This is a genomic window from Nitrospirota bacterium, assembly GCA_016178585.1.
GTDB lineage: Bacteria > Nitrospirota > Nitrospiria > JACQBW01 > JACQBW01 > JACOTA01.
Genome location: JACOTA010000027.1, coordinates 1 through 43,350, shown reverse-complemented (window position 1 = coordinate 43,350; position 43,350 = coordinate 1). Strand labels below are relative to the sequence as shown.

At 46.9% G+C, this 43,350-nt stretch carries 37 protein-coding genes and 1 riboswitch; all 37 genes read right to left on the bottom strand.

Features of this window, described 5'->3' with window-relative positions; translation table 11 throughout:
• The coding region (gene rplI / locus HYR79_04895; GenBank protein ID MBI1821029.1) for a 50S ribosomal protein L9 at nt 1–318 on the bottom strand (318 nt) is incomplete at its 3' end.
• A 106-nt stretch (nt 319–424) separates the two neighbouring features.
• Nucleotides 425–1,807 carry an NAD(P)(+) transhydrogenase (Re/Si-specific) subunit beta gene (locus HYR79_04890; GenBank protein MBI1821028.1) on the bottom strand — a complete coding sequence of 461 codons (1,383 nt, stop codon included), beginning with the start codon at nt 1,805–1,807 and terminating at the stop codon, nt 425–427.
• A 5-nt stretch (nt 1,808–1,812) separates the two neighbouring features.
• Entirely contained in the window at nt 1,813–2,100 is a 288-nt protein-coding gene (locus tag HYR79_04885; protein MBI1821027.1) for an NAD(P) transhydrogenase subunit alpha, read from the bottom strand.
• Nucleotides 2,101–2,144: 44 nt separating this feature from the next.
• Nucleotides 2,145–3,296 carry a Re/Si-specific NAD(P)(+) transhydrogenase subunit alpha gene (locus tag HYR79_04880; protein ID MBI1821026.1) on the bottom strand — a complete coding sequence of 384 codons (1,152 nt, stop codon included), beginning with the start codon at nt 3,294–3,296 and terminating at the stop codon, nt 2,145–2,147.
• 276 nt (nt 3,297–3,572) lie between these two features.
• Complete coding sequence (locus HYR79_04875; GenBank protein ID MBI1821025.1) at nt 3,573–4,331, bottom strand: hypothetical protein; 759 nt, start codon at nt 4,329–4,331, stop codon at nt 3,573–3,575.
• Nucleotides 4,328–5,833 carry a cobyrinate a,c-diamide synthase gene (locus tag HYR79_04870; GenBank protein MBI1821024.1) on the bottom strand — a complete coding sequence of 502 codons (1,506 nt, stop codon included), beginning with the start codon at nt 5,831–5,833 and terminating at the stop codon, nt 4,328–4,330. Before HYR79_04870 ends, HYR79_04875 begins: the two co-directional genes overlap by 4 nt.
• Before the next feature lies 1 nt (nt 5,834).
• A complete protein-coding gene (locus tag HYR79_04865) occupies nt 5,835–6,416 on the bottom strand; it encodes a histidine phosphatase family protein (GenBank protein MBI1821023.1) in 582 nt (193 codons plus the stop codon).
• A 212-nt stretch (nt 6,417–6,628) separates the two neighbouring features.
• Complete coding sequence (cobM, locus tag HYR79_04860; protein ID MBI1821022.1) at nt 6,629–7,405, bottom strand: precorrin-4 C(11)-methyltransferase; 777 nt, start codon at nt 7,403–7,405, stop codon at nt 6,629–6,631.
• A 166-nt stretch (nt 7,406–7,571) separates the two neighbouring features.
• Complete coding sequence (gene cobJ / locus HYR79_04855; GenBank protein MBI1821021.1) at nt 7,572–8,429, bottom strand: precorrin-3B C(17)-methyltransferase; 858 nt, start codon at nt 8,427–8,429, stop codon at nt 7,572–7,574.
• A gap of 677 nt (nt 8,430–9,106) precedes the next feature.
• Nucleotides 9,107–9,301 carry a hypothetical protein gene (locus HYR79_04850; GenBank protein MBI1821020.1) on the bottom strand — a complete coding sequence of 65 codons (195 nt, stop codon included), beginning with the start codon at nt 9,299–9,301 and terminating at the stop codon, nt 9,107–9,109.
• Nucleotides 9,302–9,741: 440 nt separating this feature from the next.
• Entirely contained in the window at nt 9,742–10,575 is an 834-nt protein-coding gene (locus tag HYR79_04845) for a hypothetical protein (GenBank protein ID MBI1821019.1), read from the bottom strand.
• A gap of 36 nt (nt 10,576–10,611) precedes the next feature.
• Nucleotides 10,612–11,166, bottom strand: coding sequence for a hypothetical protein (locus tag HYR79_04840; protein ID MBI1821018.1), 555 nt, complete (start codon nt 11,164–11,166; stop codon nt 10,612–10,614).
• Between the two features lie 763 nt (nt 11,167–11,929).
• The gene (locus tag HYR79_04835) at nt 11,930–18,841 is read right to left on the bottom strand and encodes an IPT/TIG domain-containing protein (protein ID MBI1821017.1); all 6,912 of its coding nucleotides are present in this window, start codon (nt 18,839–18,841) and stop codon (nt 11,930–11,932) included.
• Nucleotides 18,842–18,945: 104 nt separating this feature from the next.
• On the bottom strand, nt 18,946–20,433 hold the full coding sequence (locus tag HYR79_04830; GenBank protein MBI1821016.1) for a hypothetical protein: 1,488 nt from the start codon (nt 20,431–20,433) through the stop codon (nt 18,946–18,948).
• A gap of 17 nt (nt 20,434–20,450) precedes the next feature.
• Nucleotides 20,451–21,710 carry an IPT/TIG domain-containing protein gene (locus HYR79_04825; GenBank protein ID MBI1821015.1) on the bottom strand — a complete coding sequence of 420 codons (1,260 nt, stop codon included), beginning with the start codon at nt 21,708–21,710 and terminating at the stop codon, nt 20,451–20,453.
• A gap of 261 nt (nt 21,711–21,971) precedes the next feature.
• The gene (locus tag HYR79_04820; GenBank protein ID MBI1821014.1) at nt 21,972–23,069 is read right to left on the bottom strand and encodes a cobalamin biosynthesis protein; all 1,098 of its coding nucleotides are present in this window, start codon (nt 23,067–23,069) and stop codon (nt 21,972–21,974) included.
• Nucleotides 23,066–23,809 carry a precorrin-2 C(20)-methyltransferase gene (cobI, locus tag HYR79_04815; protein MBI1821013.1) on the bottom strand — a complete coding sequence of 248 codons (744 nt, stop codon included), beginning with the start codon at nt 23,807–23,809 and terminating at the stop codon, nt 23,066–23,068. The genes HYR79_04820 and cobI overlap by 4 nt, the downstream gene beginning before the upstream one ends.
• A gap of 133 nt (nt 23,810–23,942) precedes the next feature.
• The gene (gene cbiE / locus HYR79_04810; protein MBI1821012.1) at nt 23,943–25,199 is read right to left on the bottom strand and encodes a precorrin-6y C5,15-methyltransferase (decarboxylating) subunit CbiE; all 1,257 of its coding nucleotides are present in this window, start codon (nt 25,197–25,199) and stop codon (nt 23,943–23,945) included.
• Nucleotides 25,200–25,581: 382 nt separating this feature from the next.
• Nucleotides 25,582–26,679 (bottom strand): cobalt-precorrin-5B (C(1))-methyltransferase, encoded by a 1,098-nt coding sequence (locus HYR79_04805; GenBank protein ID MBI1821011.1) that lies wholly within the window; start codon nt 26,677–26,679, stop codon nt 25,582–25,584.
• Nucleotides 26,676–27,113, bottom strand: a complete 438-nt coding sequence (locus HYR79_04800; protein MBI1821010.1) for a hypothetical protein — start codon at nt 27,111–27,113, stop codon at nt 26,676–26,678. The genes HYR79_04805 and HYR79_04800 overlap by 4 nt, the downstream gene beginning before the upstream one ends.
• A complete protein-coding gene (locus HYR79_04795; GenBank protein ID MBI1821009.1) occupies nt 27,104–27,298 on the bottom strand; it encodes a hypothetical protein in 195 nt (64 codons plus the stop codon). Before HYR79_04795 ends, HYR79_04800 begins: the two co-directional genes overlap by 10 nt.
• Before the next feature lie 42 nt (nt 27,299–27,340).
• Nucleotides 27,341–27,970, bottom strand: a complete 630-nt coding sequence (locus HYR79_04790) for a precorrin-8X methylmutase (protein MBI1821008.1) — start codon at nt 27,968–27,970, stop codon at nt 27,341–27,343.
• Nucleotides 27,971–27,985: 15 nt separating this feature from the next.
• Nucleotides 27,986–28,834 carry a sirohydrochlorin chelatase gene (locus HYR79_04785; GenBank protein ID MBI1821007.1) on the bottom strand — a complete coding sequence of 283 codons (849 nt, stop codon included), beginning with the start codon at nt 28,832–28,834 and terminating at the stop codon, nt 27,986–27,988.
• Complete coding sequence (bluB, locus tag HYR79_04780; GenBank protein MBI1821006.1) at nt 28,831–29,508, bottom strand: 5,6-dimethylbenzimidazole synthase; 678 nt, start codon at nt 29,506–29,508, stop codon at nt 28,831–28,833. The genes HYR79_04785 and bluB overlap by 4 nt, the downstream gene beginning before the upstream one ends.
• A 9-nt stretch (nt 29,509–29,517) precedes the next feature.
• On the bottom strand, nt 29,518–30,468 hold the full coding sequence (cobD, locus tag HYR79_04775; protein ID MBI1821005.1) for a cobalamin biosynthesis protein CobD: 951 nt from the start codon (nt 30,466–30,468) through the stop codon (nt 29,518–29,520).
• Nucleotides 30,465–31,988 carry a cobyric acid synthase gene (locus HYR79_04770; protein MBI1821004.1) on the bottom strand — a complete coding sequence of 508 codons (1,524 nt, stop codon included), beginning with the start codon at nt 31,986–31,988 and terminating at the stop codon, nt 30,465–30,467. Before HYR79_04770 ends, cobD begins: the two co-directional genes overlap by 4 nt.
• Before the next feature lie 189 nt (nt 31,989–32,177).
• Nucleotides 32,178–32,936 (bottom strand): adenosylcobinamide-GDP ribazoletransferase, encoded by a 759-nt coding sequence (gene cobS / locus HYR79_04765; GenBank protein MBI1821003.1) that lies wholly within the window; start codon nt 32,934–32,936, stop codon nt 32,178–32,180.
• A complete protein-coding gene (cobT, locus tag HYR79_04760; GenBank protein ID MBI1821002.1) occupies nt 32,936–33,994 on the bottom strand; it encodes a nicotinate-nucleotide--dimethylbenzimidazole phosphoribosyltransferase in 1,059 nt (352 codons plus the stop codon). Before cobT ends, cobS begins: the two co-directional genes overlap by 1 nt.
• A 92-nt stretch (nt 33,995–34,086) precedes the next feature.
• Entirely contained in the window at nt 34,087–34,608 is a 522-nt protein-coding gene (gene cobU / locus HYR79_04755) for a bifunctional adenosylcobinamide kinase/adenosylcobinamide-phosphate guanylyltransferase (GenBank protein MBI1821001.1), read from the bottom strand.
• Nucleotides 34,609–34,611: 3 nt separating this feature from the next.
• A complete protein-coding gene (locus HYR79_04750; GenBank protein ID MBI1821000.1) occupies nt 34,612–35,604 on the bottom strand; it encodes a GHMP kinase in 993 nt (330 codons plus the stop codon).
• Complete coding sequence (locus HYR79_04745) at nt 35,601–36,665, bottom strand: threonine-phosphate decarboxylase (GenBank protein MBI1820999.1); 1,065 nt, start codon at nt 36,663–36,665, stop codon at nt 35,601–35,603. The genes HYR79_04750 and HYR79_04745 overlap by 4 nt, the downstream gene beginning before the upstream one ends.
• Before the next feature lie 265 nt (nt 36,666–36,930).
• A riboswitch (cobalamin riboswitch) is annotated at nt 36,931–37,201 on the bottom strand.
• A 214-nt stretch (nt 37,202–37,415) separates the two neighbouring features.
• Complete coding sequence (locus HYR79_04740; GenBank protein ID MBI1820998.1) at nt 37,416–38,405, bottom strand: fibronectin type III domain-containing protein; 990 nt, start codon at nt 38,403–38,405, stop codon at nt 37,416–37,418.
• Nucleotide 38,406: 1 nt separating this feature from the next.
• Nucleotides 38,407–39,912: a hypothetical protein gene (locus HYR79_04735; protein ID MBI1820997.1), complete on the bottom strand. Its 1,506-nt coding sequence runs from the start codon at nt 39,910–39,912 to the stop codon at nt 38,407–38,409.
• On the bottom strand, nt 39,909–40,391 hold the full coding sequence (locus HYR79_04730) for a hypothetical protein (protein ID MBI1820996.1): 483 nt from the start codon (nt 40,389–40,391) through the stop codon (nt 39,909–39,911). The genes HYR79_04735 and HYR79_04730 overlap by 4 nt, the downstream gene beginning before the upstream one ends.
• A gap of 11 nt (nt 40,392–40,402) precedes the next feature.
• Nucleotides 40,403–42,313 (bottom strand): hypothetical protein, encoded by a 1,911-nt coding sequence (locus HYR79_04725; protein ID MBI1820995.1) that lies wholly within the window; start codon nt 42,311–42,313, stop codon nt 40,403–40,405.
• A 317-nt stretch (nt 42,314–42,630) separates the two neighbouring features.
• Complete coding sequence (locus HYR79_04720; protein MBI1820994.1) at nt 42,631–42,981, bottom strand: DUF5615 family PIN-like protein; 351 nt, start codon at nt 42,979–42,981, stop codon at nt 42,631–42,633.
• Nucleotides 42,978–43,193 carry a DUF433 domain-containing protein gene (locus tag HYR79_04715; GenBank protein ID MBI1820993.1) on the bottom strand — a complete coding sequence of 72 codons (216 nt, stop codon included), beginning with the start codon at nt 43,191–43,193 and terminating at the stop codon, nt 42,978–42,980. The genes HYR79_04720 and HYR79_04715 overlap by 4 nt, the downstream gene beginning before the upstream one ends.
• Nucleotides 43,194–43,350 lie beyond the last annotated feature (157 nt).

The window sequence follows — 43,350 nt, the reverse complement described above, 5'->3', positions numbered from 1 at the left end:
CGATTCTTTTGCCAGGGCTTCGACGATATCCTGCGAAGTAACGGAACCAAAAAGCTTGTCCCCTTCTCCCACCTGAACCGTCAAATGAAGCGTCAACGACTGAATTTTTTCACTCAGATCCCCGGCCTCCTTTTTAATTTTTTTCAACTTGACGTCAATCACACGTTTTTCATGATCTAACGCTTTTGTATTTTTATCGGTTGCCAGAACGGCCTTTTTTCTGGGAATCAAAAAATTACGCGCATATCCATCTTTCACTTCGAGCTGGGTGCCCATTTTTCCTAAATGTTCAACGTCTTCTTTTAAGATAACCTTCATACCTTACCCCTTTTCTCTTTATCATATTCAGGGGCCCGTGCGATGCTTCGCATTCTCCGATGCCCCCGAACCCCGCGTTTCGCACTGGCAAAGCCAGTTGCTTCACTTACTCTTTTATCCCTTTAATAAATTCATTTACTGTTTTTCGGGCATCACCAAAAACCATCATGGTATTTGGCCGTTCAAACAGCTCATTTTCTATTCCGGCAAACCCGGGGTTCATGCTTCTTTTGAGCACAATAACCGCCTTTGTACTTTCAACATCCAGAATTGGCATGCCGTAAATTGGACTTTCCGGAGTATTTTTTGCGGCCGGATTGACCACATCGTTGGCTCCGATGACAAGAGCCACATCTGTTTTCGCAAACTCATCATTAATATCGTCCATATCATATAACTGCGGATAAGGCACATTCGCTTCAGCCAGAAGGACGTTCATATGGCCCGGCATGCGACCCGCCACCGGATGGATGGCGTATTTGACAGAAACGCCTCTCTCTTCTAACAGGTCCACGAGCTCCCTCACCGCATGCTGAGCCTGAGCGGCCGCAAGACCGTAACCCGGGACAACGATAAGAGAACGGCAATTTTGGAGCACTGTAATGGCGTCTTCAATCGAATACTCTTTAACCACGCTTCTTCTTGCGGGTTTTCCGTTACTGGACGCGCTTTTATTCTCAGTCGCGACGGCCCCGAACATGACATTAATGACCGATCGGTTCATCCCCTTGCACATCACATAGGTCAGGATCATACCGGAGGACCCCACCAGCGATCCAATAATAATCAGGACATTATTATTAAACAAAAATCCGGTCACCAATACGGCGACTCCGGAATAGGAATTGTGAAGAGCAATGACCACCGGCATATCGGCTCCCCCGATGGGAAGCACCAGGGTAATGCCCAAAACAAGAGCCAGGACATTGATCATAATAAAAGAAGAATTGCTGTCCGGTTGAAATGGAAGATAAATCGAAAAACCAACAATGGCCAGGAACATGAGAAGGTTGAGAGGATGCTGAAACCTGTACAAAATGGCTTTTCCGGTCATCACCTCACGGAGTTTTGCAAAGGCGATAATGCTCCCGGAGAAAGTACTGGCTCCCACGATGGCCGAAAGGATAATGGCGGTCACTGAAAATCCGTCGGAATTGGGGAACGTCCGGTAAAACTCTGTGATGCCGATTAAGGCTGAAGAGATGCTTCCAAAACCGTTTAACATGGCGATCATCTCTGGCATTTCGGTCATTTTAACCATTCTGGCAAAAATCACGCCAATGGTGCCGCCAATCGCCGCCCCGATTAAAATCGTATGAAACTGGACAATTTCCTTATTCAGAAGGGTGACCACCACGGCCAGAAAAATGGCCAGGGTCGAAAAAAGATTCCCGCTACGGGCGGTATCCGGAGAATTGAGTCTTTTTATTCCTATGATCACTAAAACAGATGAAATCAGATAGACAATGTCAATTAAATGGTTAACCATGTCTCTTATTTTTCCTTCTTCTTAAACATTTTTAACATCCGGTCGGTCAGCATAAATCCGCCGACGACATTGATAGAGGCTGAGATCACGGCAAGTAATCCTAATATCGTCGCTGTGGTTCCCCCTTGATGACCGGCAGCCACCAAAGCCCCGACCAGCGAGATTCCGGTAATGGCATTGGTTCCAGACATCAACGGCGTATGGAGGGTCGGCGGAACTTTTCGAATCAGCTCAAATCCAACAAACCCGGCGAGCATCAGGACATAGATATCGACCATGAATGGAGATAACATAATTTTCCTTCTCAACAACCTCTAAAAACATTAATAACAGTAGATTATTTTGCTACAGCTTCCTTAACTTTTCTATAAAGAATTTCCCCTTTATGGGTAATGATAGACCCATGGGTAATTTCGTCATTCATGTCCAACTTAAAGCCTTTTTCGTTCGTCAAATGGAATAAAAACTTCTCAAGATTCCGGGAATACATCTGGCTGGCATGGACAGGCATCGAACTTGGAATATTCATAAACCCGTTAATAATGACACCATGTTTTACGACCTCTTTGCCCGGCTCGCTCAACTCACAATTTCCTCCCTGCTCAACCGCCAGATCTACGATGCAAGACCCTTTTTTCATCTCTTTCACCATCGATTCAGTAATCAGGATAGGCGCTTTTTTCCCATAGACTTGAGCCGTGGTAATCACCACGTCTGCCGCGAGGATATGTTTTTGAATCAATTCTTTTTCCTGATTAATCACATCTTCTGAAAGCTGTTTGGCATATCCCCCTGCGTCCTGGGCTTCTTCATGCTTAACATCAAGTTCAATAAACTTAACACCCAGGCTTTCCACCTGTTCTTTACACGCAGGACGTGTATCAAAAACTTCCACCACCCCGCCCAAACGTTTTGCCGTGGCAATGGCCTGCAGACCCGCAACGCCGGCTCCCAGAATCAGGACTTTGGCGGGAGCAATTGTCCCTGCCGCTGTCATAAACATCGGGAAAAACTTGCCAATGGCGTTTGCCGCCGTGATCACGGCTTTATAACCTGCCACCGTCGCCATGGAGCTTAAGGCATCCATACTCTGGGCAAGGGTCGTTCGGGGAATGGCATCCATTGAAAACGAGGTGATATTTCGCGCCGCTATCTTTTGAATCAGGTCAGGAAAATTAACCGGCTGTAAAAACGCGATTAAAACTGCCCCTTCTTTCATCAGGTCAATTTCGTCTTTATTTAATTTTGTGTTTAAAGCCGGCCGTTGAACTTTTAAGATCACGTCAGCCTCGCTATAAAGAGCCTCAGGTGAAGAGACCACCTTTGCGCCTGCTTTTTCATATTCACTGTCCGGAATAAGGGCAAACTCCCCCGCGCCGGTTTCAACGACCACTTCGAACCCTTTTTTTAGAATCCGTTTGATCGATTCCGGAATAAGGGCGACCCGCCGTTCTTGGGGAATAATCTCTTTAGGAACGCCTATTTTCATGATGAACTTCCTTGATTGTTAAAAATTGTTTCTGCCTTGATTTCGAACCCATAAAAAAATGACTAAAAATGATGAATAATACCTTAATTCTTTCTTTCAAGTCAAGAAAAAGACGGACCCCAAGAACAGCGATAGACTTCGCACCCACTTATTAATCATGTCATTGCGAGCACCGAAGGGTGCGTGGCAATCTTATCGTAAAGTCTTGAGATTGCTTCACTTTGTTCGCAATGACAGCTTTCTAACTCTGTTCTTGGGCGGACCTGAACCCCCGCTTTATTCCCCTAATAAAGCACGGGCTTCTTTTTTATTTAAGGCCGCCATCACCGGATCAAAAGGATTGGCAATCGTCATAACCGCTTCCAATTCTTTGTTGGCCTCTTCTTCCCGATTCATCGCCAGATAGGTTTTTGCCAGATCAAGGTGATAAAGGGTGTTGTTTTCGTTTAAAACAATGGCTTTTTGGAACTCTTCCACAGATTTTTTGTTGGATCCCCCTTTAAACCAGGGAAGCTTATGATACATCACCCCTAAAACATGGTGGGCCCCCCCATGGTTGGGGTTTAATTTAAGAACCTCGTCCATTTCTTTCCGAATCGGTTTTATTAAAAAAAAGGATTTTAACACCCCCTGGGTCTCTCCGATTCTTCCATAAGCCACCCCCAGCCAAAAATGGCCTTCGGTATTTTGAGGGTTTATGTCTATCGCCTTTTTCGCCAGGCTTTCCGCTTCTTTAAAAAAAGTTAACCTGGAAGGACGATCCTGAGACAAAAACCCTTGCCAGGCTTTAAGCCGGGAAAATCTCCAATAAACCTCATCCTTGGGAAGGTCTGTCGTCAACGCCTGGTCACAGAGCGACTCACCTTTCTTCAGGGCTCCTGCCTGATCTCTTTGTGCATAGACCTCATCCATTTTTTTCAGGAGTAAAGAAGGATCCAGCTCTTCAGCCTTTGAAACAGCGTGGCTGAAAACGCCCCCGATCAGGAGAAAAATAATTAATTTAAACGCGACGGAAATTGTATGGACACCTTTCATCGTTTCATCCTTTTGCTATAAGCTTCACAGGCTGAAACCCACCGGCATGCCGCCGAGGGATTAGAGGCAAAATGAAGGTGAACATAACTGGCCAAAACAGAACCGCTGAAAAAACCTTCTTCTTTGAAATTTTCATTCTCCCCCCCCCGGGACTTATTTATATTCAGGGGCCCGTGCGGCGCTTCGCGTCCTCCGATGCCCCCGAGCCCCGCGTTACGCACCGGCAAAGCCGGTAGCTTCACTTGATAAGCAGCCTGCCAGGCCACCAGGTCTTTATCCGGGAAAGCCTCCAGCCATTCGGAATAATGATATTCATGCCCTCTGGCTTTTTCTCCGGCGCGAAAAAGGAGATTATCTTTCAGGCTTATCATTTGGCGGTAACCAAGGGCTTTTAACTTTTTGCCCATTTTAATCTGTCCGGGAAGGAGACCCGCCATCGGGAAAAACTTTCCTTCCGCCGTTTCAATCCCTTTCGAAAGGTACATCAGCCCGCCACATTCCCCATAAACCGGCCCCCCTTCTTCCGCAAACCACCGGATCGACTGCAACATTGGCAGGTTCTCAGCCAAAACTTCCGCATGAACCTCCGGATACCCTCCGCCAAAATAAAGCCCATCAACATCAGGAATTTGTTTATCGCGAAGCGGGGAGAAGAAAACAAGTTGGGCTCCCGCCTGCTCCAATAAGTCAAAATTATCCTGGTAATAAAAATGAAATGCTTCATCTTTTGCAATGCCGATTTTGCAAACAAACCTCTCCCTGGCCGGCTTAAAGGAGGCAGGTTCCTCCTCATCATGGTTCAAGCATTCCATTTTGAGAAGTTCGTCTAGTTGAAGATTGGCCTCAGCCATCTCGGCGAGCCTCTTCCGCATCATTTCCGACAGACTTTCTTTCGCCTGAACAAGACCAAGGTGACGTTCAGGAATGGTCATTGAGGCGTCTAAGGGAATCCCTCCCAGGACTTTTACTTTGCAATAGGACTCCACTGATTCCTTCAAAATTTCCAGGTGGTTTTTGCTCCCAATCCGGTTAAAAATGACCCCTTGAATTTGGATTCCGGGGTCGAATTTCTGACACCCCGAAACAACGGAAGCGGCTGTCCTGGCGAGCCCTTTCGCGTCCAAAACTAAAATCACGGGAACGGAAAGCCATTGGGCAATTTGAGCCGAACTTCCCTCCTCCGACCTCCCCCTGAGTCCGTCATAAAGCCCCATGACTCCTTCAATAACGGAAAAGTCCACATCCTGCGTGTTCTGTCTAAAGCTCCTCAGAACGTTCTCTCTCCCCATCATCCATCCGTCGAGGTTTCTGGAAGGCCTCCCGGTCGCAATTTCATGAAAGGTCGGGTCAAGATAATCGGGACCTGCCTTAAAAGCTTGAATGGAAAAGCCCCTTCGGGTTAACGCTTCCAAAATGGCTAACGTCACGGTGGTTTTTCCTGCCCCGCTGTGGGTTCCAGCAATTAAAACGCCTTTTCTCCGCTGTATTTTAGAATTTTCCATGTTATTCATATTCAGGTAACTGCTCGTATTCCAGAATCAGATGATGGATCGAGCCGTAGCCTGGATGGAGGTCGAAAAACCCCTCAGGCCATTTTTGGGAAATCCAGGCATAAACCGCCCGGATGACTCCTCCGTGACAGACCACCGCGACGGCCTGACCGGAATGAGCTTTTATTAAATGAGCTATTTTTCGGGTAACCCTTCGGTAAAAAAGCTCAACCGGTTCGGCATCGGGCGGCGTAAAAAAAAGAGGCGCATCGCACCAGGCCTTCCATTCTTCGGGAAATCGAGTCACAATTTCCTCCGCGGTAAGACCTTCCCATCTCCCCCAGTTCCTTTCTCTTAAATTCAAATCGATCTGAAGAGGAACCGAAGATTGATCGGCCAACCGCCGCCCTCCTTCCACAGCTCTCTTTAAATCGCTTGAATAAACCGCTTCAAGGTTTACCGCTTTAAACTGGAGCAGGACATTGTCCCCCTGTGCATGTCCGACTTTCGACAAACCAATATCGGTGTGACCATAAAAAGCGGTCCCCCCTCCATAAGCCACTTCGCCATGCCGTATTAAATACAAATCTGTCATTACCACCATCAATACTTTTAATTTCGAAATGTCATTTGGCTTTCGTCATGGCAGAGTGTGACCTTCTCTGCTCGCGCTCCGAAGTTTACCATCTATTTTGTAAGACATTAAGGTAGGGTAAACAAACTTCGAAGAGGTCGCTGTTCAGGTCACACTCTGCCATGTCAACGGTATTCTCAACTAAAGAAGACTGAACATAACTTGGAAACTTTTCATTGAGAAGCTTTCCTGTACCCATGTGTGAATGAAGCATCATAAAGTTTAGACCGGGTTCCTTCAGATTCCAGAAAGTTGCCGATATAAATTAAAGCGGTCTTGGTAATTTTATTTTCTTTGACAAGGTTTTGTAGGTTTTCGAGAGTTCCTCTTATCATTTTTTCATCGGCCCAACTGGCCCGATAAACAATGGCAACAGGGGTCTCCGGGGGATAAGCGGTCAACAGGTCGGCTTGAACTTTGCTTGCCAGGTGAACGCTTAAAAAAATAATCAGCGTGGTCCGATGACGACCGAGTTCTTTGAGTCGTTCCAACTCCGGCATCGGAGTCCTCCCTTCACAGCGGGTTAAAATAACCGTCTGCGCCACTTCCGGTACCGTCAACTCCCGTTTCAGCGCCGCGGCGCCGGCCAAAAACGAACTGACACCCGGAACGATTTCATACGCTAAACCCGCTTGAATGATCGGCTCGGTCATTTCGCCAACCGCTCCGAAAATACAGGGGTCGCCGCTTGCCAGACGAACTGTTTTTTTTCCCGCGCGAACCGAGTCGAGCATGACTTGAACGATTTCTTCCAGAACCATTCCGGCGCTATCATAGAGAACCGCATCAGGCCGGGCAAATTTAAGGAGAATCGGATTCACCAAAGAGCCCGCGTGAATAATCACATCGGCTTCCTGAAGGAGACGCATCCCTTTTACAGTCAATAAATCAGGATCACCGGGCCCCGCTCCCACGATATATATTTTATCTGTACCCATTGTTTTTTTCATCTTTGTAATTTAAATCCACTCGCTGTTCAACGGACGTCACAGGCATGTGACCTTCACAGCGACTTCTTCGAAGTTTGGTCACCCTTCCTTAATGTCCGTAAAAATAGGTGGTAAACTTCGGAGCCGAAGCAGAGAAGGTTACATGCCTGGGATGTTAAACAAACCGTTAGTTTTGTTGTTTTAAAACATTAAAATCAGGAGGCCTGTTTAACGATAGGCCCGGCCTGTCAATTCCTTTATGCAAAATTTCTCCCGAATCAAGATCGTATTTCCCTGAATACCCTCTTGGCGTAATTAAAAAATCAAGATAACGGAAGGTCGAATCATTTCCAATGAGGATCGTCGTCAACATCCCCACTTCAGCCTGCGCCATCTGATCAAGCGTCGTCAAAACCACCCTCTGTCCTTCCCGATAGGCGCTCTTTACGACGGCAACAGGCGTGTCGGGTTTTTTATAGGTCAATAACACATCCTGAGCCTTTTGGAGCTGCCAGTTCCGCCGTTTACTTTGCGGATTATAAAGCGCCACAACGAAATCTCCCTGTCCCGCCGCATGCAACCTTTTCTCAATCACCGGCCAGGGGGTTAAAAGATCGCTTAAACTAACCGCGACAAAATCATGCGTCAAACTGGCCCCGACAAGGGAAGAAACGGCGGACAACGCCGTAATCCCCGGAATAACTTCCACCGAAAAATCAGAACCTTCAGGGGTCCATTTCATGTCGCTCAAGATTTCAAAAACAAGACCCGCCATACCGTAAATTCCGACATCGCCGCTGGAAACCAGAGCCACCCTGTCCCCTTTTTGAGCCCGTTCCACCGCCGACCTCGCGCGGTCAATCTCTTCTGTCATTCCGGTAGAAATGATTTCTTTACCTTCTAAAAGGTCAGCGACCAGCTCAATGTACGTTCGGTAGCCTACAACAACGTTGGCCTGTTCAATCGCCTTCTTGGCTCTAAAGGTCAGATGGTCATGACTCCCGGGCCCAAAACCAATTAAGTAAAGCTCCCCTTTTTGCGACATTTCTTCATCTCCTTATTCAAGCACAACCTTCAATTCAATCAGATTAAAAACTGTTCTGTCAGAAGAGAGGCATCTGACACCGTATTAAAATCGACCGCATCGCCCCCTTTGTTTCCGCAGACAGCCCACATTGAAACGCTCTCCGAATTGCATCTAAAAGTCTAAGGATTGGGGGTCCGATTATCACAATAGATCTTAGAGTATCCTCTCTCGATCCATCACAAAATAATTTAAAAAATAGGTCATCGTCCAAATCGCAATAAGGATAAATAAAAATTGGATTGAATTTAAGAAAATTAGTACAACATGAAGGGGACTCGTTGCAAAATAACATAACATGCTCAACGCAGATCCAAATAAAATAAATCCTAATCGTATAACAGAGACCAGCTTCTTACAGCAAGTTTTGAAAAAAATTATACAAATATGATTAAGAATATTTTTGCGGGAATTTTTTTCAGAAACAAAAAACAAAACAACAACACACGCAATGAATAAACAAACTGCCATGGTACCTTGATGATTCCACCGCTCGCCCATCGCACCCATTAACGAAAAAAATCGAGATAATCCCCAGATGAACGGAGATAGAAAAATTACCATAATAAAACCTATAACGATTCCAGCCATAAAATCGTATACCATAAAGTTAAAAAAATTGTTAACAAACAACTGCGCTATAATTTTCCATTCGAATAGTTTTGAAAGTTTTTTAAACATTTCCACTGCCTCTTCCTCTTGTCATAGGTATATATCGTGGTTTGATTTTTGGCATCAGTTACCAACAAAAGATTTCTGTTGGGATCATAGGTAAACTGGGTCGTCCCCGCTGCCGCATCGATAATTTGTGTTACCCGGTTTATAAGGATCATAGACAAAGCCCGGTGCCGTCATTTTCTCAGATTCCAAATCGTGATTTAATTAAAGCAAGTTCTTTTCTCGCCATTTTCTCAAAATTTTTTCCTGGTCGAATTTTAATAAAATCCTTTAGCTGTTGGATTGCTTGACGAGGATTGTTGATTTTACATAAATTTTCAACTTCAATAATTAGGTTTCCGTAAATTCTGTTATAATTAGTAACAGGAGTGGTTCCAGTTTAATTATTTCCATTCGAATTTCATTTATATTTTCTAATGCACTCCCAATTCGATGTATGTGCTCCCGCACTGGTTCTAATTGGCTATCACGAATGAGGTCGGCACATTTATCTAGTTCGATAGCACAACGACTTAATGCTTTGTATATTTTCTCTAAAGTTACCTTAATATAGTCCTTCAAAGATAAAGTTGGAGATTCTAATTCTATTTAAGATTTAATAATAAGTAATAGTCCGAAATGTTGTCGAAGAGGAATCAGGGGAAAGTTTTCCGGAATGATTAGAAAATATTGACGTTATTTTATTGGTCCAGTTTCCAATTGAGTCAAACATGTACTTATAGACCTTCTTTTCTTGGATTGAATTGTCGGACTTATAGGTGATCTCTTCAATGACATTACCCTTGCCATCATGCTTATATTCTCTTCTTTCATCAAGAGAGCCATCGGCCTTGTAAATTAAGTTCTTACTTTGATAATTATTTTCATCGTATTCGTACAAAACCTTATAATCAATGCTTCCATCTGTTTTAAACCAAATTAAAGAAGTCAAATTTCCCTTACCATCATATGATTTAACCCACTTACGCTCTTCAGCATCGGATTTTTTGTAAAATTTCCCCTCAATTTCATCTCCTTGGGGATTAAATATATAAACATATTTGAATAAAAAAACTTCCTTCGAATCATACGTTGTTTCTTCTGTTTCCTTTCCATTTTTACTGTAGGAATAAAGTGTTTTTTTGTCCATCAGACCATTATCAATGTAAGAAAATTTTGCTGACAACTTTCCTGAAGAATTATAAGTATATTTTGTATGAGTTTTTATCCATGTCTGTTCATTAGGTGTTTTTATTGAAAGTTCTTGATCAATTAGTTTTCCATCTTTGTTGAAGAAAATCTGCGAGACCATATTAAGTCCTTCTCTAATTTCAACGCTTCGAATGTTTCCAATTAATTCCCATTTCTCAATATCGGTTTTAACTCTATTTGAAGCATAAGAAATAAAAACTACATTCAGAAGAAAAACATAAATGATTATGTCAGACAATTTCTTACGAAATGATTTCAATTCTTGCTATGTCCTTTATCGAATTTTCGGATCAGTATATATACAGTCCAACATTCCTTTCGTGCAGGAATCAGGAAGAGGACCATATTCCCTACAATTTGCTATAGCTTCGTTCAAATCCAAAATAAGACACTTCTCAGTAAATATTCCCTGTTTGCAATGAGAAACCCCACTTTCACCACCCCAGTAAAGTCTATATTGAGTACCTGTACATTGTCCTGCCGGAGTATTTCTGGTTTCATCAACACACTTATCAATTTGTGCTCCACAAGGCCGTGAATCGGAAATCATACCGCTCGAATCGCTAAACTTTACAGGATTATTCTTCGTGTAAACATATTGATTTAACATTTGAGCCATTTGAACATTAATTCCTGAAACACCTCTGGTTAGGGTCCAAATCGTAAAATTTGTTTTTCTACACATACCCACTGAAAGGGGTGTAAAAGGTGCTAGAATCGGGTCTTCACTCAAAAACCTTGACTCCAACGGACCATAATATCGGGCTCTGTTATAGTACAGCCCAGTGCCATCCTGTTCTCTTCCGGTATATTGATAAGTATAAGAAATCGTAGTGGCTTTTCCACTCGCCGCCGTACTTCCTGTCCTACTTTGTTGTTATAATATGTTTAAAATAATAAATAGGCATTAACACATACCCAAGAACCATAGTACCAATAGCCCAGTTAAGCTTTTTTGGAACATCGTTGTTTTCAATAAGATGATAAAGATAAAAATATACAAGAATTAAATTAAATATCAGTTCAAAGAGAAAACTCATATGAACAGACCTGGAATGTTTGAAAAGGTCAAATTGGAAAAGAAAAGGAAGTATTAGGTTGAAGAATGTCAAGAATCCTATAACCGTTTTGTATTGAAATAACTTATTTTTAATAATTTTATTCTCAATAGAAATTGGATTTTGAATAGTGAAAAAAGATTTTTTCAAAATAAATTTAAAAAAACAAAATGGAAACGTGAGCACATTCAAATAACCAATTACCATTATCAAGGCCGTTTTCAAAAAAGGATTCCGACAATAATTATTAATAGCCTCTTTTAGATAAAAAATGGTCAACCAAATATACAAAATAGTTGAGGGAAATATAAAAAATAAGACAAATAATTGAGAATTCCTAAAATAATTAGAAAAAACATCTGGTTCTATAAACGCGAATAGAATCACAAAAATAAAACCAAAAAACACCCAAAAAGTTGCCACACCCAGAAAAAAATTGATTCTTTTGTTCAACTGATCAAACCTCTATTACCTTGAGTGGACTGTATTCTTGTTATCAGTTTAAGTTAGAGTATTATGAATGTCATACTATGGTTAATGTGTAATTGGCACTGTCCTAGGAAATGGAGTTCCAAGTCCCGGACCAATATGGAGATTAATACCTCCTCCACTGTCATAACCACCTCCCAACAAGATCTCATCTCTCACAGGAAAACCTTGCTCAGTTAATGGTCCTTCCGCAGGGGGACCATAGCGTATATCTAAAGATGCTCCGAACTGTTCTCCATTTTCTACACTATAAGCTTGGCCTGTTTGATCGGTACAAATTGGACCCGTACACACGCTGGCGCCAAATGTTAATTCGTTAGGGTTATTCGTGGGCAATTGGATTAGATTTGGATCTTGTACCGGCAATGGAGGGCCACAACCGGATAAATCACAGACTTGAACATAGACCGGAGGCTTTTTATCTAATCCGAAAGGATCGTAAAATCTCAGAGGGTTATTCAGAACGTAAGAATATTTATTAATTCCGCCTCTGAATCCTATCGGATCTTCGGAGATGAATCTTTGGAGTGAGGGGCTGTAATAACGAGCACGGTAGTAGTAAAGTCCGGTGCCGTCATTTTCTCTGCCGGTAAATTGAAAGGGGTTTGATGAGGCCCCAGTAGGGGTTGTTTTCCCAAACGGCTCGTAAGCGTAAGATGTAGAAATTACTCCCGAGGCATCCGTTAACGCCATGATACTTCCCAACGCATCGGCATGATAAAACTCATTGCCCGATGACTGCCTGATAAACGGTTCATCAACTTTCAACGATCTTAAATAATTTGCACTCACCGCGCCGCCACCGACTTCTGCGATAATGTCATTTCCGTCATATTGGTAATCCTTACGGACTCCATTTATTATTTTACTGATTCTTCTTCCTAATGCATCATAAACAAAGCTTGCGGAGGCACTTGGCCCATTAACGCCAATGAGCCGGTTCCTGGAATCCCAAGTGTAGTTAGTGGTTCCATTGGCATCGGATTGGGAAATCAAATTTCCATTTGAATCATAAGAAAGATTAGCTGTGCCAGAGTTGAACTGAATCTGCTCGTTGGCCGCATCGTAAGCTGCCTGAACTGGCGCAGGTAAAGGGGCCTGTGTGCCATTTCTCCCAAATGAGACGCGATTCCCGGCTGGATCATAATTATATGTTAAGTTTTCTATTGTCGTGGCCCCTGCTTGATGCAAAATATTAGTTAACCGGCTGGCTGGATCATAATTGTAAGTGGTATTTGTTCCGTTAGGATACGCAAGACCCGTTCTTCGGCCAAGCACATCATAAGCCATCGACACCGTTTGAGTTCCTTGCGCGACCGAAACTAGTCGGCTATTCGAATCGTAGCTATATCCTACAGGTGACTGCCCATCGACGGTCATCGACATTCTTCTTCCTAAAACATCGTAAAAATAAGAAATCGATCCTCCCATTGACGTTGTTTCCTGAATTAACCGGTTTAGTGTGTCGTAACCAAAAGTAAGGGTGTTTGACACGGTATCGGTGATGGATTGAATGTTTCCCACGGAATCATACGAAAAATTAGTAACGGACCCATCCGCATAAGACGATTGATTTCGCCGGTTCCGGCTGTCATAACCAAAGGTGGTTATCTGCCCTTTTCGATCGGTAAATTTCGTCAAGTTCCCATTTCCATCGTAAAGATAACTCTCTGACCTCAGCAGTGGATCCGTTCGGGTAGCCAACCGATCCATATTATCATAGGTGTACGTGGTCGTCTGGTTCTTGGCATCGGTTACCGTTAAAAGATTCCCGTTCGGATCGTAGGTAAACTGGGTCTTGCCAGCCGCTGAATCAATGATCTGGGTAACTCGGTTTAAAGGATCATACGCAAACCCTGTGCCCATTCCTCTGGGATCAATGATAGTCGTCAGCCGGGAGAGGGGGTCATAGAACCGCTGAGTCTTGTTTCCTAGAGGATCCGTAATGGACGTGAGATTAAGATCTGCGTCGTAGCCATAGGTCGTCACCTGGCCTAACGCATCCGTCACAGTCAACAGCTTGCCGAAGGAATTATAGGTCATTGTGGTGGTATTCCCCATCGAATCGGTTACAGAGGTCATATTTCCATTCGAATCATACCCCATTGTCCGAACTTGACCAAGAGCATCCGTGATTTGAGTCGGCTTATTAAAGACCGGTTCGTAACTGTATTGCGTCACATTGCCCAGGGCATCGGTCAAGGACCCGATATTCCCGTTTGAATCATAAGTATAGCTTGTGACACTTCCTAATGGATCTGTTGTGGACGACAGAAGATTGGTCCCAAACGCACGGTTTATTTGCGTGGATTGTCCTAGAGGATCTGTACTTTGCGAAACATACTGCATGTTGTTAAACCGATAAACCGATGTGTTTCCATCCGGATCGGTGACGTGGGTTTGAACCACTACGCTTCCGGTAAGATCATAAGAAAACTGAAAAATCCCTCCATCGGCCTGGGTCTGGCGAATGACCCGGTCATTCCCATCATACACATTGGTGAGATAGGTAATCCCTCTTGCGTCGGTTATGGTGGAAATTCGTGAACCGCTATCGTAAGTAAATTGTGTCGTTCCTCCATTGGGATCTGTGACGGTAGTTAAGCGGTTGGCAGCGTATGTATAGTTGACAACCCTGCCGCTATGATCAGCAATCGACGAAATAAAGTTCACAGGATTGCCGTTTAAATCAATGCAAAAACATGAGATCCCAGTATTATACTGAATGAGAAGATAGTGGCCCAGGTTATCTGTGATCTGATCTGCGTATCCGTAGGTATTTAAATGAATGCTGACCACGTTATGATTTCTTTCCTGTATTTCAATGAGATGGCCGTATGAGCCGCCAAACGTATAGGTTGTTCCATCTTTAAACCGGACGGATCGGGTGCCATCTGAGTTAATTCTCGCTACTGCACCTCGTAAGAAGGGATAATTCCCATTGATATAAGTCCCATCGGTCTGTAAGGCAAAGCGATATTGCTCTCCATCAGGATACGTCAACAAAAGAGACTGACTCTGAACCACCATAAAGAGATCATACGAGAAGCTCGAGTTAATTCCAAACGTCCCATAATAATAGAGGCCGCCAAGGCTCCGCTGAATCCGGGTGGCGAGAATTGGAATCGGACCTAGAAGCGAAAGATCCGTATGAGTTAACGTAAAATTTCCGGTGGATGGATCAACCGGATCCCCCTTGGGTTGTTTTCCATCCTGTGGACTGGGATTAGGGCCGACGTTGGAGGCGCTGCCTAAGGTAGAAACAAACGTTGCGCCACAGCAGAATTTGGGCATGCCGACGCCAGGATCGGGAACAATCTGCCTTCCATCGGGTGTCACAGTGCCCTGTCCGTAAATTTTCCATTGATGGGAATTGGGATCGGGGTTGGCCGATTCGTCATAGTACCAGAGATTCATCCGGTCTCCGGGGTTTCCGTGCAAATCGTTGGGATAGGTCACGGGAATCGGTTGGCTGGGTAGACCGCCTCCCGGCTTTCCAAACGAGAACATATAGACCGTTCGGGTGTAAATACCGGCAGGGATCAGTTTAATCGGTAACCGGTCAATCGGCACGGGGGTCACTGAGACTTTCGTGTTGACCTGTCCATCCCAGCCAATGATATTGACCCCCGCCGGGATCCTCATTTGAAAATCAGGCACATTTACGTCCGTAACAATGGTATCGACTGCCGGATTAATCGGAATAAAGTTTTGGCTGATTTCATGAAGGTAGATTGGATACGGTAAGGTGTTGGCCTGGCCTGAAGTCACGGTAAATTCAACCGGCAGCGCTGAAGGATAAGCAGAGGTCGCGGTGTTAGCCGTATCCCCATCAATCAACATCACCTGAGTGCCGATCGGAGGATTTTGAATCAGGAAGTTTCCGGCTGGGTCTGTATAGTAAGTCGAGGTTCCAAGGCGCAGTCTGACGTTTCCTAGCGGCCTGCCGTCCCGGGTGGCTAGAATCTGTCCAGACAAAGAAGTGCCTCCTGACGCAAGGGTGGTCAGACTCAGCGAAGCGGTGTGGCTCAGGATATTTCCGTCCACGATAGCGGTTCCTTGCACAAGGAGCGTCAAGGTGCCCGCCGGGATACTGGCCGATGACGTTAAGGTCAGCACAGACGGCTGACTGATTGAAATAGACGTTGGAGAAAAGACGGCTGTCATCCCTGCCGGCAGATTAGAGATAGATAACCCTACCGGTTCTGAAAATGCTTCGGCACCGATGCTTTGCAGACTTACAATATAGGAGACGCTTGTTCCCTGGACACTGCTGGCTGAACCAGGATTGACGATCATTTGGTAATCTTTTCGCGGTTGTATCGTAAACGATGTTGCGGATGTTGTACTCCCCAACGGTGTTGTTAGAAAGATCGGGCCAGTGGTGGTTCCCAGAGGAACCGAGGTGGTGATTTGAGTCGCATTACCCGAAGTAATAATTGCCGGGGTTCCATTAAAATAGACTTTGTCATTGGATACAACCGTGGCAAAATTTGATCCGGTAATGGTGACGACTGTTCCCACCGTTCCACTGGTCGGTGTAAATCCCGTAATCGTTGGACCTGGATTATTCACCGTAAAATTTACGCTGTTGGAATTCAATCCTCCGGGGTTGACCACTTTAACCGGATAAATTCCGGCGGCAACTATGGAAGAAGCCGGAATGGTGACGTTTAATTGACTGGTGGAGACAAATACCGCTGTTAGAGTCGTTCCGCTGAAATTGATTGTGGAAGTCGTTGCGAAATTGCTTCCGGTTATAATCATTTGGAAGCTTGAGCTCCCGGCAGTCGCTGAACTGGGGGTGATCGAACCGATCGACGGCAAAGCCTGAATGATTGTAAAGATTAAACTGTTGGACGTTCCCCCGCCCGGCGCCGGGTTGGTTACCTTGACCGTTGCCGATCCGGCTGTGGTAAGCGCCGACGCTGGAATCGTGGCTGACAGCTGGGTGGTGCTGATAAACTGGGGGGTGATTGTTAAGTTACTAAAGGTCAGAGTCGATGTGGTAACGAACTTGCTCCCGTTTAAGGTGAGCGTGAAACCCGGCCCTCCTGCCGTCGTGGAATTGGGAGAGAGGGTGGTTAAGACCGGGACCGAATTAGGGAGTTGAATCAGGCTGACGCCCAGGCCGGTTTCATTGGTGACGACCGCGATATTGGTATTCGGGTTGATCGCGACATCTTCCGGATCGGGTCCGGCGCCGCTTAAGGTTGAGCTTTTCGTGTTGGTTGAGAGATCAATTAAAGTCAGGGTCGTCGCTTCATGGCTAATGATTACCGCGATATTGGTCGATGGGTTAATGTCTGATCCGATCGGGTTTACAATTCCCGAAATCGTCGTTGTGACGGTGTTGGTGTTTAAGTTGATGATCGAGACGCTGTTAGATTTCTGATTGGCAACCACGGCACTATTGGTATTCGGGTTGATCGATACCGAGACCGGATCTTTTCCTACCGCTAGGGTTGTTACCGTTGTTTGCGTTTGAAGGTTGATGATCGTGACCAGGTCGGTTTTTTTGTTTGCCACCACGGCGATATGGGTGGTCGGATTGATCGCGATATCCGTAGGATGAGATCCCGTGGAAATGGTGGCCGTCACCGAATAGCTCCCCAGATTAATCAGGCTTAAGGTGCCATCCAGTTCATTGGCAACCGCGGCGAGGTTTAATCCCGGATCGATGGCTACCGATTTGGGTCTGTTGCCAACAGAGACGGTTGCCAAGACCGTTCGGGTCGGATAGTCGATAATCGTCGCGGTATTATCTCTGGAGTTGGCTGTTACTAATTTGTTGGTGTTTGGGTTCAACGCGACATCCTGAGGACCTTTGCCTACCGGTATCGTTGTGATCAGGGTCGAGGTTGTCAGGTTAATGACCGAAAGATTATTCGATTTGGAATTCGTGGTGATTGCCGTGTTGGTTGACGGATCGACGACCACTCCTTCGGGATCGGTTCCAGTAGGAGAGGGAGAAGTTGTTGGAGGATTGGCCAGATTGATGATATAAACCTGATTTCCCTTGTCGTTGACGACAAAGAGAAGGCTAAGGCTAGGGACGACCGCGATTCCTTCTGGATTTTGTCCTGCCGCATAAGTCGCGGTGATCGCATTAGTTGACATATTAATTACCGAGACCGAGTCGGAATATTCATTGGATACATAGGCCAGGCCGGTGCTGGAGTTAATAGCTACTCCAAATGGAGCCAGACCGACATTGATTGTGGCTGAAACGGCGTTTGTAGACGGATTTATCACGCTCACGGTGTTGGAAAAGTGGTTGGCGACCATAATTCGTGAAATCGTGGTATTGATATCAATCCCTAATGGTCCGGTTCCGACTGGAATCGTAGCGGATACGGTATTATTGACCAGATTGATGACCGATACCGTATTGGAGCCGTAATTGGTAACATAAGCGCTATTATTCGAGGGATTAATCACCACCCCTTCCGGATCGGTTCCTACAGCGACGGTCGCCGTGACACTATTATTGGCAAGATTTAAGATAGAGATCGTATCCGCTTTGGAGTTGGCAACGACTCCCACATCGGTAGTCGCGTTGACAGCAATCCCTCTCGGGTTGTTTCCAACAGAAATTGTTGCTGATACCGTATTATTGGAGAGGGTAATGACACTGACCGTATCGGATTGTTCGTTGGCGATATAGGCTTTGTTTGTGCTGTTATTGATAGCGACGCCGTAGGGATGAGAACCGACCGTGACATTGGTTACGGTAAAGTTGGTCGCGTTGATAATGGTTATGGTATTGCTGTTGTGGTTTGACTCCACTCCTTTGCCGGTCGAGGGGTTATAGGCCCCTCCACGGGGTTCGTTACCGACGGAAACGATGGTTAATGAAGGAGTGGCAGAAAATAGTTTGGATATTGTAAAAATAACTGAAATCGTCAATAGGCCAATTAAGAAGGTAATATGGACTATTTTACGCTTTTGAGCCATTTAATCTTCTCGCCTTACGATAACTAAAAAAGTTGGACATCAACTCTGCATATGCAGAAAAACATTTGCAACATGAGATTATAATTTTTCTTTGAAAATTTTATTTAATTGTTTCTCACCTTTTCTAAGGGAATCTCTTTTCCCGAAGCCGTAATCAAGGTAACCTTTGATACTCCACCGTAACTGCTTGCTACTCTTATTTTCTCAACCTTTTCCCCCTCGGCATAAGTTGGAAAATCATTAGCGGCAAGCGCAACTGAAAATGTCGCTTGGACCAAAAGGACATTGGGCAGGTTTTGTGAAATGGAAATATTTGCGGTGCCAGAGGAGCTTGCAGCTGTTCCGGCAAGAGTCGCGCTGGTAGAAGTTTGCGGTCCATTTCGTGGGTAGGTAGTTATACTGATGGTTGTTCCAACCGGAATATTTGTAGCAGCAACAGTAACGGAAACAGGATTCGTCGTAGAAGCTGGCAGTGTTATATCCGGAGTGGTGAACGAAGCGGTTGGATTGGCAGGAACAGTGGCTCCGCCTACCGAGGTAATAGCTAACATTGGAATTGAAGTAAAATTAACAATTCCAGGTAAAGAAATTGTAAGGTTGCCATAACCTAATGATAAAGCGGGATTTACTATTCCTGTAAAGGAGAAAACATTGGCCTCCAGACGAATCTTGCCAGGTCCACCAGAAGTAAATCCGGATGAGATATTAATAGCGACTTGGCTAGACCCTCCCACAGCATTGAGCATTCCTGATCCGGTTAAGGTATTGGCAACCAAACGAATTGCCCCGCCACTTCCCGCTCCGCTTCCTGTAATAACATTATTGCCTTGATCAAGCAAATAACCGATTCCGCCGGCTCCGCCATTAGCGGTGATAAATCCGTTTATTGTGATGGTCTCTGTCGATGCTAGTAAAAGAGCGCCGCCCCCACCTCCACCGCCACCTCCATTACATCCATTCGCACCGCAATTGAAAGATATTCCGGTAAAGGCGGAGCCGCCTGCACCTCCCGAACCGCCAATTAAGGGGAGTAAGATTGAATTACTAGTAAACTGTCCGTTGTAGGCAAATATACGAGAAGGAATTCCATTCCAATAGCCTCTATTTATTCCTCCTCCGGATCCCTCACCATCACCCGCATCGATAATATGTGAACCATCATTAAATAAGGCAGCAATTCCGCCTGCTCCACCCATATAACCACCTGGCCCTCCGATGCCTCCCAATGCTGTAAATGTGACATTGGCTGGATTAACAGACATCCCATCTTGTCCATTTAGGTTAAGAGTCCCGTCAATTATTACATTTCCTGTGGCCAAAATGGTTACAGGAGTATTTGTAACATTTGGTGCAAAATTTATTGTGACTCCGACCGGAATATTTATAGAGGTAAAATTAAAAGTCCCACTTGGTGGAACGGTCAGGGTCATACTGGAGGTTGGCGCAAATGCACCGTCTGCCCCGGTACTCCCACTATTGAATGGTGACGCATTGGCAAATCTTGGAAAATAGAATGCTAGCCAGATTAAGAACGACAATACACATGTTATTAATAAGAAAGTTCTCATTTTAGTATTCGATCGTGTTTCCATGTTTAATCTCCTTTATTTCAATTTACCGTAAAAATATTTCCATTTAAGACAGTTGCGGGGGAATTTCCATTTGGAGTGCTTATTTGCACAATTCTATACCCCGAAGTCGCTGAGTTTGAGATCTTCACGACGACTGTCAACGATGATCCCGACGAATCGACGAGGATATTCGAGCTAGTTAAATTAGAATCAACAGCGCCATTTAGTAAAAATGAAACATCTGTTGCACCTGATAAACCTGTTCCGGTTATCGTAATAGTTAAATTTGCACTTCCTGCCGGAGCGGACATCGGAGAAATTGAATTAATTAACGGTGTTAAGCTAACACTCAATGGGGTTGAAAGAAATAACTCAGGCGGAGCGCTTAACGAAGACTGCGCAATCGCTACACTCAAAGGAGACGAAAGAAACAGATCAGGGGTAGAACCAACCGGAGGCTGCGCAATCGCTACACTCAAAGGAGACGAAAGAAACAGGTCAGGAGTAGAACCAACCGGAGGCTGCGCAATCGCTACACTCAAAGGAGGGGACAGATATGGCCCCATCGTGCCAAATGGGACCAGCTCGATAATCGCGGTTGCCACTTGATTAAAATCGACAACGCTCCTGGCATGCACTAAAATTTTCGCAGATTGGGTAATTGATACAGATGTCGCATACAGTCCATCCGAGGAAATACTTCCTGGACCTTCTATACTCCATAGCACCCTTGTGTTGACTGTTCCCGTAACGGTGGCTTGAAATTGAAGGGTACCGCCAACAGCTAAAGTATAATACGGCGGGTTTATTGAAACAGAAACTCCTTGGGAAATGACGAACGCGTTAGCACTCGTCGTGGAACCGTTTGAATTGCTTATATGAATTTTCCCCGTTGTGGCACCGGACGGAACTGAGGTGACAATATGGGTATTGGTCGAACTTAAGACCGAAGCCGAAGTTCCATTAAAGGTGACGATATTGTTGTTTGGAGTTGTACTGAATCCTGATCCATAGATATCTACGGTTACACCCACTCCACCCTGCACGGGATTGAAATAAGAAATCGAAACACCTGTTGCGGAAACGAGAGAATTTGTAATAGAGAGAAGATTCCCAACCTGATCGTAATTGTAAATCGCCGTATTGCCCTGGCCATCCACAACAGCCTGCAAACGGCCTAAGTTATCATAAAAATATTTTTGAGGATTTTGTTGAGCAAAAAGCTCTGTGCTAACAAGGAATAAAAGGAAATTCAGAGAAAAAAATAAAAATCCAACTCTCTTAATCCTGGTCATCATGAAATCCTTAAGGCTTCACAAGAACAGAGTTAGAAAGCTGTCATTGCGAACAAAGTGAAGCAATCTCAAGACTTTACGATAAGATTGCCACGCACCCTTCGGTGCTCGCAATGACATGATTAATAAGTGGGTGCGAAGTCTATCGCTGTTCTTGGGACGGGTTCAGTTGTGTATGAACGCTTCTAAAAAATTCCTTTATTATTAAAGACTTTATTTTAAATAGTCAAGGCCCATTTTTGTCGCGTGTGCACGACGAATTTATCAAACAAAAGTAACACGAGCGATTGCCAGCGTCGCCTGTTTTGACTTGACCTTCGGCACCAGCAGTTCCCTCGCCCCGCTTGACTTTAACGCCGCCGCCTCGGAAACACTCGGCGTCCCCACCCATTTTTCAACAACCGCAGAAGGATTTTTTATCCCTTCCACAGCCTGAAGCGTGTCTTTAGCGTAAATTTCCAGAGTCCACCCCTGTTTTTCGCACAATTGAATAAAAGCCGGTTCATCCTGTTTTTGATCTAAGGTTGCAAGGGTCCGGACACTGCTGATTTGAAGGCTGTTTTTTTCCAACGTCTCCCGTATCAATTCCTCTATCTCTTCCAGAGTTGTTCCCCGGTCACATCCCATCCCTAACACAAGACTTTTAGGCCGGTATAACACCAAACGGTCTTGAATCTGCAAAGGGAAAGAGCGCCTCAATCGGTCGGTTACCATTAAAACCGCCGAATATTTTTTCCCCTCTTGTTGTTTTTGTCCGACACTTTCCCATGAAGAAAAGCATTCAATGTTAGAGGGGAGCGCTGTGGGTCGGGTCCACCAATTTTTTTCTCCGGTCTCCTGGATAAACGCAACCGGCTCCTCATTCACTACGGCGGCGCTCACCCGCGTCACATTTTCATCCCCTTCCACCACCCACCCGAGTTCACGCCCCAGGATATCCACGGGAATGGTTTGACCGACATCCGATGCGGTTGTAATTACGGGGGCGGCGCCTAATAATTTTGCAACCTTTTCAGTCAAAGCATTGGCTCCCCCGACATGACCGGAAAGGACGCTAATGACAAACTGGGCCTTATCGTCAACCACCAGCACCGCGGGATCGATATGTTTATCCTTCAGGTGGGATGCAATGAGACGGACGACCGCACCCAGTGAAATGATAAAAATGATTTTGTCGTAGGCGTTAAAAAAACTACCGATGTTTTTACTCAAAGGCCCTTTTAATAAAATAGCGTCCGGACCTGCCGATTCTCCAAACTTTTCAGAAACCAGCAAGTCAGCGCCTTCCATCTGGCTTTGAAGTTTGAGACCCAGGGCAACGCCCCCTTTCGTAATCGCGATAATCGCGGCATCTTTATTCATCTCCCAACCTCCATCAAAATGGGAACCCTATTCTCTTTCTTGACAATCACCAGGGAAAGATAGTTTGTTTTTTCCTCTTTTAGCGTGCGAAGATCCTTCACCACCCGCTCTTGAGGGCTTCCGCAACGTTCCACCATCACTGCGTTGCCGAGCAGATTCATCTCTTCCAGAAGATGAATCAGTTGAGGGAGGACGCTGTTAACCTTAATAAACACGACCGTATCGAATAAATTCAGGGCATCCTTGAGAAAGCCTTCCTCATAGGTCGCGGGCAAAATGGCCACCCGTTCATCTGCCATCGCAAGGGGCATTTCAGCGCGAACCGAACAGGCGGTAATGGAAGAAACAGCAGGAACGATCTCGATGAAAACCTCAGGGTGGATCTCCCGCATCAGATGATACAAATAGACAAAGGTGCTGTAAAAAAAAGGGTCCCCCTCCGTGATAAACGCGACATCTTCCCCTTTTGAAAGATGTCCGAAAATGATTTCCACGGACTCCTTCCAAACGGGAATAAGCCGCTCCATCTCCTTTTCCATCGGGAAAAGCATCCCTTTGAGCCGGGTTTTATCTTCAATCAAATCTTCTACAATCCTGAGGGCATAGCTCCCGGCTCCGGGCCTGCAAGCCGGATAACAAATGACCGGAACAGCCTGAAGGCGCTTCACCGCTTTGACGGTCAACAGCTCCGGATCCCCGGGTCCGACGCCAATCCCATAAAATTTACCCAATTTCACCATAAGAATTCCTTATATTCACATTCACCTATAGACCCTTTTTAAACGCCTGGCCTGATGCTCTCGCCAATGTAAAAATCTGGAGATAAGGATACCTTCGTCGGCGTTGGAGAGACGGTCATTCCAGGCCCATCGATCAACCCATTTTTTTGACGACAGCAATCGTAATCGGATTTAACGCCTCATACCTTGTCATCTCTAAAATAGGCTTCGACCGGGAAACTTGCGCCACGGTATACGAAACCTCCAAGGGTGTTTTTTTAAAAAATTGGAAAAACTGAACCGTATTGTCCAACGTAATTAAATTCGCGACAATTCTCCCCCGAGGCCGTAATCTTTTCAGGCAGAGGGATAGAATTTCTTCCAACTCTCCCCCTGATCCCCCGATAAAGACGGCGTCAGGGTCGTCAAACTGATTCAGGCCATCCGGAGCTCGTTTGCAAACAGCCATAAGATTTTTCACCCCAAACCGGTCCATATTGGTCTGGATTAAATCAAAATCTTCTTTGTTTTTTTCTATGGCAAAGACTTTCCCCTCCGGACAGAGCCTTCCGGCCTCGATCGATACCGAGCCGGACCCTGCTCCAATATCCCAAACGACGCTTTTAGCATTAAGATTTAATTCCGCCAGACTGATGACACGGATCTCTTTTTTTGTAATTAAGCCGGATTTTGGTTTCCGGTAAACAAAGAGATCGTCCGGTATTCCAAAAAGCCCCAGCCACGTCACCGGACGGACCGCCGCGGATTCTTCTGTTTTTTTCTCCTGCCGTTTTAAAATAACGACATTTAACAATGAAAATTGGCTTTCAACCATCTTTTCCAGACTGAGTTCCGAGACTTTTTCTTCTTGACCTCCCAGATTTTCACAGACCCACGCTATCCAATCGGAATAACCCTGTTCCAACAGAAAACGGGCAATGACCGGAGGCGTATTGGTGTCATCGGTAAAAAGGCCGATTAAGTTTTTTTCTTCGAGAAAAGGGAGGACATTTTGAATCGGTTTGGCATGAAGACTCACCAGCGCGGCCTCCTGCCAGGACTCTTTCACACGCGCAAAAGCCAGCTGCATCGCGCTAACGGCGGGAAACACCTCGACTTTTTCTTTCCCGATCCGCTTGATTAAAAACGCCCCAATTCCATAAAAAAGAGGATCCCCCGACGCTAGAATGACAACCTGTTTTCTATCTTTTAAAGCGGCAACAGTTTTTTCGGTAATCTCCTTTAAATTCGATTCGATCGCAATCCGTTCTCCACGATATTCAGGGAACCATTCAAGATGCCGTTCTCCACCCATCAGGAGATCGGCGTCAAGAATTCTCGATTTAACGTCGGACGAAAGATGACTCACCCGGTCGCCTTCAATTCCAATCACCCAAACCTTATTTTCCACTCTACTCCCTTTAATAACTTTCTTAGAACCTGATCACCGTATTAGGTTAAAGCATATGCCGGCATGAATCCCTCTCTGCTCACGCTCCGAAGTTTACCGCCTATTTTAACAGACTTGTGGAAAGGTAACCAAACTTCGAAGAGGTCGCTGTTCGGGACACATACCGGCATATGCGCGACCCGTATTCTAATTCATTACTTTCTTAATCATTCATCACCTTTTTTAATACCGCAGCCCAGGGCACGCCGGTGACCCTTCCTCTCAGCGACCTCTTCGAAGTTTTGTTTATCCCACCAAAATGTAAAAATCCAGAGATGAGGATAAACTTCGGAGCATGAGCAGAGAGGAAGGGTCATCGGTGGTGCCGGGAAACCCGCCAAGGTTATTCTTTGTTTCTTAACGCTTTGCCGATGACATTCCCTTCAAAATCAGTCATCAAACATTCTATCGATAAGGCTCCCTTAATATGCCGGCTCGCGGCTTCACAAACCTTAAGACTCAACTGATCGAAAAATGAAGTCAGACCATAAGACTGAACCATCTCGGCGACATGCCTGGCCGTATTTGCTTTTTTAATCTGTTCACCCGCCTCCGGGGATGCGCCCGACGATTCCGCTAATTGAGCAAGAAAACCGGTATCGACTTCCGACCCTGCCGCGTGAGTCATCATTTTTCCCATCGCCATTTTGGAAAGTTTTCCAATCATCCCTGAAATGGTGACTCTTTCAATTTTCTTTTTAACGCATTCCTGCAAGGTAAAGCCGACAAAATCCCCCATCTGAATAAAAGCGCCTTCGGGGAGCTGAATCCATTTTTTAGCAAACTTCTCACTCATCCCGCCGGTGGTAATCACCAGATGAGAATAGCCTCTCTGCCGGGCCGAGCCGACCGCAAGGCTAATCCCCGCCCTAAACGCAGAGGTTGAATAAGGCCGGACGATCCCGGTTGTTCCCAGAATGCCAACCCCTCCGACGACGCCTAACCGGGGGAGTTCAGTTTTTTTCGCCAGGGCTTCGCCTCCGGGGACTGAAACAACAGCCAGAACCCCTTTTTCCTTCAAAACAGGGCCGGCGGCGTCTTCAATCTCCCGCGTAATCATTTTTCGGGGAACCCGGGTAATATCGGGCGCTCCAACCTCAAGTCCCAACCCGGGTTGAGTCACCGTTCCCACTCCCTCTCCGGCTTTTAATCTGACAACTCCGGGTTCAGGGATAAATGAAACCATGCATTGGATTAAAGCCCCATGGGTGACATCGGGATCATCTCCCGCGTCTTTTATGACACCGCAACGGGCATAACCTGATTCAATCAAACATTCCGAAATTTGAAAAAAAACCTTCTCTCCCAGGGGGAGCGTAATTTCGACCTGCTCCACTTTCTTCCGATGGAGAAAGGCCAGGAGAGCTCCTCTGGCGGCGGCGGCCGCACAAGCGCCGGTTGAAAATCCCGTCCGGTCTCCCTTTTTTTTCTCGGTTTTCATTGTCCGGGTTTTTTATCAATATCCGTCTTTTTTGTTAAATTCCTGACACTCCAGCCCAGCATGATTCCCAGAAGAAGGACTTTAATCCCGCCGATCATTGTTTCATTCAAATTAAAATGATACCGTTCCGGGTTAAACCAGCTCATCACGCCTCCTAAAGCAACATAAACAAACCATACCAGGAGAGAGACCCTGACCGCCGTAAAATAAGGGTGTTCATCCAGCGAGTGGCCCGTCCAAAGGGCTAAAAATAAAATAAAAACGCTGAACAAGGCTCCTGCAGAAATAAAGGAAAAGAAAAGGGAGAGAAAGGTTCCTTCCATCTCCTGAGGCCAAAATAAAAAATTGACCCCCAGATTAAAGATCCCCCAGCAAATTCCGGTCAAAATACCTATCCATGACAAAGAGGTTAATGTGAGGTTTTTTAATGACATGCCATTCCAATGCTGTGACGATAACTATGAAAATTATCGTGGGCCCAGCTCCCCATCAATTGCGGACCCAATAAAATAATCCCCTGGAGAAGGGCCAGAAATAAGACCATTCCTAAAAAGCCTCTCCGGGCCCCCTTTCGTACATCAACCTCTTGAACCTGATCCATTGTTTGAGTCTGCTCCATTTGAACCTTTCTCCTTTTATGTTTAGCGTTAATAAATATGAATTATTGTGAAGACGACGCCAATCTAATCAGGGCATTAATAATGGCAACCGCGACAGGCGTCCCCCCTTTTCTCCCGATTGCCGTGATAAAAGGTGTTTGAAGTCCCAATAGGGCGTCCTTCGATTCAACCGCGGAGACAAAACCGACAGGAACGCCGACGATTAAAGCGGGTCGAACAACCCCTTCTTTAACGAGCCGGATCAGTTCAAATAAGGCGGTGGGCGCGTTTCCAATCGCGTAAATCTCCGCGTTCGTTTTCACCGCTTTTCGCATGGAACAGATTGCCCGGGTGACCCCGAGCTTTTTGGCTTCAACCATGACATCCTCGTCTGAAATATAGCAGGCCACCTTCCCGCCAAAGCGTGTCAATCCGGCCTTGCTGATTCCGGACTGAATCATTTCAACATCGGCAACAATGGAACTCCCTTTTTGCAACGCGGCCACGCCGCTGGAAATCGCCTCCGGATGAAAACGAAGGTTTTTCGCGAATTCAAAATCAGCTGACGCGTGAATGACCCTTCTTGCCACCTGGAATTCCTGATCTGAAAAAGAATGAGGTCCCAATTCCGCTTCAATGATCTTAAAACTTTCTTCTTCTATTTTTTCCGGAGCGGTAATCTTTGGATACATGATTCTGTCCCTTAATTAATGGTGATGGCCGTGACCGTGCCCCCCTTGAGATTCCGGAGCCAGGCGGGGGAACTGAAATTTACAAACATCGCAATTCATCAAAACCGGTCCTTTTTGAATCGCCTCAAACCGTTCTTCCACAAGAGTCATGAGGGAAGGATCCCTCCCCAGGTAGTCTCCCATCAAAATTTCCACTCCGGGATTTGTTTCCCGATGGTCGTTGACGATTCCCTGAATCCGTTTAATCAAGACCCCCGTAAAGATAAAATAAGGGATCGCGATAATCCGTTCGGCGCCCAACTGAACGCACCGTTTGATCCCTCCGGGAAGGTCCGGCCGGGTAACCCCTATAAAACAGGTTTCCACCCATCCGTTACGATGCTGCTCCCAATAAAGACGGGAGACTTTATGCATATCGCCATTCGCGTCCGGATCCGAACTTCCCCGGCCGATCAGTAAAATTGCCGTTTTCTCTTTCGGTAAAGGGGATACCTTTTTTTCGACCTGTAAAACCCTTTTATGGACAATGTCCAGGAGGATGGGATGAATTCCCAAAGGCGCCCCGTAATGAAATTCCACATGGGGGAACCTGGCTCTCACTTCCTGAATGACCTCCGGAATCTCTGTCTTCGAATGGCCCGCGGCAAAGAAAAGCAGAGGCAAAACCCAAACCCTTTTAGGGACGGGGTCGCCGTAACTTTCAAGAACCGTTTTCATGTTGGGTTCCGCCAATTCCACAAAGGCGGCATCAATGGGCTGACCGGCCTTTTTTTTTCTGAGGTCGCTGACCAGGGTTAAAAATTCCTCATTGCTTTCCTGATCGCGGCTTCCATGTCCGATAAGGAGCCATCTATCTTTCTTCATTTATCCAGCCTTTCTTTCTCACCCCACCGGTTCCAGAAAATAAAATCCTCCAGAGGCAGTTTCTTTTCCCAACCCGCGGTTTCCAGCACAGGCTTTTCAGGAAACGATTCCACATATCCCAGGCAGAGGTAAGCAACGAGTTCAACGGGGTCCGGGATTCCCAAACAGGTTTTGACTTTCCCGGGGTTTAAAATACTGACCCAACCCATACCCACCCCTTCGGCTCTGGCTGCGAGCCAAAGATTTTGAATCGCGCAGCAGGTGGAAAACAGAGCGGTCTGCGGCATCGTCTGAGTACCCAACACAAAGGGCCCTTTCCTTGAAAAATCACAGGTCACGCCGATATTAACAGGGGATTCCTCAATCCCCTCCAATTTTAATCCCTGGTATAAGGCGGATTTTTCTCCAGAATAAACCTTTGAGGCCTCACGGTTGCATTCCAGAAAGCTGTTTTTCACTTGAGTTTTAAAACCGGCATCCTGGATGATGAGAAAATTCCACGGCTGCATTAACCCGACGGAACCTGCCTGATGTCCAGCGTCCAAAATGCGCATGAGGACTTCTTCCGGGAGAGGATCGGACAAAAAACGCCGAATATCACGCCGTTTATAAATCGCGTCATAAACACCCTGTTTTAATAAATCCGGAAAAGAATGGTCAATTTTCTGTTTCATCATCTTTTTTTAATTAAAGGCCAGCCAACGAAATGAAGCAAGCAATAAAAAAATAAAAAGGGTAGATACCGCCATCACGCCGATCGCCTTCAGGATGTCCTGATTTTTGATTCCCCGCTCCGCAAATCCGATGAAAGGAGCATGATCACAAATTCCGCTGTAATAGTGAGGGCCTCTTAACTGGACGCCGAGCAACCCGGCCATAGCCGCTTCAGGAAGGCCTGCGTTGGGGCTTTCATGTTTTCTCCCGTCTCTCAATAAAACACGGTAGCCCCTCAATACAGATCCTCCAAATAAAACCCCTGCCAGAGGCATCACTCCGGCGGTCAATCGAGCGGGCAAAAAATTCAAAAGGTCGTCCAGCCGGGCAGAAGCCCACCCCAAACGGGTATAAGGGGGCTCCCGGTATCCCACCATCGAATCGAGCGTGTTCACGGCCCGATAAGCCATTGCGGCAGGGCCGCCGCCCAGGAGGGCAAAAAAAAGCGGCGCCACAACCCCGTCTACCGTGTTCTCAGCGATACTTTCAACGGCCGCGCGGATGACCCCTTTTTCATCTAAGGGAGCCACATCCCGGCCTACCATCATTGAGACTTTGGATTTCGCCATTTCAAGTTTTTTTTCTTTTAAATGTCTGAAAACCCGCAATCCATGGGCGCCGAGATCTCTTGGCGCAAGGGAAAAATAAATCAAAATCACCTGAACACTCTCACGCCAAAAAGGGGCAAGCTTTTGGGAGAATATCACCAACCCTGAACAAAATCCATAGGTTCCTAATCCTATCGCTCCCGCCAGTAAAATACCGGCAAGCTTTTCATGCTTCGGGAAAACCGCCCTTAACCCTCTTTCGCTGAAGGCAATTAAAACCCCCAACCCTCTCACAGGATGGGGGAGCCATCGGGGATCTCCAAGACAAAGATCAAGAAGTAGCGCTAACCCTGCCCAATAAACGACCTTCATTGCATCATCCGATAGATCGCATCCATATCCACCCCTTTTCTGACCTCATTGGCCAGGCGCTGGATGACCTTTTCCGTGTCATAGTTTGCCTGTATCTTTTTCAGCGGGGGGAGACCCTTGTTTTCCCGAATCTGATCAATGAACCACCGCCGGAACTCATCGGAATCAAAAACACCGTGGAGATAAGTCCCCCATATTCGTCCGGTTTCATTGGACCAGCCAAGGGGATTTCCCTGAGTCATGCCTTCCTGAAGAAAACAGGGCCTTTCGCGGCAGACCGTTGTCCGGCCATGATGCATCTCAAACCCGCTCGCCCGGATTCCGCTGACGACATGCAAAAAGGCCCCTTTTTTCAATGTTTTTTCTTTTTCCAGAATAGTCCCGATTTTTAAAAAGCCCAGCCCGGAAACCGATGAAGGCGTATTCTCCACGCCAAAAGGATCGTCCAAAGTTTCTCCCAGCATTTGAAGGCCTCCACACAGGCCAACGACCAGGCCCCCCTTTGAAGCAAATAAAGTCACCTCCCGATCCAGGTGAGTCTCCTTTAGATAAGCCAAATCCTGGGCCACGTTTTTAGAGCCCGGAATGATCACGACATCGGGTAAAATCCCATTTAGCTTAAGTGAGTCTCCCCGCCGCACCACCTGAATTTCGACATCCGGCTCTGCATAAAAAGGATCAAAATCGGTAAAATTACTGATCTTGGGAAGATCGAGAATGGCAATCCGGCAAACAGGTTGACCGTTTACAAGATGTTGTTTTTTTAGAAGCGGGGTTTTGCCGGTTTTAAACGACACGGAATCTTCCTCAGGAAGGAGGAGTTCTTCCAGATAGGGAACGACTCCCAGAACAGGCTTCCCGGTAATTTGCTGAATCTTTGCCAGCCCCGGTTCTAAAATTAAACGGTCTCCCCTGAATTTATTTAAAATGAATCCTTTTATCCGGGAGGCTTGATGGGGCGGGAGAAGGGATAAGGTCCCGACAAAGCTCGCAAAAACGCCTCCCGCGTCAATATCGCCCGCCAGCAGAACCGGCGCATCGGCCATCTCCGCCGCCGACATATTCACAATATCGTTTTCCATTAAATTAATTTCAGCCGGGCTTCCGGCCCCTTCCAGCACAATGACATCATGCTCAAATGACAATGACTGATAAGCCGAACGAATGGTCGGCCATAACTGTGGTTTAAGAGCCGTATAGTCCGCCCAGCTTAAGATCTCCCTGGCTTTTCCCATGACAACCACCTGAGACCCTGAAACCGTTGTCGGCTTGATTAAAACAGGATTCATCCGAACGTCCGGTTCAATCCGGCACGCCTGGGCCTGAAGGGCCTGGGCACGGCTCATCTCAAAACCGTCCGACGTCACATAGGCATTGAGGGCCATATTCTGGACTTTAAATGGAGCCACGGAAAAACCGTCTTCCAAAAAAATACGGCAAAGGGCGGTCGTTAAGATGCTCTTTCCAACGTTTGATCCGGTCCCCTGAATCATCAAAGTCTTTGTTTTCTTCAAAGGCATTTTAAAATTATTCTTTCTTCACCATCTCTTTTAGAACATCCCGTGTACCAGCCTTTGTATGTTCCAGACAGCGACCTCTTCGAAGTTTGGTCACCCTTCCTTAAGATCCGTAAAAATAGGCGGTAAACTTCGGAGCCGGAGCAGGTTGGAATATACAAGGGCTGGGCAACTTTACCAGGGCGATTTTTTTCAATTGTTAAAAAATCGTTCATAAACATTCCATAAAATCAGCGTCACCGTTTCGACGACTTCACCTGTCCCTCCAACGGTATCTCCCGTCACTCCTCCTAAACGACTTTTAAAATAACGCCCCGCCATCCAGGTTAAACTCAGGGTAATGCCTGCCAAAACCGCGCCCCACCAGGAAGCGATTAAAATTGCCGCGACCCCTGTGAATAAAGTTGCCCAAATCCAGTTGGACGGTTTGGCATGGGAAACAAAAGCAGACCCCAGCCCCCCTTCAGGGCGGGCATAAGGAAAATAAACAAGAAGGGTTACAAAAACCCACCGGCCAAGAAGCGGCATCATCCATAATGCCTTGATCGCCTCCCTGGGGGGCAAAGAAAAAAGAGCGGACACTTTAAAACCAAGGGCAAAAATCAAACCCAACGCGCCAAAAGTGCCGATCGTACTTTCTTTCATGATTTTTAACGATATTTCCCGGGTCCTCCCCTGAAGTCCATCCAGGGTGTCAGCCAGACCATCCATGTGAAGTCCGCGCGTGGCTATCGTGAGAAGAAAAATGACAGAAAGGGCAACCAGCGCCTGAGGCAATGCCTGGCTTAACCCTAAATAGGCCGCCCCTGCCATTAACCCGAGGGCAAGCCCTACCCATGGGAAAGCCGTCAACGAACGGCCTAAATCCTCAGCGGAAACGGTCTCCTTTCCCGCGAAAGGAAACGGAATAATGGTCAGGAAATTCCAGGCGGCGGCAAATTGATGAATCATCAACCTTCCTTGTCGGAAACACCGGCTTCGTCAAAGGTTGCCATCTCAGATAAAACCTTTACCCCGGCTTCGACCAGCCCCATGCCAAGAACCGCGCCGGTCCCTTCCCCCAACCTGAGATTTAAGTTCAAAAGAGGAACAAGCCCCAGCCAATCAAGAATCAAACGATGTCCCGGCTCGACCGATTGATGTGAAGCCGACAAATACTCCTTAACCAGAGGGTTTAAACTCACGGCGATCAACGCCGCGGCGCCGGAGATGAATCCATCCAAAACAACCGGAATACGGTTCCTGGCCGCTCCCAGAATCAATCCCACAAGACCGGCAATCTCCAGTCCCCCCACTTTGGCCAAAACATCCAGCGGGTCTTTTTGTTGAGGCAGGTTTTGTTGAAGGGCCTTCTCAATCACCTTGATTTTATGGTTGAGTTGGGTATCATTTACTCCGGTTCCCCGGCCTGTGACTCCGGCCACCGGATGGGAGGTTATGACGGCGGTTATCGCACTGCTTGCCGTGGTATTGGCAATCCCCATTTCCCCCGTTGCCAGAAGATCGATCCCTTTGCGGGCCAGCTCCTCCGACAGGAGTATCCCTTCTCTAATGGCAGATAACATTTCGGAGGGGCTCATCGCCGGACCCTTTGACATATTCGCGGTTCCGTGTTTTACCTTGGATTGCCGGAGCCCCGCCGCCGGTTCAAAATCATGAGCCACGCCGATATCGACCACGATCACTTCGGCATTGACATGTCTCGACAGAACATTAATCCCGGCGCCGCCGCGCAAAAAATTATAAACCATCTGCGCGGTCACCTCCCTGGGAAACGCGCTCACCCCTTCATCCGCAATTCCGTGGTCCGCCGCAAAAACGACAACCGCTTTTTTGTCCAGAGTCGGTTTGATTTCACCCCGGCTCATTCCATACCACACCGCCAGCTCCTCCAGCCTCCCTAAACTTTCCGGCGGTTTGGTGAGCCGATCAAGCCGTCTCTGAATTCTTTCTCCGACGGACTGATCCGGTTTTTGAATCTCCTGAAGCGTTTTCCGCAAAAAATCCATGATTTCTCCTATTTTATTCAGGGGCCCGTGCGATGCTTCGCGTTCTCCGATGCCCCCGAACCCCGCGTTGCGCACTGGCAGAGCCAGATGCTTCACTTGATTTTCAAAGGGATCCCCGCGGTCACCAGATATACCTCATCGACCATCCTGGCCGCCGCTTGATTTAACTCTCCCTGCAAATCTCTAAAACGCCTTCCTAAAGGCGTCGGAGGGACAATCCCCATCCCGATCTCATTCGTTACCAGAATAATCGGGGTGACGGTCTGTTGAACCGCCTCTAATAACCTGAAAATTTCCTCCCTGACTTTCGTATCCTGGTCCTCTTTTAAAACCCAGTTAGAAAGCCACAGGGTTAGACAATCAACCAAAATGACCTTGTAAGGCTCGCTTATTTCTTTTATCCGGTCAGCCAGATTGAAAAACTCTTCCACTGTTTTCCAGGACGCATTGCGGCTTTGCTGGTGCAAGGCGATCCGACCTTTCATTTCTGAATCAAAGGGCTGACAGGTCGCCACAAAAACTTTTTTACCAGGAAATTTTTCACCCTGTTCAAAGGCAAAACGGCTCTTTCCAGAGCGCGTCCCCCCTAAAACCAAAGTTTTTGATCCGTCCATACTTTATACTTGGGGGCCCGTACGATGCGGCAGCTTCTCCGATGCCCCCAAACCCCGTGTTCTCACAGGCAAAGCCTGATGATCACTTGATACTGGAACCGCTTGACTTTTATCCAGAAACTCAATGCCTCCTCCCCGAAGCCGAAGACAATGCATCGGGAGAGAGCGTCCCAAAAGGGTCTTTATTTTCAGTTCCAACAATTGAAAATCAAACGTCCCGGGATTAAACAACATTCCAATCATGGAGCCGCTGTGAGCAATGTTGACACCGACGCCCCCTGCCTCCAGGGTCAACTTTAAAATTCTCTCAAGGTCGGGTTTCCGAAGAATATTTTGATGGGACAAAGCGCTTAACGTCGCACCTTCTCCAATTTTCCGAGTCGACCCTTCCTTGACCCCCTCCTCAATCAGTTGAAACGATTTTAAAACGGTTCTGGCCTGCGCCCGGGCAATTTTTTTCTGGTCCTTCTGATTAAAAGAAATCGTATCGATTTTTTCTTCAAATTCCAGGGCAACGATTTCCATCGGCGGAGGTGAGCCAAAGGAACGCCGGAGACTCCCCTGATAATGATCGAACAGGGTAATTCCTTCAAACATAATCCCGTCAGTGGGTTCAACAGACAAGAACAGCTTTACCCACTTTTCTCTTTCTAAAGAATATCCTGCCGCCCATTGATGCAGAGCAAGCGCGGCTGTCATATCCGCCGTACTGCTGGCCATCCCTTTTCCCACAGGCAATTCCGAAAACAGGGTAAACGGCAATCTCCCGGATCGCGGCATGGAACCTTCCCGCTTTCCACTTTTTTTTCCAAAGCCGCCAACCAGGTGAAGCAGCCGCTTTACTTTCTCCCCAACCGGATATTGAACACCCTGAAATGTTCCGATCCCTCCCCAGGTATAACGGTTAACGGGACAGGTAATATGGAGACGGACTCCATCAATGCTTCCCTGGGCCAGCTCTCCACAGCTCCCGGGCACGCGCAGGAGGGTTTTCATTTTATTTTCTGCCTCAAAACAGCGAAAAGCCGGTGGTGGTCTTCCTCTTTTTTGACCGCAATTCTAAAAAAATCAGGTCCCAGGCCCCTCCATTGATGACAGCTTCGAATTAAAATTTTTTCCTTTAAAAGATCCCTTTTTAACGCTTCGGCTTTCAGTTCCCCGACCAAACGAATTAAAAAATAGTTGGCCTCGGAAGTAAAAGGCTCCAGCTCTTTAAACTGATTTAAGAGATGAAATAAACCCGCTTTCGACTTTTCGACGAAAATCCGGGTTTCATCGAGGAACGATTTCTCGTCCAGAAGGGCTTCTCCGACCTTTTGGGCAGGTGTATTGACCGTCCAGGGCTCTTTGAAATGCTCCAATTTTTGAATTAACGCCTCACTGGCAAAAGCAAAACCAAGCCGCAGACCCGGAATATTAAATATTTTGGTTAAAGATTTAAGAACGATGACATTTTTTTCAAGTGGAAAATTTAAAAGAGAGGCGGCCGGGGCGTTCACAAAATCGATATAGGCTTCGTCCACAACGAATAAAAACGAAGGATGCCGTTGAATCAGCCACCGGACCTGCTCCGCTGAAAAACAGACCCCGGTTGGATTATTGGGATTACAAAGAAAAACTAATTTCACCTTTCCCCGGTGTTCTAATAAAATCGAGTGGAAATCGTGAATCGATGGCCGGAGGTTTGAACCTCCGAAATGAACCTGACAACCCGCTAATTTCGCCGACGTTTCATAATCGGAATAAGTGGGAGAGAAAATTAAAACGGAGCTGACCGGAAAAACGCGGGGAATCAGGAAAATAAATTCGGTAGTCCCGTTGCCGGCAAGAATTTCCGTCGAAGACAACGCATAATGAGCCGATGCCTTTCGCAGAAGAGTCCGGCTTTGAGAATCAGGATAGGCGCCGACCTCCTTAAAAGAGTTTTCAAAGGCCTTCAACGCCGAGGGAGGGATTCCAAGCGGATTCACATTGGTGCTGAAATCAATAACCTCTTCGGAACACCAGCCGTATTTTTCCTGAACTTCCGACAGGTTTCCCCCATGACCGCTATACATCTTTTCTATTCCCTATTAGCAATCCGAGGATACTCAGTTCTGGCCGTCAAGAAGAGGTCATATACAAGGCGGAGCAAAAACCCACACCGGAGCGTACACAGTTAGTACGTGAGGATGCGGGCTTGCAGCGACAACGCAGTAGATGGCCCCTTATTGACGGATCAGAACAAAAAAAATCCCCAATACAAATAAATGTATTGAGGATTGCACCCTGATTTCTTCAGCCTCAAGTTTCAAAACAGCCTTGACCCTGTTTACCCCGGGGCGATCTGTTTTCTCTTCAGGCAGGTCTTCTGACTCTTAGTTCGATAAGATTTGGGAGCCTGCTCACTCATTCGCAATACCCCCAAACCCCGGCTCTCGCACAGGCAAAGCCTGATGCTCAAACCCACCTACTCCCCGTCGTCTTCCCCCCTGAAAAACCAGAAAGTGACATGGTGACGGGTTTCGTCCCTAATTACAGCGGCGGGACCGTCCCGGAATTACACCGGGTTCTCTATTATATCCTTAAGGATACCTGAAGCTATGAAGAATGAATCATACGGGAGGCTGTCGGCTCATGTCAATAGTGAAAAACTTCTTGCCCAACCCCAGTTTCCTGCTTAACTTCCCAATGAACCCGTCCTGCCAGGTGAGACAGTAATATTATCATTAATTCTCGACACATTTGTCCTCGAATACGGCAAAAGAAAGCGAGCCGATGATCTTGACCCCCTCGAATCCGAAAACATTGTGTATCTTAAAAAAAGCTCATTTAATCGTCAAAATCAAGGTTTGAACTAACTGTATCCCCAAACTCAAGTCCACAGTATAGGTTCCGGGGTTGAGGAAAATATGATTGACGTTAACCGTTCCTCCATCTCTTGGACAAGAGCGAAAATCCGATGTCCCGTCGCCAAAATTAAGAGTGTAATTTCCACAGTTATTATCGTAGTAAGAAAACGAGATCCCTCCGAGGACCCCGTTTGTGGGTGTCCCCTGCAAATTGTAGGAGATGTTGTTATTTAAGAGGATATTTGGAACAGGGGTCAATACATGGGCTTCCACCAGGTTACTGTCCCGGTTTCCTCCCTGATCCCGCGCCCGGACGATGATGTAGTAGTTTGTTCCCTGGATCAATCCGGAAACGGTATAGCTGGTGGCGCCTGCTGGAGAGGTGGCCGTCACATTAAAGGGAGCTCCCGAGATTGTGGAAAGGGAGATATCATAAAGAATATTGCCTGACCCGGTCATATTATCTGTTGCCGGATTCCAGGCGAGAGCAACGGTCGTCGGCGAGGACGGAACCGCAACGGTTAGACCGGAAAAAATCGGCGGGGTCAGGTCTCCAGGGCCAAGAGGGTTGAGGGTGATCGACAAATGAAGAGTCGATCCCGCGACGAGTTGCGCCACGGTCGCACTGCCGGTGTGGGTCACATTTCCACCGGCATCCCTGGCAGTCGCATTAACGACCCGTTTCACCCCTGCGGGAACATTGATCGCCAGATTCGTTCCATTCAGCGGCAAAAGGGTGGTAATGGCCGCCATATCGGGCGCACTGATCGTTAAAGTAATCGATGCGACATTGGCCAGATCGGCGGGAGTTCCGGTAATCGAAGGGCTCGACAGGGTCGTTCCTATTCCAATCAGAAGGGTGGCCTGATTCCCTTCTCTTGTCCCTGATCCCTGATTGCCGCATGAAGAGACGAACAGAAAGGTCAGAATTACCCCTATCATGTTTAAACAGTTTAGTCGTTTCATTTCATTTCTCAAAGGTCTGGGCGATATTCCCGGAAAGGACCCTCCCTTTTAATACCTCCTGGATAAGGGTAGCGGAGAGACTCCCTTTTTTTAAATTCACCTCCGTCGGGACCTGACTCTGTTCGATATAAGCCTCGACATTCAGCCCCTGGAAATCAAACGTGGCCGGCAGACTGACGAGATCGGGATTAGAACGAACGCTCCCATTTCCTGATAATTGAGCGAGGGTGGCGTCCGGCTGGTAGGAGTTGACGCCGATTTCAAGTTTCCCCATTTGCAGGGCAACGGGCAACCCATTCAGGGTGGCGACATTCGCGGGAAGGTGAAAGTTCCCGCTCTCACTTGCGTCCGTAACCGTTCCTGTTTGATCAAATCCAATCACGATCCAATGTAAAATAAGTCCTGGGAGATTCCACGGTTGTCCCTCCGTAATCAGCGGACTGTCGGCCCTTATCGAAGTAGCCCTGAAAAGAGAACCGTTATATTCCACGGCTGAGGCGGGGGCATTTTTCATTAAAAACAATTTCCCCATATCCGTCAACAAGGTTCCCTCATCCAGATAGACCCGTACTTCGTAATGATCGAATTTGCCGGGAGAGTTCCAGGCCAAAACCTGAGCCGGTGGAAGCAGAATCCCGCCGGTCGGCGTCAGGAGCTCAATTGACGATGGCGGAAGAAAAATGATCTGACGGGTTCCGCTGGCGGCCACCATTTGCCCCTTCTTGTCCAGCCCCTTGACCTGCCAGAGAAGCGGGCGGTTCATCGGCAATCTTTCGGCTAAAAGGGGAGGTAGGGTATACGTTGTCGCCGGCAATCGCGCTGAAACCAGAGGGTGAGTTAAATCTTCAGGATCATAAAAACTGATCTGATAAGAAACCGGTGGGCTTTTTGTTAAAACAACCGGCTCCTTCCATGTAAAAGATAAAGAAGAAAGGGTGGATTTCCCCGGGATAACCAGGCTGTCACTCCGGGGACGGTCCAATCTGGCGGCCTCTACCGGGTGTATCAAAATCAACGGGACGGCATGGATTCCAGGGGAGACGTCCACCGCATACCGTATTACCGGAACCTTAAATGCCACTGAAGGCGTAAAAAACTTCACCGATACGTCATGGAATCCAGGTTCAAAAGATGGCAAGGGGGGAAGATCGGTCATTTTTAAAACAATGCTGTCGCCGAACGTTAAGGTTGTGTTGAACGTTTGAAGCGGTTTCCCATCGACAAGCCACTGTCCGACTAACGGACCGTTTCCGGAATAAAGGATATCGGCCTGGACACCAAGCTTTCCGTTCAACCCTATGGCCGCCCGGGGAAGACCATTATCAAATGTCAGGGCAACCCGCTTTAAAGAGAGTATCCCGCCTGGAGTCGCCTTGGGTGTCAGGTCGACATCAAGGGTAATGGGAGAAACTGCAAATCCAGGACGCAGACCAACAAACAGAAGCATGAACAATCCTGCGTAAAAAAAGATTAAAATTCGAATGATGGTCAAACCTTGCCGGTTCATTTTATTTGAGTTTTTCCTTCTGAATTTTCGTCTGCCGTCACCATGAAAATAAGGGTCGGTATCGTCAAACTCGAAACCGGCTGTTCAATCCGAAGCGTCAGGCGATGCTGGCCAGGCTCGAATGTCGGCAACCGGGTCGGCGGCGCCATATCGACCGTAAGCGTATTTCCAAAGGTCACTGTTGTCGAAACAGCTTCGACGACCCGGTCGTCCACCAGCCAACTGGCCCGAAACAGCCCGTTCCCATTAAACTGAATGATCGCCTGGGTAGAAAGTTTGCCGTTGCGGGGGACGATAGTCTCGGCCTGCCCATTCGAAAACCGGAGTTCCACACGCCGGATCGTAAGGGGACCGGTTGTGCTTCCGCCCGAAAAATGGACCGTTTCCGATTGAACCGGAATCGGAGCCAGGGGCGAACACCCCGTCCCTCCAACAACACCTAAAATTAAAATCCAGACCGCCCATTGATTTATTTTCATATCGAGGTTCCTTAAAAGTGGACCTCCCCTTCCAGCGGTGAGAAAACTTGTATACCCAGCATCACGGTCTGATCCCATCTATTTTGAGAGGAGTCGAGATGGTCTGCATAATGGTCTCCGCTATAACTCAAGGTCAAACCGGAATGCTGGCGCGGAAAGAGAGATTTAAGACGGGGTGAAATGTCCCAGACCATCCGGAGAATGGCTGTACGCTCGACATTATCGGCCAGATTGTCGCTGATATCGTTCTTGGTCCAGGTCATCTGCCCGGCAAGAGAAAGGGGCGCGATGATATGCCAATTCAAGGTTAATGTCCCCGCCGTTGTTTTTTGAAACATTCCGTTGTAATCGATATTGGAATAGGAAAAGGTCGGTTCTAAACTGAGTTTGTCCAGCCACTTCAGACTCCCGGAAAGGGCCGCGTTCCGGGTATTGGCGTCTCCATTCAGAGGGTCTGCAATCCAGGAATCGCTTAAGACGAGATTACTCGACCACCCTTCACCCCCGTACGATAGAGCGGCCGTTCCCGATTGATTCAAAATATCAGTCTCTGGGTCGCCTGCCGGCTCGGACTGACTTTTGACCCGGCCATAAAGATAAGAGAGTGAAAGGGCCGGCCAGTTCTGTTGAATCAGCGAATAGGTCAAGCCGGTATTGTTGTTATAAACAACCGGCCGTGCCGGATCATTATCGAGATTATCCCGGGATCGGGACAATGACGCGGAAAGGAAAGAGGTTCCGAACCCTGCCCCCCCGCTCAGGGCGTACTGTTCACGGTCATAAGTCGCTCCGGAATTGGCAATACTGGCAAACCTGGCCCCCGTGCGCTGGTAATTCGCCCTCAGATTCACCCCTCCCACGGTTTTGTCCAATTGAAGTCTCCCCGCCAGGTCCCGTCGGGTCCCCTCATTACTCAAGGTATTTGGGTTATTTGCGCTGGCGGCAATCTCGGCGTTATAACCGATGCCGGCATATCGGCCCGATCCCAGGACCCCCCCAACACTTCCCCTGCTGGGGGCGGCGATACTGGCGACATTAGGGCTGGAATCGCTTAAGATCTCACCGTCCAACGCCACGGCGGCGATTCTCAACGGTTGATCATTTTGACCGGCAAGATGATAGGTCACCCCGGCGCCCCGTATCTGATTTTCCGAACTCAACCCGGAATTCCACCCCGTCACCGTGCGGCTGCTTGCCTGAATCACCTGTAAACCGGCATTCTCCCCCTGCATTTCGGCGGAAACGCCCCGACGCGATAGCGGCAATGCGGTCAACGGCGTTCCTGAAAAAACCACGTCACCGAACGCAAGCCTGTTTTTATCATGTTTGACCTGAAATAATAACCCAAACGGCGTCAATTCGTTGGTCGGAGACGTATTCGAATATCCCATATTACTCTCGAAACTGACTTCCGTTTCACCGCTTTTTGCGCCGACGTTAAGAGCAAGATTTCCGTTTGCCGCGATATCCTGATCCTGGGTTTTTTTCCCAAAAACCTGATTGCCTGTTAATGAAAAAGAGCTTTTTGAATAAAGGGTCTCCTTTTCGCCCTCCAAAAGTTCCTCTCCTACCGAAAGGACCCAATCGGCCCGGGCAGAGCTCGCCATTCCGGTTGCCAAGACCTCCAGATGGTGCTTTCCCGCGGCAAATGGATCGGAAGGCTGGTAACGCCACTGCGCCCCTTCATGTTTAACCATCGCGGAGACATCGACTCCATCGACCAGAATAATCAGCGGTCCGGTGTAATTTCCTGTGTCAATGACAATTGAACTCTCGGCTTGAGTCTGCATCGGGAGAGGTTCAATTAATCGGATGTCGCCATTCATGAGGGGGAGCTCTGTTGAGCCGAGAACGGAGGAGACCCGGAGGACTAGAATGAACAGAACCACGAAAACCGATAAGAATTGGAAAAATTTGTTCATTTTCTAAGAAAACCCTTCATTTCTAGATTTGGGGATAAAGATATCAAACCGGAGGGGACAGATGGGGGACAGATTCCGAATAAAATTAAAAAAATAGACTAAAGAGGGCTTAAAAGAGATTTTATGAATAAAATAAAGGGGTTATAAACTTTTGTGGTTCCGGTAGAACGTTGCGATCAGGTTAGATAAAAGAGGGAACAGGTCTTTCTCATGACGGGAGCTTATCGAATTTTTTGGTGTTACGGACCTGATAAACGGGAGATTACCATTCTTGCCGTGACACCCCACCCCTGAAAAGGATGTTTTTTTAAAGTTGCTTACCTTATTCTTATACTGTCTTTATACAGCGTTACGAGTTTTCCACTAAAATAGTCTGGCTGATACTTTGAAAAGAATTTGAGGACTAAACCGACTTCTTCAGACGCGGTAAGATTGCCAGAACGAATATAGATGATTCCCTTTGTTTTGGTAGAATCAAACCGTAGAGAATTTGTGAAATGGTAATCTCTTGTAATAAACAGAGCCTCTTCTTTCAAAACAATTTTGAAAACTTCATTATCAAGTAAACCTGAAGTAGAAGGTTCTGCGATCGCGATGACCGTGTGTCCTGAATTTCTTAGAATTTTTACAAGACTATAACTCACACTTTCATCAATGATTATTTTCACCCAGAAACAACCTTTTCCGTCGCCAGGAAGGTTGCATACTCAAGGCAGGCCAGGAGATCTTCTCGGGTAAGTCTGGGAAATTCCTGAAGCACCACTTCATAAGCCTCCCCTGCTGCCAAATGACTGAGGATAATGTGGACGGGTATTCGCGTTCCCTTTACACAAGGTTCTCCACCACAGATATTGGGGTCTGAGACTATCCGGGAATTCAAAATCGTTTTCCTCCTAATTAGTGTCTGAACGAAAACCCTATATTTTTTACGGATGATTCGCGTTGCCCCTGCCGAAAAAATCGCTTCAACGGAAAAACATCGTCAATACGATTGTTGCCCGCATATTTATTTCCTGCTTCCTCGTATTCTTGCAGAA

Excerpts from the sequence above, each read along its gene's own strand:
- cobD (MBI1821005.1), bottom strand. The coding sequence starts at position 30,468 with ATGAAGGTCGTTTATTGGGCAGGGTTAGCGCTACTTCTTGATCTTTGT.
- HYR79_04800 (MBI1821010.1), bottom strand. The coding sequence starts at position 27,113 with ATGTCATTAAAAAACCTCACATTAACCTCTTTGTCATGGATAGGTATT.
- HYR79_04880 (MBI1821026.1), bottom strand. The coding sequence starts at position 3,296 with ATGAAAATAGGCGTTCCTAAAGAGATTATTCCCCAAGAACGGCGGGTC.
- HYR79_04870 (MBI1821024.1), bottom strand. The coding sequence starts at position 5,833 with ATGGAAAATTCTAAAATACAGCGGAGAAAAGGCGTTTTAATTGCTGGA.
- HYR79_04890 (MBI1821028.1), bottom strand. The coding sequence starts at position 1,807 with ATGGTTAACCATTTAATTGACATTGTCTATCTGATTTCATCTGTTTTA.
- HYR79_04830 (MBI1821016.1), bottom strand. The coding sequence starts at position 20,433 with ATGGAAACACGATCGAATACTAAAATGAGAACTTTCTTATTAATAACA.
- HYR79_04740 (MBI1820998.1), bottom strand. The coding sequence starts at position 38,405 with ATGAAACGACTAAACTGTTTAAACATGATAGGGGTAATTCTGACCTTT.
- cobM (MBI1821022.1), bottom strand. The coding sequence starts at position 7,405 with ATGAAAAAAACAATGGGTACAGATAAAATATATATCGTGGGAGCGGGG.
- cobI (MBI1821013.1), bottom strand. The coding sequence starts at position 23,809 with ATGGTGAAATTGGGTAAATTTTATGGGATTGGCGTCGGACCCGGGGAT.
- bluB (MBI1821006.1), bottom strand. The coding sequence starts at position 29,508 with ATGAAACAGAAAATTGACCATTCTTTTCCGGATTTATTAAAACAGGGT.
- cobS (MBI1821003.1), bottom strand. The coding sequence starts at position 32,936 with ATGATTCATCAATTTGCCGCCGCCTGGAATTTCCTGACCATTATTCCG.
- cobT (MBI1821002.1), bottom strand. The coding sequence starts at position 33,994 with ATGGATTTTTTGCGGAAAACGCTTCAGGAGATTCAAAAACCGGATCAG.
- HYR79_04785 (MBI1821007.1), bottom strand. The coding sequence starts at position 28,834 with ATGAAGAAAGATAGATGGCTCCTTATCGGACATGGAAGCCGCGATCAG.
- HYR79_04835 (MBI1821017.1), bottom strand. The coding sequence starts at position 18,841 with ATGGCTCAAAAGCGTAAAATAGTCCATATTACCTTCTTAATTGGCCTA.
- HYR79_04770 (MBI1821004.1), bottom strand. The coding sequence starts at position 31,988 with ATGCCTTTGAAGAAAACAAAGACTTTGATGATTCAGGGGACCGGATCA.
- HYR79_04875 (MBI1821025.1), bottom strand. The coding sequence starts at position 4,331 with ATGAAAGGTGTCCATACAATTTCCGTCGCGTTTAAATTAATTATTTTT.
- HYR79_04885 (MBI1821027.1), bottom strand. The coding sequence starts at position 2,100 with ATGTTATCTCCATTCATGGTCGATATCTATGTCCTGATGCTCGCCGGG.
- cobU (MBI1821001.1), bottom strand. The coding sequence starts at position 34,608 with ATGGACGGATCAAAAACTTTGGTTTTAGGGGGGACGCGCTCTGGAAAG.
- HYR79_04795 (MBI1821009.1), bottom strand. The coding sequence starts at position 27,298 with ATGGAGCAGACTCAAACAATGGATCAGGTTCAAGAGGTTGATGTACGA.
- HYR79_04820 (MBI1821014.1), bottom strand. The coding sequence starts at position 23,069 with ATGAATAAAGATGCCGCGATTATCGCGATTACGAAAGGGGGCGTTGCC.
- HYR79_04850 (MBI1821020.1), bottom strand. The coding sequence starts at position 9,301 with ATGATCCTTATAAACCGGGTAACACAAATTATCGATGCGGCAGCGGGG.
- HYR79_04745 (MBI1820999.1), bottom strand. The coding sequence starts at position 36,665 with ATGTATAGCGGTCATGGGGGAAACCTGTCGGAAGTTCAGGAAAAATAC.
- HYR79_04805 (MBI1821011.1), bottom strand. The coding sequence starts at position 26,679 with ATGAAAACCGAGAAAAAAAAGGGAGACCGGACGGGATTTTCAACCGGC.
- HYR79_04735 (MBI1820997.1), bottom strand. The coding sequence starts at position 39,912 with ATGAACCGGCAAGGTTTGACCATCATTCGAATTTTAATCTTTTTTTAC.
- HYR79_04730 (MBI1820996.1), bottom strand. The coding sequence starts at position 40,391 with ATGAAAATAAATCAATGGGCGGTCTGGATTTTAATTTTAGGTGTTGTT.
- HYR79_04790 (MBI1821008.1), bottom strand. The coding sequence starts at position 27,970 with ATGTATCCAAAGATTACCGCTCCGGAAAAAATAGAAGAAGAAAGTTTT.
- HYR79_04865 (MBI1821023.1), bottom strand. The coding sequence starts at position 6,416 with ATGACAGATTTGTATTTAATACGGCATGGCGAAGTGGCTTATGGAGGG.
- cobJ (MBI1821021.1), bottom strand. The coding sequence starts at position 8,429 with ATGTCGCAAAAAGGGGAGCTTTACTTAATTGGTTTTGGGCCCGGGAGT.
- HYR79_04825 (MBI1821015.1), bottom strand. The coding sequence starts at position 21,710 with ATGATGACCAGGATTAAGAGAGTTGGATTTTTATTTTTTTCTCTGAAT.
- HYR79_04725 (MBI1820995.1), bottom strand. The coding sequence starts at position 42,313 with ATGAACAAATTTTTCCAATTCTTATCGGTTTTCGTGGTTCTGTTCATT.
- HYR79_04750 (MBI1821000.1), bottom strand. The coding sequence starts at position 35,604 with ATGAAAACCCTCCTGCGCGTGCCCGGGAGCTGTGGAGAGCTGGCCCAG.